The following is a 49,984-nucleotide window of genomic DNA, read 5'->3' on the forward strand; positions in this document are numbered from 1 at the left end:
TTTTTTTTTGGTCTAGTTTATGGGGTGCATTATAACGTTTGGAATGAAATACTTAGGTAAGGGTGGAGAAGTAAAAGTTAAGTGCCCAAATGGGTATGCACATAACCTTCATGCTGATGATATTTTAGTTTCTGCAACTAAGGCGTTTAAGGAATTGGGAGAAGATGGAATGTGTCTGTATAAAATGGAAGATGCCAATTATCAATCAGTGTTTGTGAGAAAGAATGACGCTATACTTACGTTCTATCCTGACTTAACACCAAAATGTAATGATAAAAGTACTAATTGTAGCTGTAGCAAGCCTTGATTAGCTGAAAAAAAGTAAACATTTTATGCGTATTATGTTAATTTAGTTATATTGTGGGCAATTTGTAAAGCTGCATGAGACTTATAGTAAAAAAATGTTTGTCTGTTTTATTTCTGTTGCTGCTTGTAGCGCCTCTTGTATATGGACAGCAATCTTGCTTAATTGATATCGAGAACGATTTTCAAGATTTGAAAACATCATTAAAAAATCCAATATTTTTAGATCCTGCGTCAAATTCAAATTATGATGATAGGGAAGGCAAAAAAGTGTTGATGGTGGTGGTGCATCATACCGAATCACCAACATTAAAAAGCACAAAATGCGCATTAAATTCTTCAGGTATATCAGTACAGCTCATTGTTGATAGGGATGGTAGCATTACTCTGATGGTTCCACTCGAAAAACGAGCGTGGCATGCTGGTATAAGTTATGCGAAAGTTCAAGTAGATAATGTGATTGAAGAGCTACGAAAACTGAATGATTATTCTATAGGTATAGAGATTGTAAACACAGGGCTTGAGCCTTTTCCAGAAGAGCAAATGAAATCTGTTAAAGATCTGATTTTGTACCTCATAAAGCGCTTTAAGATTAGAAAAGATATGATATTTAGTCACGCTGAAATAGGTACTATAGTATATAACTCAGCCATTGAAGGCTACGCAATGCGTAAACCTGACCCACATAAGTTGTTTGATTGGGAGTTATTGGAGAGAAATGGCATTGGACTGCATATAGGTGATAGAATCAGTTCTCAAGACGCAAGACAAAAAGTAGAAGAGGTTTTATATAAGGTAGGCGATAAGAGTGAAAGTATTTTGAAATTAAAAAAAAGGTTGAACAATTTTTTTTATAAAATACTGCCTTGGAATGATAAAGAAGGTAACGCTGACAATAATGCTGATTACTCAAATGAGTTTGATGAGAATTTTGCGTGGGTTATTAATCAGTTTTCAATGCATCATTTGCCGAAAGAGATTAGAAAAGACTTGCCTCTAAAATTAGAACAGGAAGATATTTTGCCTGAATTTTTAAGCGAATATGGCAATTGTATTTTCAACAGATTCACATCTTTTAATAATAAAATTGAATCAAGTTTACAACCACCATTTTTGAATGAAGAGGATTACAAGCTTTTATTATCTTCTCTTACAGAATATGAAAATAATATTTCTTCTAGTGCATTTGCTACGCTCATGTACAAGATTAAGCTATATTACGACTCTTATCTAAGGTATAATATAAGATCCTCGCTTTATATTCCATTTAAGCTTAATTCATTTGAGAAGCTAGATGTTTTAAAGAATAAAATATTGTCTTTTAAGTCTATAAGCCCTGAAAAGGCTATAGAAGTCTCGAATTTAATTAATGGGTTTAGGTCGAAAATTTTACCTGATTTCCAAAACTTTGAGAAGCAGTGGTTCCAAGAATTTAAGGACACTTGGAAACAAAAGTTTATACCGAATATGGAAAAGCAAATGTCTTGGACTGCGCTGCATGAAACTGTGTTGGAATATTTAGAAGAGGCAAAGAAAGAAGTCTAATGAGTATTAAGATGGCCAGATGAATGGGCAGAGAAAAATAAAGGACTGGTTTCACATGCATCTGGAAGGATACAAAAATTTCTAAATGAGATTAATATAGTATTGGGATGACAGAGTTTAAAAAATAAGTTACTTTTTTTATTTTTGGTAAAAAGTAGTCTATGGGTATTAAAATTGCACCTTCTATACTTTCAGCAGACTTTGCAAAATTAGGAGAGGAAGTAAAAAGAATTAGCGACTTGAATGTAGATTATATACACATAGACGTTATGGATGGAAATTTTGTTCCAAATATTACAATAGGTCCGAATGTTATCTCTGCAATACGTAAATATAGCAATCTTCCTTTTGATGTACACTTAATGGTTAAATCTCCTGGTGACCATATTGAAAGCTTTATAAATGCTGGTGCTGATATTATCACTATACATGCAGAAGCAGAGATACATCTTGAGAGGCTAGTAAAAAGGATAAAATCATATAAAAACATAAATGATACAAAAAAAACAATACAAGTTGGAGTTTCAATTGTCCCTTCAACTTCTCCAAGCGTGCTTGAGTATATAATACATGAGCTAGATATTGTGCTAATTATGACAGTTAATCCTGGATTTGGAGGACAGGAGTTTATTCATTTGCAGCTGCACAAGATATCTATTATAAAGAAAATGATACAGGACCGTAACCTTAAAACGCAAGTTTCAGTAGATGGTGGAGTTAACTTTTCTAACGCAGCTGATATAATAAAAGCAGGTGCAAATATATTAGTTGCTGGATCAGCAATATTTAAAGCTGAAGACATGAAAAAGGCTATAAACGATCTTAAAAATCTTGCGTTATAACCCTACAGATAACACAAACCATTTTTGTTATCTTGTCAGTTTTAAAAATTCCTATTATCCCAGTGCTTCGACACTGAGATAATAGAAAGTAAGTTCAACCTCAATAGAAACCTGATGATGAGTCATTATTACCAAATTTTGGTCTGTTTCTATTACTAAAACCAGAACGAGGACGAGTAGGTCTATTACTATGATAATTATCTCCAGGTTTTTTATTAAACGAGTTGTTATAATAATTATCCCTATTATTTAAACCATCTCTCCTTTCTTCATTGTAAAGCTTACCTTCAAAAAATTCACCTGTTTCTTGATCAACACGACGTCTTGATAATTTTGGACATCCACCTTTTTCAAAGTCAATTATCAAAGCTTTGAAGGTATCACCCTGTTTAAGTATATCCTCAATGGACTCTACATGTTGATTAGCTACCTCGCTTATATGCATTTTTCCTTTTCTTCCATTAAGAAGTTCTAACTCTACAATAGACTTCTCTATCTTTACAACTTTAGCATCAATTATAGAACCTTGTTCTAGTTCTGTTATTGAATCAATCATCATATCCTTTGCAGCTTCAGCTTCAGTACTACTAATGGCAAAAACAGAAACTTTACCGTCATCCCCTATTTCAATTTTTGCATTACTTCTTTCACATACACTGCGTATATTTTTTCCTTTAGCACCAATAGCTGCAGAAATTTTATCTTTATCTATATAAAACGATAACACTCTTGGTACATGATCTTTTATATCCTTACGATGTTCTGAAATTACTGCATTCATTTTTTCTAAGATATGTAATCTTCCGACTTTTGCTTGTTCTAAAGATTTTTCAACAATTTCAAAGCTTATACCAGGAATTTTCATATCCATCTGCAGTGCTGTAATCCCTTCGCTAGTTCCTGCTACTTTGAAATCCATATCACCAAGATAGTCTTCATCGCCCAGTATATCAGAAAGTATTATATGCTCATTTTTGTCTTTGATGAGACCCATAGCAATTCCTGCAACGGGAGCCTTTATTGGCACACCTGTATCCATTAATGCAATTGAAGTTCCACAAACTGTTGCCATAGAAGAAGAACCATCAGATTCCATAATCTCAGATACTACCCTTATTGTATAAGGAAATTCAGATTTATCAGGTAAAACAGGATGAATTGCTTTCCAAGCAAGTTTACCATGACCAATTTCTCTCCTTCCTGGTGCGCGTATAGCAGAAGCCTCTCCAACAGCAAATGGAGGAAAATTATAATGCAACATAAAATGTTCACGTCTATCCCCTTCAATGTCATCCACAATTTGCTCATCTTGTGTAGTACCAAGAGCAGTAACAACTAATGCCTGAGTGGCACCCCTTGTAAATAGCGCAGAACCGTGAGTCTTTGGTAGAATGTCAGCCTCGATTTCTATCTGGCGTATTTCATCGTACTTACGGCTGTCTATCCTCACACTTTTCTTTCTAATCATTTCACGCACTAAAGATCTTTCAAAGCTTTTTACTGCATAAGTAATTAACTTTTCGTCTTTTCCAGCCTCTTTAAGAGTATTCAATATATTATTCCTGACCACTTCTAGAGCTTGAACCCGCTCTTGTTTTACTGTTTTTGAATATGCTTCTTCAAAGTCTTTGCGATATTTCTCAAGTTCTTGAGTTATATCTGATATATCAACAGGAGCAAAGCTTTCAGGTTTATTGCCTACTGTATCAGCAAATTCTTTTATAAGCTTAATAACAGGTTGAAGATGTTCATGGCCGAATTTTATTGCACTCAAAACATTTTCTTCAGAGAGCTCTTTGACTTCCGATTCGACCATTAAGATCGAATTTTCATCACCAGACAAAAACAGATCCAAGTTGCTTGCTTTCATCTCTTGAACGGAAGGATTGAGTATATAATTGTTATTTTCATCACAACCGACCATAACTCCAGCTATAGTAAAGTGGAAAGGAACACCAGAAATTGCAAGAGCTGCGACGGTACCTATCAATGCTGGTACTTCAGGAGAATTGACCGTATCGTAAGTTAATAGATTACATACTACACTAATTTCATCATGAAAACCTTCAGGAAATAACGGTCTTATACTTCTATCTATTACTCTTGAAATTAAAGTTTCTCTATCAGATGGTTTTCCTTCTCTTTTGAAAAAACCACCAGGAATCTTACCCATGGCATAACTTTTTGCAATAAACTGCACATTTAAAGGGAGAAAATCAACACTTTCTTCCTTCTTTTTTCGTACAACAGTGACTAAGATAGAAGTATCTCCATAATTTACAACTACTGAACCATCAGCTTGACGTGCTATTTTCCCAGTTTCTAAAGATAAGGTACGCCCCTCCCAATCTATAGATTTTTTTATAATTTCAAACATACAAAATTCCTCGATTATTTTCTAATGCCTAACTTCTCTATTAACTCTTGATAGGCTTCATTACCAAATTTACGTTTTATATAATTTAAGTGCTTGCGCCTTCTACCTATCAATACAAGTAAACCGCGCTTAGAATTATGGTCATGCTTATGCGTTTTAAAATGCTCAGTTAAATTACTGATTCTCTCGGTTAAAATTGCACACTGTACAAAAGATGAACCTGTATCATCTTCTTTAATTGCATATGTACTAATCAAACTTTTTTTCTTTTTGGATGTTATTGACATCTAAACCTCATTTCAAAATATTAAAAACACGAACAGGCTTTACATAACCATGAGTAAAACTGCAAATTGCAATGGGCACATCACCCACTATCGTACAAAAAATATCATAATTCTTTAAACCACGCAAGTTATTTAATATAATTTCTTGACCTTTTCTGATTTTCTCCGCCTCCTCTAAGGAAATTTCAACTTTGAACATCGATTTTAAAGCAGATTCAATGGGGATGATGAAACTTTTTGTATTACCTCCATCATCTTCTGCCATCCCACCTCCCTCTGTCATCCCAGTGTCAAGCACTGGGATCAAGCTTATTGCATCACGAACATTGTTTTTGACATATGCTCCTAGAATCTTTTGTCCATTACATGATTTGTAAGTATTTGTATCCAGTGTCAAGCACTGGGGAGAGTAGGTTGTTGTGTTTCTTTCAGCGAGCTGTTCAATTGTCACTGATTCGTTTTCTCTAAAGTCACCTACCATCGTTCTTCTTAATTTTGTAATATGTCCAAAGCAATTTAATTCAATTCCAAGATCTCTTGCAATTGATCTCACATATACACCGCTACCACAGATCATAGAAAAATCGGCACTATTATTTATGGTGTCCAAAAATATCATCTTCAGTTCATGTATTTTGACTTGTCGAGGTTTTATATTTACCTTTTGCCCACTTCTTGCTAATTTATATGCTCTTGCTCCCTTGATTTTCACTGCTGAAAATTGAGGAGGAGTTTGTGTTATCTCACCAATAAAATCCTTAATCACACAATTTATTTGGTTATATTCAGGTTTTATAGTGCTAGTTCTAATGATATCACCACCCAAATCATCCGTAGTTGTTTGCTTTCCCCATTTGATTGTGAAATTGTATGCCTTTAAGTTACAAGATAAATACGGTATAGTTTTTGTTGCTTCACCAAGAGCGATCGGTAATATACCTGAAGCCAAAGGATCAAGTGTTCCCAAATGTCCGGCTTTTTTTATTCCAAAAATCCTTTTAATTTGAGTTACAGCTTGTGCAGAACTCATTCCTATTGGTTTATCAAAATTGAGCCAACCATTTATCATATATCAATCTTATATAATTAGTAACAATTTAGAAAGTAGGTAAAATATTAATTTGTTAATAAAATGTTTGACTCGCGTGCATTGTTAATATAAAATTAACTTTATTATTAATCTTAGCTAAGTAATTATGACTACAAGTATATGGAAATTAAAAAACATAGTGCCTATAACAAAAATGGGTGTTGAAGCTACATTTGCAATTGCATCTTTAACAACAGCAATAACAATAATACGGGATTTTAAAGGAACTCCTCCACCTTTAGTTTTTTTAGGTCCTAGTGGCCCTGAGTTTGCAATTTTTATTATTTGTCTCTTTGCTGCAATTGCAGTTCTATTTATTGCAGCTATATATTTTGCTGCAGCAGCTTGTGCTTCATATCAGCAAATGCATAAGAATGAAGAAATAAGTGAACTTAAAGCAGGCGTTGGAGAAGTTAAAGAAAAAATTGAAGATTTAGCTACTAAAACTGAATTGAATGCCAAAGCTGACAAGTCTGAAGTTCATACGAAATTCGATGAAAAACTGGATTCAAGTAAATTTAATGAAACATTTATTGGTTCATTAGAGGATTCTAAAGTTGTTGAAGCAATTAAACAGAAAGGATTTCAAAAAAGCTAAATGGTAAAGAGGTAGAGACTTCTACCTCTTTCTTTTTCCTTTCATCTGAACATATAAAAGTTACAATAGCCTATCCCACATCTCAACTACATCCTTACTAAACTCTATTATCTCTGCTTTTTTGAACTGATAACATTCATTGATGGATTGAATTCCTAAATCTCCTACAAAAGGAGTGGCATCATTACCTAAAATTTTACCACTACGGCAGATTATCAACCTGTCGATTAAATTGTGCTTTAATAATTCTGTAATCAACACTCCTCCACCTTCAACTAATAACCTTGTTATACCAATTTCTGAAACAAGTTTTGATGCCATGTCTTTTAGGCAGACTTTTCGATCTGATGTCATTCCAGTGCTTGACCAGTTTTCACTACGCAATTGCTTGAAGTTTTCTGGTCTGGGCACTGGGATGACAGGAGGTGTATTAACTATCAAATAATTAATGTCTTTTATTTTTCTCTTTACTCCCTTATTTGTGATTACCCAAGTTATTACTTTGTCTGCAGTCTTTACAATATTATGCTCTTATAATTAGTAACAATTTAGAAAGTAGATAAAACATCAAATTATTAATAAAATACTTGATTAGTTTACATTCTTAATATATAATCAACTTTTTATTAACCTTAATTAAGGAGGAAGTAATTATGACTACTATATGGAAATTGAAAAATATAGCACCCATAACGAAAATGAGTATTGAAAGTACAGTTGCAACTGCATCTTTAGCAGCAGCAATAACAACAATATTAATTGCTACTAAAGTAATTGCTGGCCCTGCGTCTTTAGCACTTATTGCTAGCCCTGCTGGAATTGCAGTTCTGTTTATTGCCGCTGTATATTTTGTCGCAGCAGCTTATGCTTCATATCAGCAAATGAATGCAATAGAAAATGTTAAGGGTGAAAAAGGCGATAAGGGTGAGAAAGGTGACCAAGGTGAAAAAGGCGATAAGGGTGACCAAGGTGAAAAAGGCGATAAGGGTGACCAAGGTGAAAAAGGCGATAAGGGTGACCAAGGTGAAAAAGGCGATAAGGGTGACCAAGGACCTCAAGGCGAGAAAGGTGAAGCATTCGATCTTGTATCTGAACTACAAAAACCTGAAATTATGAAAATATTTGAAGATAAGTTTCAAGAAAAAACAGCGTAATAGCTTATATAGGAGGTAGATTTTCTACCTCTTTTTTTCTCCTTTCATCTGGATGTGTAAAAGTTACAATAGCCTATCCCACAACTCAACTATATCTTCATCAAAGTCTATGAGCTCTACTTTCTTGAACTGATGACAGTGCTTGATGAATTGAATTCCTAAATTCCCTATAAAAGGAGTTGCATCGTTACCTAAAATTTTACCACTGCGGCAGATTATCAATCTGTCGATTAAATTGTGCTTTAATAATTCTGTAATCAACACTCCTCCACCTTCAACTAATAATCTTGTTATGCTAATTTCTGAAACAAGTTTTGATGCCATGTCTTTTAGGCAGACTTTGCCGATAATATCAGGTTCTGATGTCATTCCAGTGCTTGACCAGTTTTCACTACGCAATTGCTTGAAGTTTTCTGGATCCCAGTGTCTGGGCACTGGGATGACAGGAGGTTTGTGATTTGAATTGACTATCAAATAATTAATGTTTTTTATTTTTTTCTCTATTTCTCTGTTTGTAATCACCCAAGTTGTTATTTTGTCTGCAGTTTTTGCAATATTATGCTCTTCCTGCAATTTTTCCTGGCTATCTATAATTAGCCTTATTGGTGATCTATTTTCGAGCCCTGGTAATCTGCAAGTTAAGAGTGGATCGTCACTAACAAGGGTATTGCTGCCAATCATAATTGCGTCATATTTTGCTCTGAGCTCATGTATCCAATTTCTCGTATCCTCACTTGTTATCCATTTGCTATCACCTGTAAACGTTGCGATTTTTCCATCGAGAGTTGTTGCGATTTTGCAAGCTATGAATGGTCTATGGAGTTTCTTGGTGGTAAAAAAGCCAACATTCAGCTTCTCTGCTTCTTTCTGCATAATACCTTGCTTCACTTCAATTCCTGCTTCTTTCAGAGCTTTAATTCCTCCGCCTGAAACTCTACTATCTGGATCAATTGCTGCAATCACTACCTTTCTTATTCCTGATTTTATGATTTCTGCAGTGCAAGGTTCTGTAACTCCAAAGTGGCAGCATGGTTCAAGAGTGACGTACATAGTTGCATCATGAGTTAAATCTTTAGCATTTTGCAAAGCAACTACTTCTGCATGTGGGCGCCCACCGATTCCTGTGTAGCCTTCACCAATTAACATACCGTCTTTTACAATGACACACCCAACAGCAGGGTTTGGTGCAACACTTCCAAGACTTTTTTCTGCAAGTTTTAATGCGATCGACATGAAATAATCATCGGTCATTAGAAAGAAGTCATTTCGTATGAGGTATCAAAAATTCTTCTGTGCTCGTGTATGGCAAATCTATCTGTCATACCTGAGATATAATCACATATTATTACTGAACGCTGAGATTCACAAGCAAGCTTGTTCCACTCTGTGGGTAATAACCTTGGGTTTTCATAAAAACATTGAAAAAGCTCCTGTACTATACGTTTTGCTTTGTTCATTGTTCTGGCCAGTTTATAACTTCTGTATATTTTTTCCATGTTGAATTTTTTCATCTCTTTTGTGGCATTTGCAACTTCTGGTGAAAATGTGACTAGCATATTATTCAAGCTCCTTACATCTTCTACACTTTTTATTTTGTGATCTTCAATATTTCTTTCGGTCTGAAAAACGACATCATTTATCATAATCCCTATAATTTTACTCAGTGATTCATGTATGAGTTTACTTTGGGCCAATTCTGAATATTCGCTTTTTACTTCTTTGAACATTTTGCCAATTAAAGGAACATCGAGCAAATCTTCGATGGTTACTAAATTTGCCCTGAGTGCATCATCAAGATCGTGAACACTGTAAGCAATATCATCGGCAATTGAAGCAACTTGTGCTTCAATGCTTGAAAATTCCTCAAGTTTTAGATCATATTTTTCATTATATTTTAATAACAGCTGATTATTTGTAGAAGACTCCGCGTTTTGACCAAGCAAGGGACCGTTATGCTTTGCAACACCTTCAATCACTTCCCAACTTAGATTCATGCCATTAAAGTCAGCATGTTTTTGTTCAAGATAAGTTAAAATCCTTATAGCTTGAACATTATGATCAAACTTATACTTCTCCTTATCAACTTGAACTAGAGCATCCTCACCTGTGTGACCAAATGGAGGATGACCAAGGTCATGTGCAAGCGCTATGCATTCAGTGATGTCCTCATCTAATCTGAGCCTGCGTGCGATGGATCTTGCAATTTGTGCAACTTCAAGGCTATGAGTTAGCCGAGTGCGATAGTAGTCATGCTCATAATTGATAAAAACTTGTGTTTTGTATCCTAGTTTCCTAAACGCATTAGAGTGAATAATTCGGTCCCTATCACGCTGAAAGCAGCTGCGATTTTCATCTTCTGGCTCTTTAAAATTTCTTCCTTTTGTTTTATTTGGAAAGCACGCGTAACTTAATAGAAAATTATTGTTTGACATGTAAAATTTCTACTATAATAGGTTATCAATAATGAACGGTGGTTGTTATGTCAACAGATTACAATATTAGCTTAACTGACAATGCATTAAGGAAAATCCACTCCCTTGTAGAACAGAAAGGAGATGAGAGTTCTGTTTTGCGGGTTGCAGTTTCAGGTGGTGGATGCTCTGGCTTCAAGTATAATTTTCTTATGGATCAAATAAATAAGAAGATGTCTTTGGGTGACGATTTTGACGATGACGAAGATAGCGAGGATTATAGAAGCCACTCCAGTTTTAGTGAAAAAGGTAAAGATATAGTAATTAATGATGAGAATGGAAACCCTGTGTTAATGGTTGATAATTGTTCAGCAAAATTTTTAAATAATTCAACTATAGATTATACTGAAGATCTCAGTGGTTCTGGTTTTCAAATCAAGAATGCTCTCGCTAAGTCTCGATGTGGGTGTGGTAACAGTTTCTCGCTCTAATTCTCCCTCCTGGATCTTTTTATAATATGGGTAGTTGTGTAACACTAGAGCTAGCTTCTGTAAGTAAGAGCTTCAAAAAAAGTCCTGCTATTATAGAAGATATCAATCTGAGTCTTACAAGGGGGCAAGTAGTTGCATTGATTGGTAGTTCGGGATCAGGAAAAACAACTATACTACAAATTGCAGGCCTATTGGATAAGCCAACTTTAGGTGTAGTGACAGTAGATGGAGTAAATTGCACGCAAGCCAGCAATAAATATAAAACTCATGTAAGAAGAAATTTTCTTAGCTTTGTTTATCAATTTCACTATTTATTACAAGAGTTATCAGTGTTGGAAAACGTTATGCTTCCCCAGCTTATTGCAAGAAGAAGCAAAGCTGAAGCAAAAAAAAAATCGCAAGCAATATTAGAAAAATTTGGTCTGGAAAGTAAAGCAAGTAGTATGGTATCTGAAATTTCTGGTGGAGAAAGGCAGAGGGTTGCAATTGCAAGAAGCATTGTAAACTCTCCAAAGCTTTTACTTGCAGATGAGCCAACGGGAAATTTAGACCCAACAAATTCTTTGAATGTGTTTTTGCTATTACATTCATATGTAAAGGAAAATAATAGCTCTATGCTTATAGTAACACACAACTATATCCTTGCAGAAAAAGCAGATCACATTTTTCAGTTAAAAAACCGATCATTAGTAAAGTTGTGAATGGAAGAAGCAATACAAAGCTACCTATAACTTGTACTTATTTAACCAATGATCATTAACGGAGTATAATTCGCATGAAATGCCTTCATTGCTTTTTATACACGGACTCTTTAACTTACGCTGTTTACTTAGAAAGCATCCTGACAGCATAAATATCGCTAAAACGAGAAATAATAATTGCCTAAACATAACAAGACTTTTTTTATTTGTATTAATACATTCATTTCTCTCATTTGTAAAGTTAGGCATATTCTTTTACCCTTATCTCTTTTTTAGCTTTCTGAGGAGAAGTAGCTGCACTGTTTAAACGTAGTTTTATATAATTATCTATAATTTGAGCTACTTCCTCTTCTTTATCCCTTAGAAAGTGGTTAGTATCGTCTACTATATGGTATTTCATATGGTTGTTTTTTACCGAATTTATTAACCTTTGTGCTAATTCTGTTACATCGCTTTCTTCTGAAATTGTATCATTATTACTTTGTATTATAAGTCCAGGAACTGGGCAAGGAGAGAGAAAAGAGAAATCGTACTTAGTTGCTGGAAGAGAAAGGGCAACAAAACTTACTATCTCTGGACGGCGCATTGTCAACTGCATAGCTACCCATGCTCCAAAAGAAAAACCGACTATCCAAATTGGAACGTTGTTAGAGTTATGCTCCTGAAGCCAATCAATAGCTACTGCAGCATCAGTTAATTCTCCTATACCCTTATCAAAAGTTCCGGTAGATTTTCCGACGCCACGAAAATTAATTGTCAATGCAGAAAAGTTATTATCGATAAAAGATTCATATATACTATGTATAATCTTACTATCCATACTACCACCATATTGGGGATGGTGATGTAAAATTAGCACAACCGGTGCATTGGCATCTTTGCTTTGATGGTATCTACCTTCTATCTTTTTTGTTGAATTATTTAAAAAGACTTCTACCATGATGACTCCTAATAAAAACCTGTTTTGACAGGGATTGATAATGTAAATTGTTTATTAATTATGTATTAATTTCGCTGTTTTTGCAATAAATTTTTATCGTGTTAAAGTTAACATACATAATTGGTTGATGGTAAGTGAAAAATAAGCCTGTGAGTTTATTCTCTCTGGAAGATAGTAGTTGTGTGTATGCCGATTATAATGCAACTGCTCCAGTGAGTAAAAATGTAAAAAAAAGTATACTTGAGATTTTGTCAAAACAAACACTAAATCCATCATCGCTGCATAAAAGAGGACAAGAAGCGAGGAAGATTCTTAAAGAGGTAAGAGATAACGTACGTGATGCTCTTGACGTTCCAAATGATAAAGAAATAGTTTTTACGTCTGGTGCAACTGAAGCAAACAACCTCGTCATGAGAGGAATGAAAGGCTATCTGCATGTAATTTCAGCTACAGAGCATCCTTCAATTCTTAATTCTGCATATAATCCACATATAATACCCGTTAATCAAGAGGGTATTGTTGACTTTTTAGAGCTAGAAAAAATTCTAAGCGAACTTGAAGGGAATAAAGTAATAATTTCAGTGATGATGGCTAATAACGAAACTGGAGTTATCCAGCCTGTTAAGGAAATAGCTAAAATGGCACATAAATTCGGGGCAATCTGTCACACTGACGCTGCTCAAAGTGTTGGGAAAATCGAATTAAATATGAAAGATTTAGAAGTGGATTTACTTACTTTATCTGCTCACAAATTTGGTGGTATAGCAGGTAGTGGAGTTTTAATATTTGACAAAAAGCTTGTAATAGAACCTACTATAATAGGTGGTGGGCAAGAAAAAGGATTGCGTGGTGGTACAGAAAATATTGTTGCAATAGTAGGTCTTTCTGCTGCATTGCAAAACATTCCAAACCTTCTATCAAAAATGGATGAAGTAGAGAAGCTGCGTGATCAATTGGAGTGTGAGTTATTAAGTCTTGTCAGTGATATCAAGATCTTTGGCAAAAATTCTAAAAGATTGCCAAATACAAGTTTCATTTATATGCCGAGAGTGAAGAATGATCTGCAGCTCATGCACTTTGACTTAAATAATATTGCAGTCAGCAATGGTTCTGCATGTTCTTCTGGAAAAGTTGGGCCTTCTCATGTTTTGCTTGCAATGGGAGCAACAAAAGAGCAAGCAGAATGTTCAATTAGAATCAGTATAGGTCCGGAGGTTAAACCGCAAGACATAGAAAAAATAGTAGATTGTTGGCATAGTATCTATAAGAAGAATGCCTTAGTAAATGCAAAAACCACTTTCACTATTTCTCTTTAATCATGATAAATGGAATGGTGAAAATAGTTTCTATTGGCAAGAATTGTTATAATAGTTATATGCTACTGAAACCCGACTTGCTTATAGTTATGGAAGAAATTCTCTAATTGCACACCACACCATTCAATTGCAATTGTAGTATGTCATTTTATACTTGATAAAAACGCTGTATTGTATTATAATGTACCATCAAGAGATAATAAGGAGTTACATATGTCTTATATGAAAAACGAACAGGATATTCGCTCTCAGGGCGTTTATTATAGTGCTGGACTCAGGAGTTACCTAACTAAAGTATACAACTATATGGCTTTAGCTTTAGGTGTTACAGGGCTTGTTGCGTTTTTAACAGTGTTTTCTGGTCTTTTCCAGGTGATTTATTCCAATCCTGTTCTATCGCTTGTGGTAATGCTGTCTCCAGTTGCATTGGTGTTTTATATGTCTTTTAGGCTTCAACACCTAAGTGCTCAGTCAACACTTACTGTATTTTTTCTATTCTCAGTTTTAATGGGAATTTCTTTATCTCATATTTTTATAATTTATACTGCAGAAAATATAGCGAGAGCATTTTTCATTACATCGATCATGTTTGGTTCTATGGCTTTGTATGGTAATACTACAAAAAAAGATCTGACCAGTATGGGTTCTTTTTTGATTATGGGAATCTGGGGATTAATCATTGCATCTATAGTTAATCTGTTCCTTGGGAGTAGTCCACTCTATTTTGCAATATCATTTGTGTCAGTAATAGTGTTTACTTTAATGACCGCATACGATGCTCAGAGAATCAAAGATGTTTATTATAGGTATAATGATGGCTCAGAGGTTGCAACTACTAAGCTGGCAGTACTTGGTGCAACTAATCTTTACTTTGACTTCATCAATATATTCCTCAATTTACTCAGGTTACTTAATTTATTCAACAATAAGGATTAGATGATTTCCTTTTTAAGGGGAAACAATGAAAATTCTATAGTTTTTTTCCTAGTATCTTTAGTGGTATTGATGCTGTGTCTTGCATATGCTTCGGTACCATTGTATAGCATCTTTTGCAAAGTTACTGGATATGGTGGCACAACGAGAAAAGCAACTAATACGACAATAAATGCAACTGACCAAAAAATCAGGGTTCACCTTAATGCTGATATAATATCAGGTCTGCCTTGGGAATTTAAATCAGAAACTAACTACATCGATACAAATATAGGGCAACAAAGTTTAGTATTTTATTATGCAAAAAATTTATCTGATCAGCCTTCTTTTGGAATGGCAGTGTATAATGTCACACCTTTTAAAGCAGGTAAATATTTCAATAAAGTTGCATGCTTTTGTTTTGAAGAGCAAATGCTGCTACCAAAACAAAAAGCGGCTATGCCCGTATCCTTTTACGTAGACCCTGAAATAATGCGTGACAATAGTACAAAAGATTTAAGTGAAATAACACTATCATATACGTTTTTTAAGCTTAAATAACAAACCTTTTCCTATTGTAATCCGAACAAGGTTGTACGATACATCTATTGAATTGAGCAGGAGCTCTTATTTGCTTTTTGCACACTGACTACTTGTGTTTCAGTGTTCGTTGTTGCTAATTCCCATCCTTCATTATTTGCTTCACAAGCATTCCAACATTGAGCCAACTCCTTATTATTTTTTACAGAATCTGGTATTTCTATGTTGGGATTTTTTTCTAATGTATGCTTAATTAGAATCTCACAGCAATTTTTGCGTTCAATTGACTTATCCTTACAATATAATTCAGCAACACACTCTAAAGCAGTGTTTCCATTGTAGTTTTCATCTGGGCTATCATTCACTCCCGCTTTTATGAGAGCCTTTAATATGTCCGGAGAATGGGTCAAAACACAGGTATGTAAATATCCTTTTTCGTTTTGCACATTAGCTCCTGCTTTTATTAAAACTTGCGCTAGATTTGTTAAAGTGTACGGTTTATAGTTAATGGCGATGGAAAAAAGACTATCTATTGGAAAGCCATCATAATCTTTCAAGTCAAATCTGTGATTAATATCAAATCCTTTTTTTCCCAAGAAGTATATAAATATTTACAATAGTCTCCTTTTTTATCTGATTTTTGCATTTTACATTTTAACCTTTCTTTTATTTTTATTATTGGTATCTAAATCGTCATCTTCATCCACTTCACACAACACATTGAATAAAACACCATAAAGCCAAGTTTCTCTGTTTGTCATAATTTGTGCCTCAAAACTATTAACAATACGCTTATGTAGTGTATAAACTCTAAATAACATTTTGCAAAATATTAATTGCTAGATAACATAATTAAAGTTTTTGTCTTACATTTATCATGGTTAGAGCTATACAAATTAAAAAAACTGGGGGGCCAGAAGTATTAGAATTTGTAGATAAGAGCATAGGTGAGCCAAAAGGCGAGGAAGTCTTAATAAGTCATACAACTATCGGCTTAAATCGTTATGATTTAGAACACAGAAAAGGTACACGCAAAATTAAAGATCTGCCATCAGTGCTTGGAGTGGAAGCAGTTGGGGTTATTGAAAAACTTGGTAAAAAAATCAGTGATGGATTCAAAGTTGGAGACAGAGTTGGATATTGCACAGCTCCTCCAGGGGCATATTGTGAAAAGCGCATTGTACACCAGAAATATTTGATAAAAATTCCGAATGATATACCTGATGAAGTTGCTGCTGCAGTATTGTTTAAAGGTATGACAGCTCACTATTTAGTTAATCAATCTTATAAAATCAGGCCTGGTGCTTTTGTACTAGTTCATGGAGCTAATGGTGGTTTGGGGCAAATAATATGCCAATGGGCAAAGGATAAAAAAGGTATAGTGATAGGTTCTATAAGCTCTGACGAAAAAATGAAGATAGCTTTACAAAATGGCTGCACATACGCAATAAACTACAATGATAAAGATTTCGTTTCTAAAATCATGGAGATTACGAAAAATAGAGGAGTAGGTGCGGTGTATGACCCTATAGGTTACGCTACAAGCAAGCTCTCTTTTGAATCTTTAGGTAAGTTTGGCATATATGTTTCCTATGGGCAGATATCAGGTAATGCTCCTATTAATTTCTCTTTACTTAGTTCGCGTTCGTTATTTGCAGCTGGAACTTCGATATATCACTACAAGCACAATAGACTTACGTTAGTGCTTACTGCAATGGAAATTTTTGAAATGATAAGAAAAAAACTTTTAATTGTACGAATTAATAAAAAATATAAATTTGATGAAATAATAGAGGCTCATCGTGACATGGAAAATAGAAAAATAAGTGGGCTAAATATCATCAAATTTTCTTAAAATAAATTAGTAACCTAAAATAATTATTCATTAAGTCATATCAACAAGAATTTCATATGGTTAATTCTCTTTTTGGGAAAGTTAAAAGCATACAGCTATAGCTAAACTGACTGAGATTTTTACCGGACTAGTTTGAGAAACTTGTCATTCTGCTACTCGTTAGTGGCGTGGTAATGCGATGTTTTATCTATAGATATTATGTTCACAGTAGTTTCAAAAGAAGCTGAGTAAATAAGTTATATTTCAAATTAGATTTGGTGTCACATCTAACATTATAAGTATTATCACTTTAATAGTATATGGAGCTGTTATTTTTCTTTTAAATGAATGCTTTTTTCTGTTTTACAATAGTTTTAGAGTTGAGGTTATAGTACTTAGAAAGTTTATGTTACCCTATGAATTGTCTCTGTTGTTCTGATATATCCAGTAATCATAAGTTCTCCTTTAATGGCATTTTGTTCTCATATTTTATATACCATTACACTCTAGGACCATACATATAGGCTAAAGTGTGCTGAAAGTCAATTAAAATTCCTTAATAAGTTAACTATATAAATTAAAAATGCTAGTATTATATTATTAATTTTAAATGGGAGTAAATATTATGGGCTATACAAGAATACAACTAAAACAGGCAATGCAAGCAAAAAGTAACCTAGAAAAGAAAATTGGATCAAAACTAGAACTAGCAGCAGGCACAATAGTGATACTAACAATAGCACTAGGAATGGGCGCTGTTACTGGGGCTCTTGCAGGTTTAGCTCTAAGTTATGTTAACTTGCCACCTCTCATTGCAGGTGGAATCATTGGTTCTGCAATGTTATTAGTAGGCTTAATCAAGGCTTGTTTTTTCTCAAAAACTACAAATCTCAACGATATACCAGAAGGCATGTCCAAAGAACATGAACAAATTTTGAGAGAATATAGCAACAGCGCTGAATATAAAATTAAAAATTATGCACATACTATCAGTAGTATTGGTGTTTTTTTTGGAGTTGGAGCAGGACTAGTTGCTCTTGGTTTTATATCACCAGCAGCTATAGGTGCTTTAACTTTTGTAGTGAGTGTGATTGCTTGTATTCCTTTAAGTTTCTTAATTGATAAAGCAATTGAGTGCTTTTTTCCAGAAGGAAATAGACAGCCAGGTAGTTCCGTTGATGGGGAGATATACAAAGGAAATAAACAGCCAGGTAGCTCAGTTGATAGTGATGTGAAAATTGTTGATGGGGGTGTGTGCAGGAGAGTATTTTAAGAGACGATAGATAGAAGTTTTTGAAGAGGATTTAGCCCATTTTTTTGTGTTAAGTATAATTGAATTATCAGCTCAATTCCTAATCCTGCATAGCTAGTTGATTTTCCCATCCAAGAATCATTTTATTAGCTTGCCTCAATGTTTCAATAGAAGGCAAATCTTCTGTGCTGAGTGGTAGGCGGACAGTTTTGTGTTCTATGAGCCCAATGTTATGCAAAAGTGCTTTAGTAGGTATTGGATTGCTGGCAGTAAATAGAGCTTTGCAAGCTTGTTGCCAACTGTCTGCTTGAGGGTTCTTGCCGCTCATGCATTGCTTAACATATTCATGTACTACACTTGGCCAAACATTGGCAGCAACAGAAACCAGACCAGCCGCACCCTTAGCAGCCATATCAAATATCATATTATCGTCCCCACAAAACACCTCAATATTTGGTGCAACTTTCTTATACTGAGTTAAAGTATCAACGGTGCCACTTGAATCTTTGATAGCCCAAAATTTTTCGTGGCTGGATAAGTTGCGTACAGTTTCAGCGTGAAGACTCACTCCTGCTCTTGATGGAATATTGTAAAGCATGGCTGGCATATGTGCTTTTTTAAGCAGCTTTTCAAACCATAAAGTTTGCCCCATGATTCCAGGCTTTGCATAAATGGGAGTTGTCATTAGATAGCCATGAATAGGCATACCCTTGCAAAAATCAAGCCATTCAAGAGTCTGATATAGATTCACTCCTGGTACACCGATTATAATTTTCGTATTTAATTTTAGCTCACATACAAATTCAACTAATGTGCGCTTTTCAGAATCAGTAAGTGATAAGCTTTCACCTGTGCTACCTAGCAACACTACACCATTTTCAGCTTCAGCTTGCATTGTTAGTAAACGCTGCAAGCTTTGGTAATCTATACTATCTCCACTGCAATTAAAAGGAGTAACACAAGCAGTCCATAAAAATGTAGATTTCAATTGAAGTTATTAAAATGGTATTTCATCATCGATTAGTTCGTCTTTTATATCGTTGTCAAAACTTCCGTGTTTATCTTTTTGTTCTGTTTCATTTTGTTTGTATTCACTTGGCTTGTAATCAGAGTTTGACATACTGTTTCGTGAATCTAAAAGGGTAAGGGCACTATTAAAGTTATATAGCACCACCTCTGTCGTATACCTTTCGCTACCATTTTGGTCAGTCCATTTTCTAGTTCTCAGAGAACCTTCAACATAAACTTTACTACCTTTGCGCGCAAAATCCTTAACAATTTTTACTAATCCTTCACTAAAAATTACAATATTATGCCATTCTGTCTTTTCAGAGCGCGTACCAGAAAATTTGTCAATCCAACTTTCAGATGTGGCTATCGAAAAACTTGCCATCTCTTTTCCATTTTGTGTAGTCCTAATTTCAGGATCTTTTCCTAGATTACCAACTAATATGACTTTATTTATAGTACCACTAGACATAATTATGCTTTAAAACAAACATCTTTATTATCTTATGTGAGAGTATTATTGTCAAATTTAATTAAAAACGCGCTTGGAGGGATTCGAACCCACGACCTTTGCCTCCGGAGGGCAACGCTCTATCCAACTGAGCTACAAGCGCAGATGTATTAGATTATTTAATAGATAAACTATCTAAATCAAATTTTTGTTCTGGATAAAGCGTAAACATAATACCTCCATGTCCAAAATGTACATTTTTAGAATTGCTTATCCGTTCTTTTGTTATCTTTTGGTTTACAGCCCATGAAAAAGTTACATAATTTTCAGTTACTGAGTGCACTTTTAAATCCTTAGTATTTATAAACAACTTTCCATTTACCCATATTTTCCATGTATCGGGGGAAAAGTATAAAATTGAATCTAAACTGACTACTTTACAATTGAAATTTTCTTCCTCTGTAACTCCTGAAGACTGTAAGTTAAACTTTTCCATCTCACTAACTATTCTATTAACCTGCTCTTCATCAAAAAAAATGCTTTTTATGCTACCATATTGCGATAAAGTACTCTCTGCTGCCTCTTTTATTATATCGTCTCGATCTATATAATAATTGTTGATAAAAAAACACTCCTTCGCACGCAAATTTGCTATATCAATGAAGTCATTTATTTCTTGATTTCCAACTTTTAAAATACTTTTTAAGTACTTCTTTTCTATAATCATTCCATCATTAGAATGATGACAGACCATTTCATCATTGCCTTGTCTTTCTATATATACACATAAATTTTCACTATTTAACCCTAATATTTTATGCTCAATAAAATCTTCATTACTAATATGCTGTTGGCAAGAATATTTTTTACAAATCCCTATATTTTCTACAAGATCTTCGCAATTGCAATATGCACTAAAATTAAAAAATAGCAGCGTAAAAATAAAAAACAACTTTATATTCATCTACTTAATATGGTATACCAATCAAAAACTATACTAGCTCTCACTATCTCTATCATATTACCACTTAAAATCTGGTTTATAACTTTAGCATCTATATTTCTCTGCTTATTCAAGGTAAGAGATCTGATCATAACATAACCAGGAAGATTTGGAATAGACTGTAGAAATAAAAAAATATGCTTATCGCTAATTGAGCTTAAACTTAGAACCACTTCACTTCTTATTACTTTTGTATGTTCACTTTTATTGTGGAGTTCAGCTTCTTCAGGTATAGAAATTGATATTTCAGGTTCTAACATGTAGTGTTTTTTATATAGCTTGTTAAGCTCAAAATTTAAATTTGTAATGTATCTGCTACTATGTAAGTTTGAAGAAGAAATTCTTTTCCATAAATCTAGGTTTTTATTTAGAACGACTTCTTTCTTTTGAATTTCAATGATCTGTAAATTAATAGAGCGTATTTCCTCAGCTGCAGTTTGATTTTTATTATAAACCTTTTTGTTATAGATAATAAAACACGTTGATAACCCTATTAATACAATAGATAACAATAAGTAATATATGCACTGAATTGTAGCTTTTCTTTTTAGTTGAGAGATAGTCATCAATCTACATTGCCTCTCCTATTTCAACATCAATAGATAGATTTTTCTCTTTAGTAGTAGGTAAGCTAGAAATACTAATATCATGAGTACGGAAATTATCGTTTAAATTTTTCTGTAGTTTCTCGTATTGATAAGAAATGTCTTTACCAGATTGAAAATTAAACCTTAAAGTTGTGGTAATATAACTTTTTGCCTCATTATAATTCCACTCAAATAATTGAAGCTCTACATCTGGTACTTTTAGCTTTTCTACATACTTAACTTGTGTGAGAGGAGAGTACTCTATTTTTGATAAAATATTATTGATATTAATAAAATCGTAAACTTCATCTATCTTTTTTACATTATAGCTTTGGCTAAGTTTTATTAGTTTGTTATTTAAAGCACTCCGCTTTGCAGATAAATTATCAGCAATATTAAAATTCGAATACAAATTCCGCAAACAAAAGGTGTTAATTACAATTAAAGTCAAAAGGAGGTATAGAAAAATCCGAGGAGAGTTTAAATAAAGGTAATTGAATAGATAAAATTCTTTAGTTTCTTTTGTATTAAAAACATCTGTTGGCTTATTCTTAAAGCTATGGAACAAAATTGTAGTATCACAAAAGCTATCTTTTTCGCATATAGCTAATTCTGCTACCAATAGTTTACCTAGCTCATATGGAGTCAATATGTTCACACTATTCTCTGAAAAATTTATAACTGATAAACTAGATTTAATAGCTTCTGATACTATGATGCAAAGGTCGATAGGGTCATTTTTTTCAAATCCAAACTTAGTTAAAGATTGAATTGTATTTTTCACTTCCTGATATATTTCACCAGCAATGATTCCTGGTAAATTATCATTAGTAAATGGTATTAAACGTGTAAATATCATTTTGTTCTCTTTAAGAACCACTTGTCTATAGCCACCTGTTTTAGTTGCAGCAACTATAATTTTCCAGTTACTAGGATCTTTGTGTAGAATCTTTTTTGCTATACTGACTAGTTCTATAGGAAACATTAATATTCCTTTAAAGTTAGAGCCTATTTCAACAAACACGTCCAACCAATATTCTATTAAATGATTTGCTTTTGATGAAACAAATAGATACCACCAGTTTTGATTAAATTTATTCGGCTTTTCGACCAAGAGAATAGAATTTATATCGTTATTATGAGCAAAATGCTCTACTTTTGTTTTTGCTGATAGATAAGCACTAATCCTATTTACTCTTGGGATAGACTGTAGCAAATAGTTCTGATCAGTGTGATTGAGAACCAGATATAAGGGTGCTTTTTTATCTGATGAGAGACATGAAATTAAGTCAGAAACAACTTTATTATTTTTGTCCTTAGCAAAATATCTTTTATTTAAAGTATCATTTTTAAAATATAGTAACATTGTGCCTTCTTTTCCTATAGAAAGCATAAACTTACTTTTGGGTTTTGACCCAAACATATTAACAAAGTGTATACTCATCTAGAATTAAAAAGGTAATTTATTGAAATTCATTAAACATGAGATGACAATATTACTTATATTATAAGTTTTTGATAAAATTAGTAGTAATATTAACCCTTTTGTATGATGAAGGTTTTTTATATTTGTGCTAGACACAACTTAACCTGACAAACGAGGATTAATTATATCTCAGCTTGATATTTTATTCTCCAACAGACTGAAAATTGAATTGAGCTAAAGACTTGATTTGACGCACGTTGTTGCACATTACCATTTAGTATACTTGAACTGAACATTTTCAGTGAATCCATCTGGCATGACTGAAACTTTTGTATTCATATTTATTTTTAAGTAATTTACTAGCTCATCAACTAATATATCAGGAGCAGAAGCACCTGCAGTAATTCCTATTTTTTCTGCGCCCTGCAACCAATTTTTGTTCATACATTTATAATTATCAATCAAATAGGCTCTTTTTCCTGTGGAAATGCACAGGTCTAATAAACGGTTTGAATTTGAACTGTTTTTGCTTCCTACAATTAACACTACGTCTGTAATTTTAGCCAATTTTTTAACAGCGTTCTGCCTATTTTGTGTTGCATAGCATATATCTTTTAAGTCGGGGCCTGTAATGCTTGGAAATCTGAGCTTCAGTGTAGCAATAATTTCTTTGGTATCGTCAATACTTAACGTGGTTTGTGTTACATAAGATAAATTATCTGGATCTTTGATTTGTAAATTGTATACGTCTTGCATAGTTTGCACTAGAGATATAGGATTACTTACTCTTCCTATAATTCCTTTAACTTCTGGATGATTTTCATGTCCAATTAGAATTAATTCTTTACCACTATCCTCATACTTTTTTGCCTCTTTATGTACTTTGCTAACTAATGGACATGTTGCATCAATCACTTGAACACCCTTTCTTTTTGCCTCATCCTCTATACTTTTCGACACTCCATGTGCGCTAAAGATCAATATTCCTCTATTGTCTTTAATGTCTTCTATGCTGCTTACAAAAACCACTCCTTGTTTCTTGAAGTCCTCTACTATATACTTATTATGAACGATTTCGTGTAGTACATAAACTTGGCGTTCATTTTTGTATTTCTCTAAAGTGATTGCTAATATGTCTACAGCTCTTTTAACCCCTGCACAGAAACCGCGTGGTTCAGCTAAGATAATCTCCATTTTTTAAGTAAGTATGTAAACATTGCTAAAAAGTAAGCTCCGCTCACTATGTTTCATATCATGACTGCTTTACTATAATTTCAAATTTATCACTACCAAGACTCTTGTTAATATACCAGGAACCGTCATCTTTAATTGTAAATTCAGGACTCTTGAGGTCTCTTTTTATTGTCTTTCCACCTTGGCCATCCATAGCAATATGGATATCGAATGTAACGATGTCTATATTTACCATGGCTTTTTTCCCACTGTGTGAATTTAGACTAAACTTGCCCAACATGACATCATTAATACTCACTTCTCCTGCATAAGTATCACACTGACCATCTACACAACACTCACTTTCAATATAAAAAAGATCTGACATATTTATATCTATAAAAAAAAGAACTAAACTTACATACTAAATATAGCTTACCGTTAATAAGCAATTACAGATTACTTTGGCTACAACAATAATGCAACTGGAAGTATAACATAATTAATTGTATAAGAAACTACACTTTAGAGAAATGGTTGTTTGGTTTTTTTATTAATTTTTTTCACCATACTGTCAATCATGTGTTTTATTCCTTGATATACAGAGTGTGTACTTTCGTCACTACGCATATAAGCAGAGCAGGAAAATATATTATGCTTTTCGTCTTCTATTGATAGCTTTGTATCGCATGTTATATGTTCGCCGCCGAGCTTCTCTATCAACTGGTCTTTGTCGTCTCCTATAGTTACCTTAATCTTACTTTCTTCTTTACCTATCTTGCTATTTAAAATTAAAACAATAATGGCTGGAGATATACATATAGTTCCTATTGGCTTTTTTGCAACAAAGAACTCTGAGACTAATCTTTCAAACTCAGGCATTACTGTTTTATTTTCAGCTAAGTCAGATAAATTTTTCGCAACTCCATATCCACCAGGTACGACTAGCATGTCAAAATTTTCAGCTTTAGCTTCTCTTAAATCATTTATCTCACCTCTTGCAATTCTTGCTGCTTCTACAAGTACATTCCTTTTTTCTTTTACTGCTTCTTTTGTTTTGTGGTTCATAACTTGTGTAATATCAATGTCAGGAGCAAAACATGTGACTTCAACTTCCTGCTGATCAAACACAAGCAGAGTTAAGACTGCTTCTCTCACCTCTGTGCCGTCGAGGTGGCCGCATCCTGATAAAACCACAGCGGCTCTTAATTTTTTCTCACCCATAAAATACCTTGATTTCATATAATCTAGGTATTGTAATACAAATTCCATATTTGGAAAGGAGTAATTATTTTATGTCAATTATAATATAATTAATAATTAGCATATATAATTAGGCATATTTATAATTTATAGGAATTGAATATGGTACAAGGTGGTACAACAAATCCAACCAATTCGGACGAGTTCATTAAAAGTATAGTAAAATATATTAGTGGAAAAAAAGATTTGTTACAAGGCTTGGAGGATCTATTAAAACTAAATAACTTTGAAAACAAAAGTGAAATTTCTAATACACCACCTATCGATGATATGTCTAAATTTCTGATGGAAAATAAAAATGTTTTTGGGGATGTAATAGTTCTTATATTGGAGAATTTTGAGAAGAACAAAGTTGAATTAGAAAAATTTTCGGAGCAAGTAAATAAAGTAGAAGGCATGGAGAAAGAGCTTGAAACTTTAGGCAATCAACTGTTAGCTCAAGGATTGATAAGTGGAGCAGCAGTGACAACACTAACAGGTGCACTAGCAGGTTTATTAACAGTAGGAGGAGTGACCGGTGCATTAATAATTGGAGGAGCAGCATTCGTAGGGTTTGTAGCACTAGTTGCTATAGCTGCTATTGGTTATCTTATATACCAGAATAGAGGTGAGATAAAAGAAGGTGCAATTAAATTCGGAAAAGCAGTGAAAAGTTTTGTGAAAGATGTGATCGATGAATTGACTTGGGAAAAGATTAACTTCTCTAGATTAGAGAAAGATTTCATTAATAATATGATATACGCTCAAGACGCTGAAAAATCAAAAGAGGCCCAGAATAAAATAAGGATCATAAAAATGCTTAAAAATGAAGAGCAACGATCTGCTATACGAGAGTTAGTAAAGGATGGAGACATTAAAGAATTTTTAGAAAAGGATATGGAAAGACTTCTACAAAAGGGCCTCAGTACTCATGAAAGTGATGAAAAATCACTTAAGGAACTTATGGAGAAATTTCAACCTGCAATTATGGCAATTGGTAATAATAAAATAGACGAGGTGGAAAAAAAGGTTAATGAGAAAGTTCAGAAAATAGAACCAAGCCCTAAATTAGAGAGTTCAAGTGCTGAACGAGTTAGTGAAGAAGGGAAAGAAATGTGAATTGATACATTTGAAGAGCATTTTGATGTGAAAATTACTATCGAAAGGGTGGCACGCTACTTTTTGGGAGTGTTCAAACCGGATTTTTAGTTCAACTCAATTTTTAATCTATTAGGAAAGAAAATATTGAGCTGAGAGATAGTTAAAAGGCAAAGCTGTAGTCCATTTTTGCTCTGTCTTTTTATAGCACAATATACCAACTTGTACAAGCTGGTAAATGAACCTTTGGTTTTAGCAAATTTTCTTCCTCGATAGAATTAGTGGAGCCGCCTAACTGGCCCTGAATACTAGACAAATTTTTCCAATTGTTTTGCCACGATTTTATGACCAAAGGATATTTTTCACCCATCAGCTCAAGCAAATAATTTTCAGCGATTTCTTTACTTGAAGCACGATATATTTTTTTTAATCATTCATGAAAGTTTTTGCTACTTCAGTGAATTTCTTATCTGATGTACAATACATTTCTGCTTTAGCTATTTATAGCTGCAGGAAAACTTTTTAACACATGCAATCAGAATATCCTCTATTCCTCTCTCTCTTTTAGGTCGTTTAACACTTCTAACCAGAACCTCACTTTCAGCTTTTTCTTGCTTTACCATATCTCTTCCCCTCTTGTCTCTATCTTTATGTATTAAGCTATATAACTCAAAATCTTGATAAAATGCAGAAAAGTTTTTTTAATTCCAGCTCCATCCTCGAAGAGTTAGAAAATAACTTTAAGCAAGTTAGTCAGAATTTTTCTGACGTAAAGGAGCAAGTTTTAAATTTAGCTGTCAACTCTGAAGATTTGGCAGGCAAGTTTCTTAATTATCACCCGAATATGTGCATAGTATAAAATTAGCTTGATAGACTTCAAGAGCTTTGCCTATGAAGTCAGTGTGCTTCTTGAAATACAATATACTTTCGTTACTTTAATTATGAAAATCTGTTAAGCCTTCTTGCCAATTACTACAATATTTTCACTTGGAAAAAAGTAGTCAGGTATAGCCATGTTTTTTGGTGCAGGACCGCCAATTACTCGGCCTGATGTGTCATAATATGAACCGTGACAAGGGCAGAACCAACCGTTGCCGTCTTTTGTAGCGTGATCAACTGGTACACATCCAAGATGGGTGCATATTCCAATCATAATTAACCATTCATCTTTCCCTTTGTATACTCTTTTTTCATCTGATTCAGGATCTCTCAAATTTTCTGCATTTATGGCTCTTGCAGCCTCAATCTCTTGTTTCGTACGTCTGCGAATAAATACTGGCTTACCTTGCCATTTTACCTTTTTTCCTTGTCCTTCTTGAATGTCAGATAGATTAACCTCAACCGTAGACATTGCTAAAACCTCAGCAGAAGGATTCATAGACTTAACTAGCGGCCAAAAACCGCTTGCAGCTCCTATACCTGCCATGGCGCATGTAGTTAATGTTATAAAATCTCTTCTACTCTTATTTTGAGTAAGATCCTTAATAGGAGATGTTTTTTTATTCTTCTCATTTGTCAACGATTTTTTATTTTTAGTTAATTTCTTATCCATTAATCTCTACTTGACCATAGATATATATTTTAATTTAAATACTATAGATTAATCAACAGAAATTTGCACTTTTTGCTTAGCCTTTGCTATACAGTTAAGAAGGAACAGAGTTTTCAATTTCGGAAATACTATCTTCAGTGGAGTTAGGATCCTCAATTTTCGCTACTGAAACCACCTTTTCTCTACTCTCTGTTTTAAACAGAGTGACTCCTTGAGTGCTACGTCCTGTAATTCTGATATCATTTACTGAAATACGAATTAACTTTCCTTTATCTGTAATAAGCATGATATTATCAACCTGCTCAACTGGAAAGCTAGCAACAACATTGCCATTTCTGCTAGTAGTAAGGATATTTGTAATACCAACACCACCTCTATTTGTTACCCTATACTCGTACGCAGAAGTTCTTTTACCAAAGCCATTTTCAGTAATAGTTAATATGAACTCCTCATTCATTGCAAGTTTTAAGAACAGTTTGTTATCTATTTCTAAATCATTCAAAGTTTTTTCTAATTTAGAATCAATTGAGTTGTTGGTTACAGCTTCCATCCTTTTTGCAAGTGGAACTTTTAAGTAAAGTTCTTTTATTTCTATTGCAATACCTATGCCGTTTAGTATGGTCATGGATATCACACTGTCATTTTTTGCAAGTTTGATACCTCTTACGCCATCTGAATTACGACTCTTAAATTGACGCACATCGCTTACAACAAATCTGATGCTTTTTCCAAGTGTTGTTGAAAGTAGAACATGATCAATTTCGCTACATACTTTAACTGATATTAACCTGTCCCCTTCGTCGAGCTTTATTGCTATTTTTCCATTGCTTGGAATATAGTGAAAATCTGCTAAGGAGTTACGCCTTATGTTCCCATGAGCAGTAACAAAAACTATATTTTGATTTTCGTCATTCTCACTTGGAAGCGGCATGATGTTAGTTATAGTTTCACCATCGCTAAGCGGGAATATATTAACAAGCGCTCTTCCACGTGCAGTTGGCTCTGCAAGAGGCAGTTTATAAACTTTTAATCTGTAAACTCGACCAGTATTAGAAAAGAATAAAAGGCTAGTATGAGTATTTCCAACAAATAATTTTGTGATTACGTCCTCCTCTTTTAATCCCTGTCCTAGCTTTCCTTTTCCACCACGATGTTGGGTTCTATAGTGAGAGAGCTTCACACGTTTGATGTAACCATTCATAGTTACGGTCACTACCATATCTTCTTGTGGAATTAGATCTTCAGCTTCAATGTCCATGTCTGATTCTTCTATTGAAGTTCTTCGAGGTACGGCAAATCTATTCTTTATTTCTTGTAAATTGTTTTTTATTTCTTGCATCAATTTCTCTTCTGAGCCAAGAAAAGCAATATATTCTTTTATCAGGCTAAGCATTGAATTTAACTCATTTTCTAATTTGCTTTTTTCAAGGCCTGTTAAGCGTTGCAATTTCATGTCAAGAATAGCTTTTGTTTGCAGCTCAGTTAATCTATATACTCCATCTTTCAAAAAGCTCACACTGTCTGAGATTAGTTCAATAATCGTGTTTATTTCAGCTGAGGTTTTCCATTCCTTGTTTAAAAGCTCTCTGCTTGCTTCTTCAGGATCTTTTGCACCACGGATGATTTTTATCACTTCATCTATGCTGAGGACCGCAATGTAGAGCCCTATGTATATATGAGCTTTTTCCCTCGTTTTTCTTAAACGAAATTCTGTTCTTCTGATTAATACTTCTTTTCTAAAATCAATGAAAGCAGCTATGATTTCTTTCAATGACATCAAAGCAGGCCTGTTATTGTTGAGGACTAAAGTATTAACACTAAAACTACTTCTTAGTGGAGTTAGTCCCAATATTTGATTAAGTATAAAACTTGCTTCAGCATTTCTTCTGAGGTCAATTACTACTCTAATACCAGACTTATCAGACTCATCCCTAATTTCTGTTATGCCATCAATTCTTTTTTCTTTTACAAGCTCACCTATCTTCTCAATTAATTTTACTTTATTTACCTGGTAAGGTATTTCATCAATCACTATTGCTTGCCTATCTTGTGGCAGGTCTTCCATGTGAGTCTTGCCTTGCACAACAATTGATCCACGACCCGTTGCAAATGCTGATCTTATTCCAGACCTTCCAAGAATCGTTCCTCCAGTTGGGAAATCCGGTCCTGGCATCACTTCAAGTAACTCATCCAAAGTAACTTCAGGATTATCTATATATAACATACAAGCATCTATTATTTCTCCAAGGTTGTGAGAAGGAATATTGGTTGCCATACCAACTGCAACACCGCTTGCACCATTTACCAATAGATTCGGAAATTCTGCAGGCAGTACAACAGGCTCTGTTTCATTTCCATCGTAGTTTGATCTGAAGTCAACTGTATCTTCATCAATATCATTCAGTAAAAAATGCGATACTCTGTGGAGCCTTGCTTCTGTATATCGCATTGAAGCTGGTGGATCTCCATCTATTGAACCAAAGTTACCTTGCCCATCGATAAGCGGTAAAAGAAGAGAAAAATCTTGAGCCATCCTGACCAAAGAATCGTAAATGGCTGCATCACCATGTGGGTGATATTTTCCCATTACATCCCCGACTATACGAGCTGCTTTTTTATACGGTTTACCGGCATCGAACCCAGCCCTCGACATTGCGTATAATATGCGCCTATGAACAGGTTTAAATCCATCTCGCACATCAGGTATAGCTCGACTTATGATCACACTCATTGCATAGGAGAGATAAGAATCTTCTAGCTCTTTCACTATTGAAACTGGTACTATGTTGTCTTGCATTTTCTATACTTTGATTGAAATAATTGTAATATTAATATTCAACTAGGCTAATGGGCAATGACAGACTTGAACTGCCGACCTCCTCGGTGTAAACGAGATGCTCTACCAGCTGAGCTAATTGCCCCTCTAGATATAATTCTATAGTTCAATGTTGTTGTTGTAAACAAAAATAGCGATACAAGCAACTCTTATGGAATCGCTGGGTGCGCACTATGGAGTTGTATAAATTTTAGTCTTGCTGCTACCTTGTATAAAGGTATTCTTTCACTTGCATTTTTTGACATGTTCAACAACTTTGAATAACATGCTGTGGCATTTTTAAAATCTGAGAGCTTATCTAGAATAACAGCTAAATTATAGGTATAAAAAATATTGTTTTGATCTAAAGAAATTGCTGCTTTCATATATTCTTTAGCTTTTACGTAATCCCCTTTTTTCATATAGATCAAACCTAAATTTGCTGATAAAGGGGCGCTATTTCTGAGTGTATCATACAATTTCAACATTTCACTCAATGCTAAATTAGGATCATATTGTGAGATTATCGTCAGAAAGTTCTTTAATACATAAGGGTTGCTAGGATATTCTTTTAACAGTCTTGTGTAAATCTCTACAGCTTTTTTAAATTCTTTGTTAGCGTAATAGATATTCCCTAGTCCAATTAAAGCACTTTCATGATAAGGAAATTTTGCGATAATCTGATTGAGGAGAGAAGTAGCTGTTTCACTATCTCCTAACTCAAAGGAATCTTTTGCTTTTTTTAAAATAGAGTATATGTCAAAATTCTTGCCAGAATTCTGCGAAATTTTGATATTAAATTTGTCACTTTTTCTCTCGATAACATCAAGATCTTTATATTTTTTATCAGCTTTTATATGCTTGACAACACTATCAAAGACCTTCTGTATCTCCAAATTTTCACTAGCATAGGTAACAGAAGACCTCCATAAAATCACAACGCAAATTAACATGCAGACAAACATAGATCCTAGTGTTGTGGCATTGGCTGCAGCGCGTAACCAGTAAATCTTATTTCTTTGAACTATACGCAACACATTACAAATTCATAAATGCTACATTACTTATCTAATATAATAATAAAGATATTATTAATTGGCAGATACTATTTAGAGTGAGTTAAAAGAGCACTTCTACACATTCCATATGGTTGCCAATTACACTCCTCACATGCGTAGTCAAATTTCTCTAAAGACATTTTCTTTCTAATTCTTTTTACTGCTTCATTCCAGGTTAAAATCTCTCCTATTTTCATTCCTAAAATTTCCATATGCCTTCTATCTAGCTCTAAAACTTTAGCTTGTGTGGTACATTTACCTTGTTTAGTCTGGTTTGGGCAAACACTGCAAATAGTGTCAAGATTATCAACTACTTCGATTTTAGTATTAGGATCATTAATTACTTTACTTGCTATCTTTTTGTAATTTTCTACAAAACCCTGAGAATACCCATATCCTTGAAATGCAAGAGTGCACATGAAATGATGAGGACGAAATTTTATCATTTTTTCAAATATTGCAAAGCTGCTACAAGTAGAAAAATTTTTACCAAACCAGGAAGGATAAATGGTAAAACACCTACCATTATTGCTCGTTCCAGACCAAAGTAAACAGAAAGCCAACTAACACCACAAATAAAGATTACAGCTGTACCGGCCAGACAACTTAAAGAATTACACACAAATGATTTATATTTAGAGTTCAGTAATTCATTTACTTTGTTCATTACCATAACAGCAGCTAAACAGCCAATTAAATATCCACCTGTTGGTCCAAGAAAAATGTGATAACCACTAGAAAAATTCGCAAAAACAGGAAATCCTGCTGCACCAAGTGATAGATATGTAAGCACAGAATAGAATGCTGTTCTGCGGTTAAATTTAAGCCCAATGAGCATTACTCCTAAAGTTTGCAATGTGATAGGCACAGGCTGCAACGGTACGCTTATTTGAGCCATCAAGAATAAAAGTAAAACACAAGACAATATTTCAACCAGTGTTGACCTACTGCTTGATTGTGTTATAAACATATCTTCCCAATAGAAATAACTTACTAAATGTAATATATGTGTATAAGAGGTTTTGCAATTTAAATTTTGCTCATATTGCGCTACAATGAATTATTTATGCACTATTTAAAAATGATGAGTAAACAAGATCTATTATCGTTGATGAAAGCAAGACACAGTGGACGTTCATACGATCCTACAAAAGCAATATCTCAAAAAGAAATGGATATTTTAATAGAAGCTGTAAGGCTAACACCCTCGTGTTTTGGTGATGAACCTTGGCGATATGTGATATGCAACAAACAGAACAATCAAAGCGCATGGAAAAAATTGTTCGATTGCCTTGATGAATCTAATCAAAAGTGGGCAAAAGATGCACAAGTGTTAATCATATCTTTAAGTGCTAAAAACTTCCGAAAGCCAGACAAAGGGGGAAATTTTTGGGCTAAGCATGATACTGGTGCAGCAAATTACGCACTTATGCTACAGGCTACAGCTATAGGCTTAATGGCTCATCAGATGGGCGGATTTGACAAAGACAAAATAATAGAGAGGTTTAATGTACCTGATGATTTTAATGTAATGTCAGTGATAGCGGTTGGTTACGAGGAAGAAGGTGCCGAAGTTAAAGAAAAGAACAGAAAGCCAATAGAAGAAATATTTTTTTATGACGAATGGCCAGCGAGCTGACTTGACCATTCTTTTTTTAATATCTTAAAAATTGGATTATCTGGCAAATAATTTTTTTTCATCCTACCCTTTTCAATTGCTTGCCAATCTTTCCATGAAAGCTTTTTACTTCCCAATTCATAATCCATTCCATCCCACATATCTTCTCGAAAGCCATAAACAGCAAAGTGCCAATTATATTCATTAAAAATAGAAGTAAGATCTCGAAAATAGTGCTCTAATCCTTTTGAACAGCGATGTCCGCCAAACTCTCCAGCAAGGATCTGATAATCTGGTATATTATACTTCTCTTGGAAAATTTTTACAGGTTCTATATATAATTTTAACTTATCTTTATTCCAATACTCTACTTTTTTTCCATCAAAAGATTGAACATGTCCAGGGTAGGCAAAGTTATCCTGGTTTAATTTTAAATTTGTATAAGCAAAGGGCTCATACATGTGAAAAGAATAAAGAATATTAGAATCATCAACTGGTTTGAATTTATCAAAAGTATTAGAGTCAGCATAACTGCTGCTATCAAGTATTATTGGGGTCTCTGAGTCAACTTGGCGGACACTGTTTACCACGCTGCTATAAAAGCCAAATAGATTCTTCTGAACTTTGCTTTGTTCTACGTTATAAATAGCCGAATCTGCAGTATTATAAAGCCTTTCTGGATGTGGTTCATTTAAGATATTATATCCAACAATAGCAGGATGATCTTTAAGCTCTTTCGCAAGATCTTGCCAAAATTTTGCTGCTTGTTTTTGAAAAGCTTGATCTGACCATAAACGTAAATCATCTTTATCGTTATTATTTTGCTTCCATCTAGATCCAGGTAAGCTAAGCATCGTTAACACTACTGGTATTTTTTGTTGATGAAAAGCATCTAAAACATCTTTCAGAACTTTCAGGTCTTTGGGAATTAGGCCCTGATAACTGTCTGCATTACCTAAGAGGAAGTCACGTTGCGTAGTTTCAAATTTGTCAGGAGCAAGACGAATAAAACCAATTTTGTATTCCTTTGCTGCTTTGATTAAGTCACTATCAACTTTTCTATTGAAAACATTTGCTCCCTTTCTAACTCCAGTTTGCCAAAAGAGCATTTTGCTGTTCTCCGGTATTGACTTAGCACTCACATTACAGAAAACTATAGAATACAAAACAGCTGTAATTAGAAGAAAAATTTTCACTTATATAATTTTGCTATAATGGTAAGTAACCTAACAGACAAGATCCCGTTTGTAAAGATGCACGGTACTGGCAATAGTTTTGTTATCATAGACTCACGTTCAGCAAAGAATTTAGACTGGAATTATAGACAAATTGCTGATCAAGGCAGTTGTGATCAAGTGATAATTATAACAATGTCTAATGCTGCAAACTGCTTTATGCATATCTACAATGCTGACGGTAGTCGAGCTGAAATGTGTGGAAACGCAGCACGCTGTGTTGGATATTTGATAATGTTAGAAAAAGGTACTGAATATATCACTATTGAGCTGATAAATAATCGTATCTTAGAATGTTTTAAAGTAGGTGATAAATCAATAAAGGTCAATATGGGTAAACCACTGCTTAAATGGAATGAAATTCCTCTTTCTTGTGAATGCGATCCCCTTTATCTACCTATAGAGGTTGAAATGCTGAAAGAGCCAGTTGCAGTAAATATTGGTAACCCTCATATAGTTTTTTTTGTTGATAACATAAGCGAAATACCATTGCAGAATTTAGGACCAAAGCTAGAAAATCACGAATTATTTCCTCAGAAAACAAATGTTAGTATTGCACAAATAGAAAAATCTGGAGAAATAAACTTAAGAGTTTGGGAAAGAGGAACAGGTATTACTGCTTCATGTGGTAGTGCGGCTTGTGCAGCATTTGTTGCATCTATACTTCGTAAGTGTTTGGCTACTAAACAAACTTCAGTGCATTTACCAGGAGGTCAGTTACTGATTGAGTGGTCAAAAAATATACTGATGACTGGGGATATAGGGTTTTTATGACCTAGGCTAGGCACTGACACTCATTACTTCTAACACCTTTTTACCAATCACAGCAGGGGTTTCTGCAATTGCAATTCCAGCACTGCGCATAACCTCTAACTTTGCACCAGCACTTCCGCCACTAGAGGAGATAATAGCCCCAGCGTGCCCCATACGTCTTCCTGGAGGTGCTGTTTGACCTGCTACAAAACCAACGATTGGCTTTTTAGTTTTTTCTGTTTTCACAAAATGTGATACATCCTCTTCTTCGTTTCCACCTATTTCACCAATAACTACAATACCATGAGTATCGTCATCTTTTAAAAAGAGCTCCATACAGTCAACAAACGTCATACCATGAACAGGATCCCCTCCAATTCCTATACATGTTGACTGACCAAGACCAACAGCGGTTGTTTGTGCTACCGCTTCATAAGTTAAAGTTCCAGAACGAGACATAATTCCTATATGTCCACGTCTGTGAATATGTCCTGGCATAATTCCTATTTTGCATTCTTCGGGTGTAATAACCCCTGGACAGTTTGGGCCAATCAATCGACTGTTTGAACCAGCGAGAGCGTGCTTTACCTTTACCATGTCAAGTATAGGAATGCCCTCTGTGATGCAAACTATTAATTCTATCTCTGCATCTATTGCCTCAAGTATTGCATCAGCTGCAAATTTAGCAGGTACATATATTACCGTAGCATTCGCATCAGTTTTTTCTCTAGCTTCTGCTACGGTATTAAAAACTGGTAAATTAAGGTGAGTGCTTCCACCCTTGCTAGGAGTTACACCGCCAACCATTTTGGTTCCATAGCTAATTGCTTGTTCTGAATGAAATGTACCTTGTGCACCAGTAAAGCCCTGGCATATTAATCTTGTATCTTTATTTACTAAAACAGACATACTCTACTTCACCTCTTGTACTATTTTCTGTGCAGCCTCGTCAAGTTCGTCTGCAGCAATAATATTTAGCCCTGACTCTTCTAAAATTCTTTTTCCTTCTTTAAAGTTAGTGCCTGATAATCTAACCACTAAAGGGACCTTAATATCTATTTCTTTTGCAGCTTCAACTATTCCATTTGCAATGATATCACAACGCATTATACCGCCAAATATATTAACCAAAATTCCTTGTACATTACTATCAGATAATATAATTTTAAATGCTTCAGTGACAGTTTCCTTACTTGCTCCACCACCAACATCTAGAAAGTTAGCAGGCTCTGCTCCATAGTACTTTATTATATCCATTGTTGCCATAGCAAGACCTGCACCGTTCACCATGCAACCAATATTGCCATCCATTTTGATGTAACTAAGTCCATGTTTTGAAGCTTCTATCTCTTCTTTAACTTCTTCATCATAATCACGAAGCTGCACGATTTCTGGATGACGATATAAAGCGTTGTCATCAAAATTAATTTTAGCATCAAGTGCAACAAAATCCCCGGAATTTGTTTCAACTAGTGGGTTAATTTCTATTTGGCTTGCATCAGTTGTAATAAACGCATCATATATATTTTTTGCAATATTTGTTATTCTTTCTATTTGTTCTGAATTCAAATTAAAATTATTGGCAAGTTTACTGTTATCAAGATTTGTAAAACCAGTAGCAGGGTCAATATCAAATTTCACAATTTTTGTAGGAGAATTTTTTGCCACTTCTTCAATATCCATTCCACCTTCTGAGGAAAATATAAATACTAACCTACTCAGCTTTGGATCAACTACTAGACTCAAATAGTACTCTTTTTTAATGCTTGAACCTTCTTCAATGTATACTTTCTTTACCTGCTGTCCACTAGGCCCTGTTTGATGAGTAACTAAAGTTATGCCAAGCATGTCCTTTACAAGTTGTTGAGCTTCTTTAGTTGACTTTGCTAGCTTTACGCCACCAGCCTTACCCCTACCACCTGCATGAATCTGAGCTTTAACCACAAACACGTCAGATTTTAGTTGATTTATTTGAGTTTCTACTCCTTCTGCAGATGTAGCAACAAAACCCTTTGGTACCGGGACATTAAACTTGTGTAAAATTTCCTTTGCTTGATATTCGTGAATATTCATAAGATAACTAATTATTAACCTTAGTAAAAACTACCAACCATAACGCTGTCTTCTGCATTCTTGCTGATATCTCTTTTTCCTTGCTTCAGCTTTTTTTTTAGCTGTTTTCTCTGATTTCTTTTCGTGATATTTTTTTTTCATTTTGAGCCCTCTTCCTTCCTTTTGAATTATTTTTTTCAACAGTGGAAGAGCTCTATCTACATCACCATAATGGACTGATACTTCAATCAAACTCTATACCTCCTTCGGTAATCACTTCAAAATCCATTTATAAATTAGAAAATTAACATTGTCAATTATTTTATAAACTTGAGCGATAGAATATGATATGCAGTGATTTATATGAAAAAAGCTTCATTCTGCTGTCAATCATTTACTTGCTGATAAAAATTGCTCTTAGGTTACAGTGCTCTTGTAATTTTTCTAATCTCGGGGCGGAGAGATTTGAACTCCCGACCCTTTGGTCCCAAACCAAATGCGCTACCAGGCTGCGCTACGCCCCGACTTCTTTACTAAGAGTATCGATAGTTCGGAAAAATGCAAGTTTCATTTATTTCTTTTAGGAAAAATATAATGCAGATTTCTTTATATAGAGTGTCAAGTTGCACTAGCCATATTAAAAAATCTAGCTATACCAATTGGTGAAGGTTAATGCAGCAACTACAGCAGTATCAACTCTCAAAATTCTTTTTCCTAGACTCAGTTTCTGACAAAATTTATTGGCAGAATCAAGTTCGCAAGATGAAAAACCACCTTCGGGGCCAACAATAATAGCAACGTTTTTCTTGCCTTTTAGAACTTTGTTAGGAGGTTTTCCTTCACCTGTTTCATCACACAAAACAAAATTTTTATTCTGAGAATCGGGTAATTCATAAAAATCAATGGGAAGCAAAATCTCTGGTATACTTATCCTACCAGATTGTTCCGCAGCTTCAATTGCCTGTAATTTCGCTCTACTTAGGTTAATGTTTTTTACTACTGTACGTTCTGTTGAAATAAATTGAATGCAGGTTATTCCCATTTCAGTTGCTTGTCTTACTATGTTGCTTAAGGCGCCGCTTTTTACCAGAGCACAATACAAATATAGATTTTTTTCATGTTGTTGTTGTTTAGTGCGTTCTTTTATTATAATTTTTGTCGATTTACTTGATATATTCACTACTTCTCCTAACCATTCTCCATCCTTTCCATTAAAAAGATAGATGTTATCATGCTTCTTAAGCCGCATTACATTGTAAATATAGTGACTTTGTCGTGGATGAAGCGCCAAACTTACATTTTGTGATAAAGCTTCTTCAACATAAAGCCTAATTTTTTTCATTCAAAACTTTAGTTATTTGCATTCTGTTTGAGTGACTCTTACGGGATTTGAACCCGTGTTACCACCGTGAAAGGGTGGTGTCCTAACCACTAGACGAAAGAGTCGACTTGGATCTAACTGAGTTATATCGATTATACATATAAAGTCAATTCAATTATTTTGAATCACACAGTTAGAGTGATATATCAGTGATTTTATATCGACAGCCTCCTATTACCCCATGTTCAATGCTTACTGAACCTATCTCAGATTTAGGAGCTTTAGATCCTAATTCTAATTTTTGTTCAACTTTTGTATCTGAATCATAGCCAGAATCGTATCCAGAATCTCTACGCTCAAAATTTTGCCTTATTTCTTTTACGTTAAAGCCAGCCTTGGTCTTGATTTGCTGACTCGCTGGCTTATTAGCACTTTGCTCATTTAGTTTTACTTGCAAATTATTCACTTTATCCTGCACTAATCCATGATAAGTCCCAGAATTATCTTTTATATGTTTTGCTTGTCTTTCTGATCTCTTTTTCGATAAATCTACCTTAGCATAAATAGGCTCTGGTTGCTCTTTATGATTTAAGCTAGTGGGCTTTTTTTGCTCTGAGAAATCATCTACATCTTCATAAATAGGTTCTCCTGATATACTAGAACAACCACTATCTTTCAATGATAAATTTTCAGTAGATCTTTTATGCAAATCATATACTTCAGCATAAATGGATTCTTCCGATACGCTCAACTCTTCTAATGAGTTACTAACCTTAGCGTAATATACCTCATCATAAATGGGCTCTTTTAAAAGTAAAATATCATCATGCTCAAAAATTCTAGGAGGTTTTTTAGGTGAGTTGGCCTTAAATTTTAGCTCTACTTCCTCTTTAAGCTTGTCACAACTTTCCGTTTGTTTCAAAATCTCCAATATTTCTTTTCTTTCTTTTTTTATTAGCTCACCAAGCACTAAACAACATTTTTCTTTACGATCTTTGAGACTGTCCTTATCTCCGTACTGCATAGCTTCTGATGCTCTTTTGTATTGAAGGATTACATTTCCTATACTATTATTTATTTCACTAATATTTGCTCCAGCACTAATAAGTAACGTCATTACATTATGATCAAGATTTGTTACTGCATACTCTAAAGCTCGATTTAAAGTTTGATCATTATTCAAGTCAAATGACCCCTTGTTCCTAAAAGGATTAATTCTAGAAAAGAGTTTTTCAAAGCTGTTTACTATATTATGAAGACTTAAAGCTAGCCTCACGCCTCTTATATTGCTATTTCTAGCGGATTTAATTAAAAAACTATCTACTATACCCATGATTGTACCCCTCTATACAAAAGCTCACCATTGTGGTACAATTTTAAACTATAACGATTTATTTTATATTAATAACCGCTTTTCACACCCACTTAACAAGAGGCGGCATCGACATCATAATTGCATCGGGGTTACCATTAGTCATTAAACCAAACCTTGTACCACGATCATAAAGAAGATTGAACTCCACATATCTGCCACGTTTTATCAATTGTTCTTCTCGTTGTTCTTTTGTCCAAGATTTTTGCATATGTTTGTGTATGATGTGTAAGTAAATTTCTAAAAATGCTTCACCTACTGCTTTTGTGAACTCAAAATCATTTTTCCAGTTGCCAGAAGTTAGATTGTCATAAAAAATTCCACCAATACCACGTGGCTCTTTTCTATGTTGTAAAAAAAAGTAATCATCACATTGCTTTTTAAATTTCGGATAATATTCGATGTTGAACTCATCGCAAGTTGCTTTAATTGATTCGTGAATATACATGCAATCTCCCCTTATCCCTGCAGCACATATGAACACAAGGCTGATATATACCTCAAAACAATGGTTTGGTGGAGGAATGGACTTTACTCCAATTTATAAAGATGAGGGAGATTGCATGTGAGACACTAAAGATATACCGCTTGCCCAAAACTCTCCATTGCTTTCACTTGCACCAGGAATTTCATTAATGGCTGAGTCTGCAAGCTTTCCGTATACTCTTGAAACGTTTACTCCAACTTTTTCAAAAATATTACCAAAGATAATTGTAGATTCACCACTTCCTCCACCTGGTCGGTTCCACTTTCTTTTTTCGATTTTTGGTTCTGTGAATGACTGCACCTCAATTGATAAGAAAGATTCGGTGATCTTGTTTCTCAGTGCGCAGAACCATTTAAATGCTTGTATTTTTTGTTCTTCCATAATGCCTTCTGTTGGCTATTAATATTATTGTACTCTATATTTACAGGACTTAATTAGATTGGGATAGTAACTACCCATCAAGGATGTTAATAAATCTATAATAATTAAATCAATATAGTAGAATATTTTTATATGTGCAAGGATGCCAAGCAATAATAATGAGTAAAAGATACATAGATAACAAAAAAGAGAACAGAGTTGACTTCATACTAAGAAATTATGGGATGTCAATTATTGTGATGGCAGTCATTATGTTCTTACCTCCAATAGCAATATCAGTACTCTATTTTTCTAATGTATATAGTCAGAATGTTAATATAGAGATTAATTTATTAACTAGCACTCTAATGATTCTCTTTGTGATATATAATATAAAACGTTACAAGTATCTACTTAATATCATAGAGTTTCAAAATGCAATATTTGCAAATGCGCTAAATCATAATACAGAGTTTTGTCTCATTTTACATAAAGATGAGGGTATTATTTATGCTGATGCTAGATTCTACGAAAGGTTTAAAGATCACATAAACGATGATGTTACGCTAGATAAAATTCTTGAAGCAGGAGATGTTTCAGAAAAAGACAGAAAATCACTCTATCATGCGTTAAGAAATAACACTTCTGTACAAGTATGCATTTCCTTAAGCAAGAAGAGTAGAGTATCTAATTTTCTTTTGCTCTCTGAACCAATACCGGATAATCCACAAATTGCTATAAATAGTAATAAGACTTTAAATTTGTCATTAGCACCAATAGCAAGACCGAATGGGTATTTTGTACTGAAGGCAACACAGGTAAACAAAGAGCAGGTATATGAAGAGTTGATAGAGAAACACAATATAGCAACTTACGTTGCAAATACAAAAGGAGGTATCTTATCTGTAAATAAAAGATTTTTAGACATGTTTGAACTAAAAAAATTGGAAAAAGGTAGCTCAATCAATGATTTTATATCTCAATCTAAGTATGACGATACAATAACCAAAAATGAAATTATGTTTTTTACTATAAGCGGTGCTCCATTTAAGGCTTATATGAGTACTGCTATATTTTGTGATAAATACAATCATAGCTATATACATGGCTTTATAACACCAACTGAATCAAATATTGTTGATTATCAACTACACCCTTGTTTTACAAATTCGTCAATTGCTATTGCACAATGCGACATAAATGGCAATTTTATAAAGAAAAATACAGCATTAATAAAACTTGCGGGGCCAAATAATGATTCTATCTTTGCATTGATGTTAGATAGTTATCATACGAAAGTACGTGAATATTTTTCGAGCAATAGGATAAATAATGCGTCTTTTGACGTGCAGCTCAATGGTGGTAATAATATGAAAATATATTTCAATAAGTTCCTTCATAATAAAGTGATGTTCATACTTTGTTATTTTATTGATAATACTGAACGTAAGAAACTAGAGATAAAACTTGAGCATTATCAAAAGGTGCAAGCTATAGGGCAGTTAGCGGGTGGAATTGCACATGATTTTAACAATATATTAACCGGGATAATAGGATTTTGTGATTTGCTTTTACTCCAACACTCAGCTAGTGATCCATCTTTTGGAGATATAATACAGATACAGCAAAATGCAAAACGTGGGTCAAATTTAGTAAGACAACTGCTTGCTTTTTCAAGAAGACAAACCTTGCAGCCAAAGATTATTAATGTAAATGGTACTATAGCTAATCTTTATGAAATGATTAAAAGATTAATAGGTGAAAATATAAAATTTAATATTTATTATGGTAGCGATTTGGGTGCTGTTAGGGCTGATCAAGGGCAATTAGAGCAAGTTATGCTTAACTTAGCAGTTAATGCTGGCGCTGCTATGGAAAAGGGGGGAGAGTTAACTATACGAACCTTTAATCAAAAGATTAATTCATTAAACTCTACACCTCAGGATATGTTTTCTCCAGATAAGGAAATGATTGAACATGGGAATTATGTTGTGATTGAAGTAATTGATACTGGGTGTGGAATGACAAGTGATACAGTTGAAAAGGCATTTGACCCATTTTTTTCCACCAAAGATATTACTTCTGGTACAGGTCTTGGCCTCTCTACTGTATATGGCATTATTAAACAAACTGAAGGATACATCTATGTTGCTAGCAAAGTAAATCATGGAACTAAATTTAGCATATTTTTGCCCATAGTTTACATATCGGATGAAAATGATAAAGAGGAAGATAGTGAAGAAATAGAGAAACCGGTAGAAATTGAAGGTAATGGTATAATTCTATTAATTGAAGATGAAGATTCAGTAAGGAAGTTTACTGCTAAGGCGCTTACAAGAAAAGGTTTGAATGTAATAGAAGCGAGTATAGGCAGCGAGGCACTAGAGATCATTAGAAAAAAAAATCAACACATAGATCTAATAATCACTGACGTAATCATGCCAGAGGTGAGTGGCCCAGAAATAGTTAAAGAAGCATTGATCCATAGGCCAAATATCAAAGTTATTTTTATTTCTGGATATGCAGAAGATGCTTTTTTGAAGAGTGATGAAATCAATATAGAAGACTTTCACTTTTTACCAAAACCATTTACTCTGAATGAGTTAGGAAATAAGGTTCACAATGTGCTGTGCAAGACAAAAAAAGGCAGTCCACTTTGAATGTGATTGGCAACAAAAAAAAATTCTAATGCAAAAATTTCTTGCATATATACAATAGGATTATTTTATACATAAAATAAAAGGCGTGAGCAAGATAATTGCAATAGTAAATCAAAAGGGTGGAGTTGGTAAAACCACAACTAGTATAAATTTATCGACAGCCTTTGCTGCTGTGGGGAAAAGTACTTTATTGGTAGATCTTGATCCTCAAGGAAATGCTAGCACAGGATTCGGGATTTCTTATCGTAGTAGGGAAGAAAAAAATATATACAAAATACTGCTGAGCAGAGGAAGTGAGTTGGTGGAATCGGCAATTTTCAATATAAAGGAAATTCCAAATTTAGCACTAATTTCATCAGTAGTTGACTTATCAGCTGCAGAAATTGAGCTATCACAACTTGAGCGGGGAAAATTCGTACTAAAAGATACGCTAGAGAAAGTACGTAATTATGAGTACATAATTATCGACTGTCCTCCATCGCTTGGTCTGCTTACTATCAATGCGCTGACCGCTGCTAACTCTATTATTGTTCCTCTTCAGTGTGAATTTTTCGCTCTGGAAGGATTGAGCCATTTAGTTAAGACTGTAGAGCTGATAAAAAGAAATAACCTAAATCCTTTCTTAGTAATAGAAGGAATATTGCTCACAATGTATGACAGGCGCAACAAGCTTAGCGAACAGATTAAAAATGATATTTGCCAATATTTAAATGATAAGGTGTATAAAACGATTATTCCATTATATGAGACTATTATTCCACGTAATGTGCGGTTATCAGAAGCACCTTCTCATGGGAAACCTGCTATTGTATATGATCTTAAGTGTCCTGGTGCACAAGCATATATAAGTTTGGCAAAAGAAATTTTAAAGAAACACATGAGCATCTTTAAAGAGAAAAAGCTGGTAAGTGAGGGTGCAGCGTGAAGGACAATAGGCGCTTAGGTAGAGGTCTTGCTGGCCTCATAGGCGATAATTATGATAATAAAGAAGATCGGTTACCTATTTCATTACTACACCCGAGCAAATTTCAGCCGAGAAAATATTTTGATGAGGAGTCATTAAAAGAACTTGCAGGTTCGATAGAGAAAAATGGTATAATACAACCTGTTGTGGTGCGCAAAGATCCAAATAATGAAGGTTATGAAATAGTAGCAGGGGAACGTCGTTGGCGAGCAAGTAAGGTCATAAATCTTGATAGTGTGCCGGTTATCATAAAAGATTTAAATGACAAGGAATGCTTAGAAGTATCGATAATTGAAAACATACAGAGGCAAGATATTAATCCAATAGAAGAAGGTGAGGCGTACAGAAAATTAATAGATGAATTCTCCTATACACACGAAGAATTAGCCTTAACTTTAGGCAAAAGCCGCAGTCACATAACCAATATGATACGAATGCTGTCACTCCCTAATGGAGTAAAAACAATGATCAACGAGAAAAAATTGTCTATGGGTCATGCAAGAGCATTGATTAATGTTGAAAATGCGGAAAGTATTGCAGAAAGAATAGTTTCTCAGGGCCTGAGCGTTAGACGAACTGAAAAATTGATAAAAGACTTACAACAAAATAACGACCGAAAAGAGCATAAGTGTACTAAAAATCAAGATATGGCAGCATTAGAAGGAGCTATATCTTCTCAGCTTGGTTTAAAGATCAAAATTAATGACAGTAATTCTAAGGGTAAAGTCATGATACGTTATAACAACTCAAATGAATTGGATTTTATATTGAAAATTTTGAATAGAAGACTTGAATCAGCTATTAATGTCGAAAGTAGCTCATAGAAATTTCTTGACAAACCTTCCCACTTTCCTTGCAATAGAAGTGAAATGGTGGAGTTTGTCAAGTAAGTTATTTCGTTTCTACCTTCAATAAAAATTTGCACGCAATAGCACAGAAGCATACGTTGCTACTCCTTCATTTCTTCCAATAGAACCTAATTTTTCCGCTGTGGTTGCTTTGATATTTACGAATTCACCATTAATTTCTAATATTTTTGATATGAATTCCTTCATTCCTGCTTTGTAAGGCGATATTTTAGGCTCTTCACAAACTATAGTGATATCTAAATTAGACACGCTATATCCTTTTTCCTGTGCTTTTTTAGCAGCAAAGTCAAGAAAATGAGATGAATTGCAATCCTTCCATTTAGAGGAATTAGGAGGAAAATGTTCTCCTATATCGCCACATCCTAGTGCTCCGAGTATTGCATCAACGATTGCATGTATTGCAACATCACCATCGGAATGTGCCTCTATTGCCATATTATGCTCAATTTCCACACCGCAAATTTTTATAAAGCTCTTAGCATCATTTTGAATTTTAACAAATTTATGTATATCATAACCGGTTCCGACACGGAATTTTGGCTCTCCAAAGAGAAGTTTTGCCATATTGATATCCTCTTTTGTAGTTAACTTAAAATTCTTTTTCTCACCTTCAATAATCGCAACATGTTTTTTATGCTCCACCATTAGTGATGAATCATCAGTAAATTCTTTGACTGATTGATGGCACGATAATAATTCTCTGAAATTAAAAATTTGAGGAGTTTGCATGGCTCTAAGTTTTTCTCTTGAAATCATAGATTCAATGAAATTATTACTCACCAACGATATAGTATCCTCGACTTCTATTGCTGGAACTACCCCTGTATATTGACCATTAATCATAGATTCAATCAAGTTGTTTATTAGAATATTTGATACAAAAGGCCTACAAGCGTCATGTATAATAACAAAATCTGGATTGATCTTTTGCAAACTCTCTAGTCCAAGTTTAACTGAACTCTGCCTGCTTTTTCCTCCACATATTGGACTCAGCAATTTAGTATCTATAGTTGATGACGTAACTTCTTTATAGAAATCTTTTTGACTTTCATTCACTACCACTCTTATGTAACTTATGTACTGATTAGCTAAGAATTTTCTAATTGTGTGAAATAAAACAGATTTACCTGCCAGTTTTATGTATTGTTTAGGGGTTTTGGCACTGCATCTAATTCCTACTCCTGCTGCAACTATTAATACTGCTATCTTGTATTTCTCAAGTCTATTAGTTATCATTTTCAGCATTAGTAAATAGTAATAGGTTATTTAGCATTTTAAAAAAGTTGATTTGATTCTCAAAAAAGAATATTCTTTTACTAGGTATAATATATGCTAGAAGAAAATAATGCACGTTGCTAAGTATAATAAAGAAAATGAGATACATCTTATATTTTTTCATGGGATAGGTGATAATCATAAAAATGCTACCAGATATACACAAGGTGAATTTACATACCCCCACAGATCTAATTTTCACACTCATGCGCATAAATATTCAACTACGTTTCAAAATTATATAACCTACGCAACAGCAAGCTTCATGCTTCTAGGAGTATCCATACTATTACCAATTTTAATATTACTTATTAATCCAATGACGTCTAAGATAGCAAGTTTAGCCATCTTAGCAGCTTTAACTTGCACCTTTTTATCTGTACCACCACTCATGATTCCGTTTATAAATAAGAATCAAAGCTTGTCTCAGCCTTCAATAAAAGAAATCAGTAAATTAATTGACAATGGTGTGAAGCCTGAAAACATTATACTTCTCGGCCATTCCTTTGGAGGAGCAATTGCATCAGAAGTGCTGAAATATTTTACAGACAGAAATATTAAACTCGGAGGTATTATTTTTACCAGCACTTTCAGCTCTTTTTACAATGCAATAAAGCATTTTCCAATTTCTCAGACAAAAATTCTAAGCATACTACCCTCTTGTTTGTTAAAAAAAATGCTTAAGTTCCTAAATTTAGACTTTGATATAGTAAGCAATATACAAAAGCTACAAAATAATGATATATCAATAGCGGTCATTAATCATGAAAGAGACACCTTAATACCATATCCTGCACAATTAGCAAAAGGACTAGAAGATAATCAATCGTTAAATAGAAATTTGACCAAAATCGTTAATTTGAAAAGCTTTGAATATGACCCGCACAACGGAGTTTTATCTGGTTGGGAATTGGATGAAAATTTAGCTGATCTAATACTTAATAAAACAATGAATAGATAGTATTTACAAAAAACTGTATATTTTTTGGTAAATCGACTATGTTAGACATATGCAAAAACGTCATATAACTATTTGTTGTGTACTACTTTTTATAATAGGGGCATTATTTTTGATGCGTCCTATGATTGCTCCGTGTCTAATATCTGTTTTTGTTGCACATCTATTTAACCCGCTAGTAACCAAGTTTGAAAAATACAGAATACCGCGTTCATGTTCTGTAGTTTTTATAATACTTACCTTATTGATAGCTTTTATATTAGTTATTACATTTGTTTTACCTATTATATATTTTCAAATTACTTTAATATTAAATTTCTTAGTGAATAAGATACCTTCATTAAAGCTTAAAATGATTCCTTCTGTGCTAGAATTTCTTAATATAAAAACTGAAGATAATTTATTTGATCACTTGTCTAAAAATCTAGTAGAAAATTACAGTGATTATATATCTTATTTTATAAATGCTCTTAGCATGGGCAGTAATCTTATAATTCAAGTGCTAAATTCAAGCTTTAGTTTGATTTACATGGTATCATTAATAGCTATTACGCTTGTGGTGTTTTTTTATGTATTACGTGATTGGCCTGCAATTGTAGAAAAGGCTAATAAACTAATTCCCATTCTTTACAGAGAAAAAGCTGCAGGTTATTTTTCCAAAGTAGATTTCATTATATCTAATTACCTAAAGGGACAGTTAAACGTATGTATAGTCATGATGATCTTTTACTCCGTGGGCCTTAGCATAATTGGGCTGAAGCATTCTGTAGCTATTGGAATTTTATCAGGAACATTAACATTTATACCCTATATAGGGCCATTATTATACACTATTATCGGATTTTTGAGCGCCATTACTCAATTTAGTGGATGGTTTGAAAGTACTGCTGTCTTGCTATTATTTAGTGTTGGTCAATTAATAGACTCAAGCATATTAGTGCCTTTATTAATAGGAAAAAAAGTTCATATACATCCAACTATCATTATTTTAGGAGTTGTCATATGCACCTCATATTTTGGGTTTATAGGTATATTATTTTTTATTCCAATAATAGGAATGTTCAGTGTATTAGTAGAATATGCAGTCAATAAATATTTTGAAAGTGAGCTTTATAAAAATGGCTAATTAGTTCACAATAAAAAGAAAAAGGACCTCTGATACATTTGAGAAATGCAAGTAAATTTTTATGCAAAAATTATTATCAAAAAGTAGCAATTTAAGAGGCTTTACGTGCAATTAAATTTATTTAACAATAATCAAGTTGATTATTGTTGGCAAAATTATATCATCTTAGACGAAAACAAGCACGTATATAACTCAATAGCTAACGATTTATCTTGGAAATGCCTGATTCTTTTTGGACCTAACAGCTCTGGAAAAACTCACCTTGCTCATATTTGGCAATCAATAAACAATGCAATTTTTATCAACGTGAATAATTTTGTAAGCGAGATTAGGTATAGCAATGCGTTTATTTTAGAGGATGTACAAAACATTAAAGATGAGGAAATGTTGTTACATTGTTATAATTATATGAAGGAAAATGATAAGAGATTGCTGATCACTTCTTCAATTTCACCAAAAAAGCTTAACTTCAAGCTCAAAGATTTGAGCTCTCGAATATTGTCAACTATCAGCGTAAAAATTTTACCTGCAAGCGAGGAGTTATTAAGAATTATGCTAATAAAACAATTTTCAGATAAACAATTAAAAATTGATCTAAAGGTAATTAATTATATTCTAGCAAGAATAGAACGTTCTTTCCACAGCATTAATAAAATTATAGAAAAAATAGATAGTGAATCCATAGGATCAAATGTAACCATTCCTTTTATTAACACTTTATTAAAAAAAAGTCCCAAGTGATTCCTTCTGCTGCAAGACATTTGTTATATATATTAAAGATTTATTAATACCCATACAATAATGAAGTTGAAATCACTATTTCTTTATGTTAAAATTATAATAAATACTATGATGTAATAAGAATAAACAGACATATCTAAGGGATATAATGCACCCCATAAACTAGACCAAAAAAAAATGGTTGATC

At 33.8% G+C, this 49,984-nt stretch carries 49 protein-coding genes, 4 tRNA genes and 4 pseudogenes; 22 read left to right on the forward strand and 35 right to left on the reverse strand.

Going from position 1 to position 49,984, the window contains the following annotated elements; genetic code table 11:
- Positions 1-28 precede the first annotated feature (28 nt).
- The 3 genes and pseudogenes from LB100_RS01800 to rpe all read left to right on the forward strand — a co-directional run.
- Positions 29-307: pseudogene (locus tag LB100_RS01800) on the forward strand (EndoU domain-containing protein); the annotation flags it as partial.
- Between the two features lie 74 nt (positions 308-381).
- A complete protein-coding gene (locus LB100_RS01805; RefSeq protein ID WP_456201191.1) occupies positions 382-1,848 on the forward strand; it encodes an N-acetylmuramoyl-L-alanine amidase in 1,467 nt (488 codons plus the stop codon).
- 161 nt (positions 1,849-2,009) lie between these two features.
- Positions 2,010-2,690, forward strand: coding sequence for a ribulose-phosphate 3-epimerase (gene rpe, locus LB100_RS01810; RefSeq protein ID WP_456201192.1), 681 nt, complete (start codon positions 2,010-2,012; stop codon positions 2,688-2,690).
- A 100-nt stretch (positions 2,691-2,790) separates the two neighbouring features.
- Here the strand turns inward: rpe and pnp are convergent, their stop codons facing one another.
- The 3 genes from pnp to truB are packed head-to-tail and all read right to left on the reverse strand — an operon-like array spanning position 2,791 to position 6,423.
- On the reverse strand, positions 2,791-5,067 hold the full coding sequence (gene pnp, locus LB100_RS01815) for a polyribonucleotide nucleotidyltransferase (protein WP_264719782.1): 2,277 nt from the start codon (positions 5,065-5,067) through the stop codon (positions 2,791-2,793).
- A 14-nt stretch (positions 5,068-5,081) separates the two neighbouring features.
- Positions 5,082-5,354, reverse strand: coding sequence for a 30S ribosomal protein S15 (gene rpsO / locus LB100_RS01820; RefSeq protein ID WP_143689333.1), 273 nt, complete (start codon positions 5,352-5,354; stop codon positions 5,082-5,084).
- A gap of 7 nt (positions 5,355-5,361) precedes the next feature.
- A complete protein-coding gene (gene truB, locus LB100_RS01825; protein WP_456201194.1) occupies positions 5,362-6,423 on the reverse strand; it encodes a tRNA pseudouridine(55) synthase TruB in 1,062 nt (353 codons plus the stop codon).
- A gap of 127 nt (positions 6,424-6,550) precedes the next feature.
- Between truB and LB100_RS01830 the strand changes: the two genes are divergently transcribed.
- On the forward strand, positions 6,551-7,042 hold the full coding sequence (locus LB100_RS01830; protein WP_456201196.1) for a hypothetical protein: 492 nt from the start codon (positions 6,551-6,553) through the stop codon (positions 7,040-7,042).
- Between the two features lie 60 nt (positions 7,043-7,102).
- On the opposite strand, the pseudogene LB100_RS01835 reads toward LB100_RS01830, so the two are convergent.
- Positions 7,103-7,573: pseudogene (locus LB100_RS01835) on the reverse strand (RibD family protein); the annotation flags it as partial.
- A 122-nt stretch (positions 7,574-7,695) separates the two neighbouring features.
- On the opposite strand from LB100_RS01835, the gene LB100_RS01840 reads away from it, so the two are divergent.
- Positions 7,696-8,196 carry a hypothetical protein gene (locus LB100_RS01840; RefSeq protein WP_456201198.1) on the forward strand — a complete coding sequence of 167 codons (501 nt, stop codon included), beginning with the start codon at positions 7,696-7,698 and terminating at the stop codon, positions 8,194-8,196.
- A gap of 63 nt (positions 8,197-8,259) precedes the next feature.
- Here LB100_RS01840 and ribD read toward each other — a convergent pair whose 3' ends face one another.
- Positions 8,260-9,447: a bifunctional diaminohydroxyphosphoribosylaminopyrimidine deaminase/5-amino-6-(5-phosphoribosylamino)uracil reductase RibD gene (gene ribD / locus LB100_RS01845; RefSeq protein ID WP_456201200.1), complete on the reverse strand. Its 1,188-nt coding sequence runs from the start codon at positions 9,445-9,447 to the stop codon at positions 8,260-8,262.
- Positions 9,447-10,628: a deoxyguanosinetriphosphate triphosphohydrolase gene (locus LB100_RS01850; protein ID WP_456201202.1), complete on the reverse strand. Its 1,182-nt coding sequence runs from the start codon at positions 10,626-10,628 to the stop codon at positions 9,447-9,449. Before LB100_RS01850 ends, ribD begins: the two co-directional genes overlap by 1 nt.
- A 47-nt stretch (positions 10,629-10,675) precedes the next feature.
- Between LB100_RS01850 and LB100_RS01855 the strand changes: the two genes are divergently transcribed.
- Positions 10,676-11,098, forward strand: a complete 423-nt coding sequence (locus LB100_RS01855; RefSeq protein ID WP_456201204.1) for a HesB/IscA family protein — start codon at positions 10,676-10,678, stop codon at positions 11,096-11,098.
- 26 nt (positions 11,099-11,124) lie between these two features.
- Positions 11,125-11,799 (forward strand): ABC transporter ATP-binding protein, encoded by a 675-nt coding sequence (locus LB100_RS01860; RefSeq protein ID WP_264719775.1) that lies wholly within the window; start codon positions 11,125-11,127, stop codon positions 11,797-11,799.
- A gap of 24 nt (positions 11,800-11,823) precedes the next feature.
- Here the strand turns inward: LB100_RS01860 and LB100_RS01865 are convergent, their stop codons facing one another.
- Both LB100_RS01865 and LB100_RS01870 read right to left on the reverse strand, forming a co-directional pair.
- Entirely contained in the window at positions 11,824-12,048 is a 225-nt protein-coding gene (locus LB100_RS01865) for a type IV secretion system protein VirB7 (RefSeq protein ID WP_143689339.1), read from the reverse strand.
- On the reverse strand, positions 12,041-12,739 hold the full coding sequence (locus tag LB100_RS01870) for an alpha/beta hydrolase (RefSeq protein ID WP_456201206.1): 699 nt from the start codon (positions 12,737-12,739) through the stop codon (positions 12,041-12,043). Before LB100_RS01870 ends, LB100_RS01865 begins: the two co-directional genes overlap by 8 nt.
- Positions 12,740-12,873: 134 nt before the next feature.
- On the opposite strand from LB100_RS01870, the gene LB100_RS01875 reads away from it, so the two are divergent.
- From LB100_RS01875 to LB100_RS01885, 3 genes are all read left to right on the forward strand, one after another.
- Entirely contained in the window at positions 12,874-14,055 is a 1,182-nt protein-coding gene (locus tag LB100_RS01875; RefSeq protein WP_456201207.1) for a cysteine desulfurase family protein, read from the forward strand.
- 213 nt (positions 14,056-14,268) lie between these two features.
- On the forward strand, positions 14,269-14,991 hold the full coding sequence (locus LB100_RS01880) for a Bax inhibitor-1/YccA family protein (RefSeq protein ID WP_015588059.1): 723 nt from the start codon (positions 14,269-14,271) through the stop codon (positions 14,989-14,991).
- Positions 14,992-15,528, forward strand: a complete 537-nt coding sequence (locus LB100_RS01885; protein ID WP_264336428.1) for a cytochrome c oxidase assembly protein — start codon at positions 14,992-14,994, stop codon at positions 15,526-15,528.
- A 44-nt stretch (positions 15,529-15,572) separates the two neighbouring features.
- On the opposite strand, the gene LB100_RS01890 is transcribed toward LB100_RS01885, so the two are convergent.
- Complete coding sequence (locus LB100_RS01890) at positions 15,573-16,103, reverse strand: ankyrin repeat domain-containing protein (protein WP_010407015.1); 531 nt, start codon at positions 16,101-16,103, stop codon at positions 15,573-15,575.
- A 281-nt stretch (positions 16,104-16,384) separates the two neighbouring features.
- On the opposite strand from LB100_RS01890, the gene LB100_RS01895 reads away from it, so the two are divergent.
- Both LB100_RS01895 and LB100_RS01900 read left to right on the forward strand, forming a co-directional pair.
- A complete protein-coding gene (locus LB100_RS01895; RefSeq protein ID WP_456201210.1) occupies positions 16,385-17,362 on the forward strand; it encodes a quinone oxidoreductase family protein in 978 nt (325 codons plus the stop codon).
- A 604-nt stretch (positions 17,363-17,966) separates the two neighbouring features.
- The gene (locus tag LB100_RS01900; RefSeq protein WP_456201211.1) at positions 17,967-18,614 is read left to right on the forward strand and encodes a hypothetical protein; all 648 of its coding nucleotides are present in this window, start codon (positions 17,967-17,969) and stop codon (positions 18,612-18,614) included.
- Positions 18,615-18,693: 79 nt separating this feature from the next.
- On the opposite strand, the gene dapA is transcribed toward LB100_RS01900, so the two are convergent.
- The 9 genes from dapA to elbB all read right to left on the reverse strand — a co-directional run bounded on the left by dapA (position 18,694) and on the right by elbB (position 25,465).
- Positions 18,694-19,581, reverse strand: coding sequence for a 4-hydroxy-tetrahydrodipicolinate synthase (dapA, locus tag LB100_RS01905; RefSeq protein WP_456201212.1), 888 nt, complete (start codon positions 19,579-19,581; stop codon positions 18,694-18,696).
- A 9-nt stretch (positions 19,582-19,590) separates the two neighbouring features.
- The gene (gene ssb / locus LB100_RS01910; protein ID WP_456201213.1) at positions 19,591-20,073 is read right to left on the reverse strand and encodes a single-stranded DNA-binding protein; all 483 of its coding nucleotides are present in this window, start codon (positions 20,071-20,073) and stop codon (positions 19,591-19,593) included.
- Between the two features lie 68 nt (positions 20,074-20,141).
- Positions 20,142-20,215: transfer RNA gene (locus tag LB100_RS01915), tRNA-Arg, on the reverse strand.
- Positions 20,216-20,227: 12 nt separating this feature from the next.
- Positions 20,228-21,016, reverse strand: coding sequence for a hypothetical protein (locus tag LB100_RS01920; RefSeq protein ID WP_010407002.1), 789 nt, complete (start codon positions 21,014-21,016; stop codon positions 20,228-20,230).
- Entirely contained in the window at positions 21,013-21,621 is a 609-nt protein-coding gene (locus LB100_RS01925; RefSeq protein ID WP_010406999.1) for a hypothetical protein, read from the reverse strand. Before LB100_RS01925 ends, LB100_RS01920 begins: the two co-directional genes overlap by 4 nt.
- A gap of 4 nt (positions 21,622-21,625) precedes the next feature.
- Positions 21,626-23,086, reverse strand: a complete 1,461-nt coding sequence (locus LB100_RS01930) for a hypothetical protein (protein ID WP_456201215.1) — start codon at positions 23,084-23,086, stop codon at positions 21,626-21,628.
- 249 nt (positions 23,087-23,335) lie between these two features.
- Positions 23,336-24,262: a 4-hydroxy-3-methylbut-2-enyl diphosphate reductase gene (gene ispH / locus LB100_RS01935; RefSeq protein ID WP_456201216.1), complete on the reverse strand. Its 927-nt coding sequence runs from the start codon at positions 24,260-24,262 to the stop codon at positions 23,336-23,338.
- A gap of 58 nt (positions 24,263-24,320) precedes the next feature.
- Positions 24,321-24,629 (reverse strand): hypothetical protein, encoded by a 309-nt coding sequence (locus tag LB100_RS01940; protein ID WP_456201218.1) that lies wholly within the window; start codon positions 24,627-24,629, stop codon positions 24,321-24,323.
- A 137-nt stretch (positions 24,630-24,766) separates the two neighbouring features.
- Positions 24,767-25,465: an isoprenoid biosynthesis glyoxalase ElbB gene (elbB, locus tag LB100_RS01945; RefSeq protein WP_264719765.1), complete on the reverse strand. Its 699-nt coding sequence runs from the start codon at positions 25,463-25,465 to the stop codon at positions 24,767-24,769.
- 141 nt (positions 25,466-25,606) lie between these two features.
- Here elbB and LB100_RS01950 point away from each other — a divergent pair, with 141 nt between their 5' ends.
- Positions 25,607-26,602, forward strand: coding sequence for a glycine zipper family protein (locus LB100_RS01950; RefSeq protein WP_456201220.1), 996 nt, complete (start codon positions 25,607-25,609; stop codon positions 26,600-26,602).
- A gap of 86 nt (positions 26,603-26,688) precedes the next feature.
- Here the strand turns inward: LB100_RS01950 and LB100_RS01955 are convergent.
- Positions 26,689-27,173 (reverse strand): annotated as a pseudogene (locus LB100_RS01955) (transposase); the annotation flags it as partial.
- Positions 27,174-27,266: 93 nt separating this feature from the next.
- Between LB100_RS01955 and LB100_RS01960 the strand changes: the two are divergent.
- Positions 27,267-27,440, forward strand: coding sequence for a hypothetical protein (locus LB100_RS01960; protein WP_456201222.1), 174 nt, complete (start codon positions 27,267-27,269; stop codon positions 27,438-27,440).
- A 93-nt stretch (positions 27,441-27,533) separates the two neighbouring features.
- Here the strand turns inward: LB100_RS01960 and petA are convergent, their stop codons facing one another.
- From petA to LB100_RS01990, 6 genes are all read right to left on the reverse strand, one after another.
- A complete protein-coding gene (gene petA, locus LB100_RS01965) occupies positions 27,534-28,133 on the reverse strand; it encodes a ubiquinol-cytochrome c reductase iron-sulfur subunit (protein WP_456201224.1) in 600 nt (199 codons plus the stop codon).
- Positions 28,134-28,227: 94 nt separating this feature from the next.
- Positions 28,228-30,930 carry a DNA topoisomerase (ATP-hydrolyzing) subunit A gene (gyrA, locus tag LB100_RS01970; RefSeq protein WP_456201226.1) on the reverse strand — a complete coding sequence of 901 codons (2,703 nt, stop codon included), beginning with the start codon at positions 30,928-30,930 and terminating at the stop codon, positions 28,228-28,230.
- 51 nt (positions 30,931-30,981) lie between these two features.
- Positions 30,982-31,054 (reverse strand) — tRNA-Val (locus tag LB100_RS01975).
- Positions 31,055-31,118: 64 nt separating this feature from the next.
- Complete coding sequence (locus LB100_RS01980) at positions 31,119-31,985, reverse strand: tetratricopeptide repeat protein (RefSeq protein ID WP_010403952.1); 867 nt, start codon at positions 31,983-31,985, stop codon at positions 31,119-31,121.
- 68 nt (positions 31,986-32,053) lie between these two features.
- Positions 32,054-32,452: a DUF1284 domain-containing protein gene (locus LB100_RS01985; protein WP_007302343.1), complete on the reverse strand. Its 399-nt coding sequence runs from the start codon at positions 32,450-32,452 to the stop codon at positions 32,054-32,056.
- Positions 32,449-32,976: a biotin transporter BioY gene (locus LB100_RS01990; protein WP_264336415.1), complete on the reverse strand. Its 528-nt coding sequence runs from the start codon at positions 32,974-32,976 to the stop codon at positions 32,449-32,451. The genes LB100_RS01985 and LB100_RS01990 overlap by 4 nt, the downstream gene beginning before the upstream one ends.
- 96 nt (positions 32,977-33,072) lie before the next feature.
- On the opposite strand from LB100_RS01990, the gene LB100_RS01995 reads away from it, so the two are divergent.
- The gene (locus LB100_RS01995) at positions 33,073-33,645 is read left to right on the forward strand and encodes a nitroreductase family protein (protein WP_026097255.1); all 573 of its coding nucleotides are present in this window, start codon (positions 33,073-33,075) and stop codon (positions 33,643-33,645) included.
- On the opposite strand, the gene LB100_RS02000 is transcribed toward LB100_RS01995, so the two are convergent.
- On the reverse strand, positions 33,621-34,766 hold the full coding sequence (locus tag LB100_RS02000; RefSeq protein ID WP_456201229.1) for a glycoside hydrolase family 5 protein: 1,146 nt from the start codon (positions 34,764-34,766) through the stop codon (positions 33,621-33,623). The genes LB100_RS01995 and LB100_RS02000 overlap by 25 nt on opposite strands.
- Positions 34,767-34,838: 72 nt before the next feature.
- Between LB100_RS02000 and dapF the strand changes: the two genes are divergently transcribed.
- A complete protein-coding gene (gene dapF / locus LB100_RS02005) occupies positions 34,839-35,633 on the forward strand; it encodes a diaminopimelate epimerase (RefSeq protein WP_456201231.1) in 795 nt (264 codons plus the stop codon).
- A gap of 6 nt (positions 35,634-35,639) precedes the next feature.
- Here dapF and sucD read toward each other — a convergent pair whose 3' ends face one another.
- The 8 genes and pseudogenes from sucD to LB100_RS02045 all read right to left on the reverse strand — a co-directional run bounded on the left by sucD (position 35,640) and on the right by LB100_RS02045 (position 41,225).
- Positions 35,640-36,521 (reverse strand): succinate--CoA ligase subunit alpha, encoded by an 882-nt coding sequence (gene sucD, locus LB100_RS02010; protein ID WP_063630884.1) that lies wholly within the window; start codon positions 36,519-36,521, stop codon positions 35,640-35,642.
- A gap of 3 nt (positions 36,522-36,524) precedes the next feature.
- Positions 36,525-37,685: an ADP-forming succinate--CoA ligase subunit beta gene (gene sucC, locus LB100_RS02015; protein WP_264719757.1), complete on the reverse strand. Its 1,161-nt coding sequence runs from the start codon at positions 37,683-37,685 to the stop codon at positions 36,525-36,527.
- Positions 37,686-37,715: 30 nt separating this feature from the next.
- Positions 37,716-37,916 carry a 30S ribosomal protein S21 gene (gene rpsU, locus LB100_RS02020; protein WP_264719756.1) on the reverse strand — a complete coding sequence of 67 codons (201 nt, stop codon included), beginning with the start codon at positions 37,914-37,916 and terminating at the stop codon, positions 37,716-37,718.
- Positions 37,917-38,114: 198 nt separating this feature from the next.
- Positions 38,115-38,188 (reverse strand) — tRNA-Pro (locus tag LB100_RS02025).
- A 122-nt stretch (positions 38,189-38,310) separates the two neighbouring features.
- Positions 38,311-39,006 (reverse strand): 16S rRNA (uracil(1498)-N(3))-methyltransferase, encoded by a 696-nt coding sequence (locus LB100_RS02030; RefSeq protein WP_456201233.1) that lies wholly within the window; start codon positions 39,004-39,006, stop codon positions 38,311-38,313.
- 32 nt (positions 39,007-39,038) lie between these two features.
- A tRNA-Glu gene (locus tag LB100_RS02035) sits at positions 39,039-39,110 on the reverse strand.
- 68 nt (positions 39,111-39,178) lie between these two features.
- Positions 39,179-40,318 carry a hypothetical protein gene (locus LB100_RS02040; RefSeq protein WP_456201235.1) on the reverse strand — a complete coding sequence of 380 codons (1,140 nt, stop codon included), beginning with the start codon at positions 40,316-40,318 and terminating at the stop codon, positions 39,179-39,181.
- An 82-nt stretch (positions 40,319-40,400) separates the two neighbouring features.
- Positions 40,401-41,225, reverse strand: a pseudogene (locus tag LB100_RS02045) (coproporphyrinogen III oxidase).
- A gap of 158 nt (positions 41,226-41,383) precedes the next feature.
- Here LB100_RS02045 and LB100_RS02050 point away from each other — a divergent pair.
- The 3 genes from LB100_RS02050 to LB100_RS02060 all read left to right on the forward strand — a co-directional run bounded on the left by LB100_RS02050 (position 41,384) and on the right by LB100_RS02060 (position 45,652).
- Positions 41,384-43,864: a response regulator gene (locus tag LB100_RS02050; RefSeq protein WP_264719797.1), complete on the forward strand. Its 2,481-nt coding sequence runs from the start codon at positions 41,384-41,386 to the stop codon at positions 43,862-43,864.
- Between the two features lie 85 nt (positions 43,865-43,949).
- Positions 43,950-44,789, forward strand: coding sequence for a ParA family protein (locus LB100_RS02055; RefSeq protein ID WP_264336408.1), 840 nt, complete (start codon positions 43,950-43,952; stop codon positions 44,787-44,789).
- Positions 44,786-45,652 carry a ParB/RepB/Spo0J family partition protein gene (locus LB100_RS02060; protein ID WP_456201237.1) on the forward strand — a complete coding sequence of 289 codons (867 nt, stop codon included), beginning with the start codon at positions 44,786-44,788 and terminating at the stop codon, positions 45,650-45,652. Before LB100_RS02055 ends, LB100_RS02060 begins: the two co-directional genes overlap by 4 nt.
- Positions 45,653-45,736: 84 nt before the next feature.
- Here LB100_RS02060 and ispD read toward each other — a convergent pair whose 3' ends face one another.
- Positions 45,737-46,942: a 2-C-methyl-D-erythritol 4-phosphate cytidylyltransferase gene (ispD, locus tag LB100_RS02065; RefSeq protein WP_456201239.1), complete on the reverse strand. Its 1,206-nt coding sequence runs from the start codon at positions 46,940-46,942 to the stop codon at positions 45,737-45,739.
- A 100-nt stretch (positions 46,943-47,042) separates the two neighbouring features.
- Between ispD and LB100_RS02070 the strand changes: the two genes are divergently transcribed.
- The 3 genes from LB100_RS02070 to LB100_RS02080 all read left to right on the forward strand — a co-directional run bounded on the left by LB100_RS02070 (position 47,043) and on the right by LB100_RS02080 (position 49,797).
- Positions 47,043-47,933, forward strand: a complete 891-nt coding sequence (locus LB100_RS02070) for an alpha/beta hydrolase family protein (RefSeq protein ID WP_456201241.1) — start codon at positions 47,043-47,045, stop codon at positions 47,931-47,933.
- 49 nt (positions 47,934-47,982) lie between these two features.
- Entirely contained in the window at positions 47,983-49,056 is a 1,074-nt protein-coding gene (locus LB100_RS02075) for an AI-2E family transporter (RefSeq protein WP_456201242.1), read from the forward strand.
- A gap of 105 nt (positions 49,057-49,161) precedes the next feature.
- Positions 49,162-49,797 carry a DnaA ATPase domain-containing protein gene (locus LB100_RS02080; RefSeq protein WP_264336404.1) on the forward strand — a complete coding sequence of 212 codons (636 nt, stop codon included), beginning with the start codon at positions 49,162-49,164 and terminating at the stop codon, positions 49,795-49,797.
- Positions 49,798-49,984: the final 187 nt, after the last annotated feature.

It is taken from the genome of Wolbachia endosymbiont of Protocalliphora sialia, from assembly GCF_053891855.1.

Coding starts and splice junctions, on each gene's coding strand:
- LB100_RS01805 (WP_456201191.1), top strand. CDS start 382: ATGAGACTTATAGTAAAAAAATGTTTGTCTGTTTTATTTCTGTTGCTG.
- rpe (WP_456201192.1), top strand. CDS start 2,010: ATGGGTATTAAAATTGCACCTTCTATACTTTCAGCAGACTTTGCAAAA.
- pnp (WP_264719782.1), bottom strand. CDS start 5,067: ATGTTTGAAATTATAAAAAAATCTATAGATTGGGAGGGGCGTACCTTA.
- rpsO (WP_143689333.1), bottom strand. CDS start 5,354: ATGTCAATAACATCCAAAAAGAAAAAAAGTTTGATTAGTACATATGCA.
- truB (WP_456201194.1), bottom strand. CDS start 6,423: ATGATAAATGGTTGGCTCAATTTTGATAAACCAATAGGAATGAGTTCT.
- LB100_RS01830 (WP_456201196.1), top strand. CDS start 6,551: ATGACTACAAGTATATGGAAATTAAAAAACATAGTGCCTATAACAAAA.
- LB100_RS01840 (WP_456201198.1), top strand. CDS start 7,696: ATGACTACTATATGGAAATTGAAAAATATAGCACCCATAACGAAAATG.
- ribD (WP_456201200.1), bottom strand. CDS start 9,447: ATGACCGATGATTATTTCATGTCGATCGCATTAAAACTTGCAGAAAAA.
- LB100_RS01850 (WP_456201202.1), bottom strand. CDS start 10,628: ATGTCAAACAATAATTTTCTATTAAGTTACGCGTGCTTTCCAAATAAA.
- LB100_RS01855 (WP_456201204.1), top strand. CDS start 10,676: ATGTCAACAGATTACAATATTAGCTTAACTGACAATGCATTAAGGAAA.
- LB100_RS01860 (WP_264719775.1), top strand. CDS start 11,125: ATGGGTAGTTGTGTAACACTAGAGCTAGCTTCTGTAAGTAAGAGCTTC.
- LB100_RS01865 (WP_143689339.1), bottom strand. CDS start 12,048: ATGCCTAACTTTACAAATGAGAGAAATGAATGTATTAATACAAATAAA.
- LB100_RS01870 (WP_456201206.1), bottom strand. CDS start 12,739: ATGGTAGAAGTCTTTTTAAATAATTCAACAAAAAAGATAGAAGGTAGA.
- LB100_RS01880 (WP_015588059.1), top strand. CDS start 14,269: ATGTCTTATATGAAAAACGAACAGGATATTCGCTCTCAGGGCGTTTAT.
- LB100_RS01885 (WP_264336428.1), top strand. CDS start 14,992: ATGATTTCCTTTTTAAGGGGAAACAATGAAAATTCTATAGTTTTTTTC.
- LB100_RS01895 (WP_456201210.1), top strand. CDS start 16,385: ATGGTTAGAGCTATACAAATTAAAAAAACTGGGGGGCCAGAAGTATTA.
- LB100_RS01900 (WP_456201211.1), top strand. CDS start 17,967: ATGGGCTATACAAGAATACAACTAAAACAGGCAATGCAAGCAAAAAGT.
- ssb (WP_456201213.1), bottom strand. CDS start 20,073: ATGTCTAGTGGTACTATAAATAAAGTCATATTAGTTGGTAATCTAGGA.
- LB100_RS01920 (WP_010407002.1), bottom strand. CDS start 21,016: ATGAATATAAAGTTGTTTTTTATTTTTACGCTGCTATTTTTTAATTTT.
- LB100_RS01925 (WP_010406999.1), bottom strand. CDS start 21,621: ATGACTATCTCTCAACTAAAAAGAAAAGCTACAATTCAGTGCATATAT.
- LB100_RS01930 (WP_456201215.1), bottom strand. CDS start 23,086: ATGAGTATACACTTTGTTAATATGTTTGGGTCAAAACCCAAAAGTAAG.
- ispH (WP_456201216.1), bottom strand. CDS start 24,262: ATGGAGATTATCTTAGCTGAACCACGCGGTTTCTGTGCAGGGGTTAAA.
- LB100_RS01940 (WP_456201218.1), bottom strand. CDS start 24,629: ATGTCAGATCTTTTTTATATTGAAAGTGAGTGTTGTGTAGATGGTCAG.
- elbB (WP_264719765.1), bottom strand. CDS start 25,465: ATGGGTGAGAAAAAATTAAGAGCCGCTGTGGTTTTATCAGGATGCGGC.
- LB100_RS01950 (WP_456201220.1), top strand. CDS start 25,607: ATGGTACAAGGTGGTACAACAAATCCAACCAATTCGGACGAGTTCATT.
- LB100_RS01960 (WP_456201222.1), top strand. CDS start 27,267: ATGCAGAAAAGTTTTTTTAATTCCAGCTCCATCCTCGAAGAGTTAGAA.
- petA (WP_456201224.1), bottom strand. CDS start 28,133: ATGGATAAGAAATTAACTAAAAATAAAAAATCGTTGACAAATGAGAAG.
- gyrA (WP_456201226.1), bottom strand. CDS start 30,930: ATGCAAGACAACATAGTACCAGTTTCAATAGTGAAAGAGCTAGAAGAT.
- LB100_RS01985 (WP_007302343.1), bottom strand. CDS start 32,452: ATGATAAAATTTCGTCCTCATCATTTCATGTGCACTCTTGCATTTCAA.
- LB100_RS01990 (WP_264336415.1), bottom strand. CDS start 32,976: ATGTTTATAACACAATCAAGCAGTAGGTCAACACTGGTTGAAATATTG.
- LB100_RS01995 (WP_026097255.1), top strand. CDS start 33,073: ATGCACTATTTAAAAATGATGAGTAAACAAGATCTATTATCGTTGATG.
- dapF (WP_456201231.1), top strand. CDS start 34,839: ATGGTAAGTAACCTAACAGACAAGATCCCGTTTGTAAAGATGCACGGT.
- sucD (WP_063630884.1), bottom strand. CDS start 36,521: ATGTCTGTTTTAGTAAATAAAGATACAAGATTAATATGCCAGGGCTTT.
- sucC (WP_264719757.1), bottom strand. CDS start 37,685: ATGAATATTCACGAATATCAAGCAAAGGAAATTTTACACAAGTTTAAT.
- LB100_RS02030 (WP_456201233.1), bottom strand. CDS start 39,006: ATGAAAAAAATTAGGCTTTATGTTGAAGAAGCTTTATCACAAAATGTA.
- LB100_RS02040 (WP_456201235.1), bottom strand. CDS start 40,318: ATGGGTATAGTAGATAGTTTTTTAATTAAATCCGCTAGAAATAGCAAT.
- LB100_RS02050 (WP_264719797.1), top strand. CDS start 41,384: ATGAGTAAAAGATACATAGATAACAAAAAAGAGAACAGAGTTGACTTC.
- ispD (WP_456201239.1), bottom strand. CDS start 46,942: ATGCTGAAAATGATAACTAATAGACTTGAGAAATACAAGATAGCAGTA.
- LB100_RS02070 (WP_456201241.1), top strand. CDS start 47,043: ATGCACGTTGCTAAGTATAATAAAGAAAATGAGATACATCTTATATTT.
- LB100_RS02075 (WP_456201242.1), top strand. CDS start 47,983: ATGCAAAAACGTCATATAACTATTTGTTGTGTACTACTTTTTATAATA.